53 protein-coding genes and 1 tRNA gene (1 of these 54 only partly in view) are annotated in these 54066 nt (G+C 71.3%); 28 read left to right on the forward strand and 26 right to left on the reverse strand.

Annotated features, from left to right (window positions below; all coding sequences use genetic code 11):
- From ACTJK8_RS16425 to ACTJK8_RS16435, 3 genes are all read left to right on the forward strand, one after another.
- The coding region (locus ACTJK8_RS16425; RefSeq protein WP_440762232.1) for an ABC transporter substrate-binding protein at nucleotides 1–1111 on the forward strand (1111 nt) is incomplete at its 5' end.
- 120 nt (nucleotides 1112–1231) lie between these two features.
- Complete coding sequence (locus ACTJK8_RS16430) at nucleotides 1232–2245, forward strand: NAD(P)H-quinone oxidoreductase (protein WP_029359958.1); 1014 nt, start codon at nucleotides 1232–1234, stop codon at nucleotides 2243–2245.
- A 114-nt stretch (nucleotides 2246–2359) separates the two neighbouring features.
- On the forward strand, nucleotides 2360–2665 hold the full coding sequence (locus ACTJK8_RS16435; protein WP_012319914.1) for a hypothetical protein: 306 nt from the start codon (nucleotides 2360–2362) through the stop codon (nucleotides 2663–2665).
- 42 nt (nucleotides 2666–2707) lie between these two features.
- On the opposite strand, the gene ACTJK8_RS16440 is transcribed toward ACTJK8_RS16435, so the two are convergent.
- The 10 genes from ACTJK8_RS16440 to ACTJK8_RS16485 form a co-directional block, all read right to left on the reverse strand.
- Complete coding sequence (locus ACTJK8_RS16440; RefSeq protein ID WP_012319913.1) at nucleotides 2708–3589, reverse strand: 3-hydroxybutyryl-CoA dehydrogenase; 882 nt, start codon at nucleotides 3587–3589, stop codon at nucleotides 2708–2710.
- Nucleotides 3590–3772: 183 nt separating this feature from the next.
- Entirely contained in the window at nucleotides 3773–4726 is a 954-nt protein-coding gene (locus tag ACTJK8_RS16445; RefSeq protein WP_012319912.1) for an electron transfer flavoprotein subunit alpha/FixB family protein, read from the reverse strand.
- A gap of 67 nt (nucleotides 4727–4793) precedes the next feature.
- Complete coding sequence (locus ACTJK8_RS16450; RefSeq protein WP_012319911.1) at nucleotides 4794–5543, reverse strand: electron transfer flavoprotein subunit beta/FixA family protein; 750 nt, start codon at nucleotides 5541–5543, stop codon at nucleotides 4794–4796.
- 169 nt (nucleotides 5544–5712) lie between these two features.
- Nucleotides 5713–6285, reverse strand: coding sequence for a cob(I)yrinic acid a,c-diamide adenosyltransferase (locus ACTJK8_RS16455; protein ID WP_012319910.1), 573 nt, complete (start codon nucleotides 6283–6285; stop codon nucleotides 5713–5715).
- A 12-nt stretch (nucleotides 6286–6297) separates the two neighbouring features.
- Nucleotides 6298–6930, reverse strand: coding sequence for an acyloxyacyl hydrolase (locus ACTJK8_RS16460; RefSeq protein WP_024829616.1), 633 nt, complete (start codon nucleotides 6928–6930; stop codon nucleotides 6298–6300).
- A gap of 138 nt (nucleotides 6931–7068) precedes the next feature.
- Nucleotides 7069–7254: a twin transmembrane helix small protein gene (locus ACTJK8_RS16465; RefSeq protein ID WP_012319908.1), complete on the reverse strand. Its 186-nt coding sequence runs from the start codon at nucleotides 7252–7254 to the stop codon at nucleotides 7069–7071.
- A gap of 66 nt (nucleotides 7255–7320) precedes the next feature.
- Nucleotides 7321–9960, reverse strand: a complete 2640-nt coding sequence (locus ACTJK8_RS16470) for a TIGR02302 family protein (protein ID WP_012319907.1) — start codon at nucleotides 9958–9960, stop codon at nucleotides 7321–7323.
- A gap of 132 nt (nucleotides 9961–10092) precedes the next feature.
- Nucleotides 10093–11301 (reverse strand): polyhydroxyalkanoate depolymerase, encoded by a 1209-nt coding sequence (locus ACTJK8_RS16475; RefSeq protein WP_012319906.1) that lies wholly within the window; start codon nucleotides 11299–11301, stop codon nucleotides 10093–10095.
- Nucleotides 11302–11536: 235 nt separating this feature from the next.
- Nucleotides 11537–11782 (reverse strand): hypothetical protein, encoded by a 246-nt coding sequence (locus ACTJK8_RS16480; RefSeq protein WP_012319905.1) that lies wholly within the window; start codon nucleotides 11780–11782, stop codon nucleotides 11537–11539.
- A 170-nt stretch (nucleotides 11783–11952) separates the two neighbouring features.
- Nucleotides 11953–12162: a hypothetical protein gene (locus ACTJK8_RS16485; RefSeq protein ID WP_024829618.1), complete on the reverse strand. Its 210-nt coding sequence runs from the start codon at nucleotides 12160–12162 to the stop codon at nucleotides 11953–11955.
- Between the two features lie 378 nt (nucleotides 12163–12540).
- On the opposite strand from ACTJK8_RS16485, the gene ACTJK8_RS16490 reads away from it, so the two are divergent.
- The 3 genes from ACTJK8_RS16490 to ACTJK8_RS16500 all read left to right on the forward strand — a co-directional run bounded on the left by ACTJK8_RS16490 (nucleotide 12541) and on the right by ACTJK8_RS16500 (nucleotide 13555).
- Nucleotides 12541–13194: a Maf-like protein gene (locus ACTJK8_RS16490; RefSeq protein WP_012319903.1), complete on the forward strand. Its 654-nt coding sequence runs from the start codon at nucleotides 12541–12543 to the stop codon at nucleotides 13192–13194.
- Nucleotides 13191–13376, forward strand: a complete 186-nt coding sequence (locus ACTJK8_RS16495) for a DNA gyrase inhibitor YacG (protein WP_012319902.1) — start codon at nucleotides 13191–13193, stop codon at nucleotides 13374–13376. The genes ACTJK8_RS16490 and ACTJK8_RS16495 overlap by 4 nt, the downstream gene beginning before the upstream one ends.
- Nucleotides 13377–13479: 103 nt before the next feature.
- A tRNA-Phe gene (locus ACTJK8_RS16500) sits at nucleotides 13480–13555 on the forward strand.
- Between the two features lie 97 nt (nucleotides 13556–13652).
- Here the strand turns inward: ACTJK8_RS16500 and ACTJK8_RS16505 are convergent.
- Entirely contained in the window at nucleotides 13653–14405 is a 753-nt protein-coding gene (locus ACTJK8_RS16505; protein ID WP_012319901.1) for a Crp/Fnr family transcriptional regulator, read from the reverse strand.
- A 212-nt stretch (nucleotides 14406–14617) separates the two neighbouring features.
- Between ACTJK8_RS16505 and ACTJK8_RS16510 the strand changes: the two genes are divergently transcribed.
- Nucleotides 14618–15595, forward strand: a complete 978-nt coding sequence (locus ACTJK8_RS16510) for a phosphoribosylaminoimidazolesuccinocarboxamide synthase (protein ID WP_012319900.1) — start codon at nucleotides 14618–14620, stop codon at nucleotides 15593–15595.
- 53 nt (nucleotides 15596–15648) lie between these two features.
- Here the strand turns inward: ACTJK8_RS16510 and ACTJK8_RS16515 are convergent, their stop codons facing one another.
- The 3 genes from ACTJK8_RS16515 to ACTJK8_RS16525 form a co-directional block, all read right to left on the reverse strand.
- Nucleotides 15649–15930 (reverse strand): DUF2312 domain-containing protein, encoded by a 282-nt coding sequence (locus ACTJK8_RS16515; protein ID WP_012319899.1) that lies wholly within the window; start codon nucleotides 15928–15930, stop codon nucleotides 15649–15651.
- A 55-nt stretch (nucleotides 15931–15985) separates the two neighbouring features.
- Nucleotides 15986–17167 (reverse strand): alpha/beta hydrolase, encoded by a 1182-nt coding sequence (locus tag ACTJK8_RS16520; RefSeq protein WP_012319898.1) that lies wholly within the window; start codon nucleotides 17165–17167, stop codon nucleotides 15986–15988.
- Nucleotides 17168–17252: 85 nt separating this feature from the next.
- On the reverse strand, nucleotides 17253–18617 hold the full coding sequence (locus tag ACTJK8_RS16525) for an MFS family transporter (RefSeq protein WP_012319897.1): 1365 nt from the start codon (nucleotides 18615–18617) through the stop codon (nucleotides 17253–17255).
- Between the two features lie 238 nt (nucleotides 18618–18855).
- Between ACTJK8_RS16525 and ACTJK8_RS16530 the strand changes: the two genes are divergently transcribed.
- Nucleotides 18856–19656, forward strand: a complete 801-nt coding sequence (locus ACTJK8_RS16530; protein WP_012319896.1) for a DUF1236 domain-containing protein — start codon at nucleotides 18856–18858, stop codon at nucleotides 19654–19656.
- A gap of 54 nt (nucleotides 19657–19710) precedes the next feature.
- Here ACTJK8_RS16530 and hrcA read toward each other — a convergent pair whose 3' ends face one another.
- The gene (gene hrcA, locus ACTJK8_RS16535) at nucleotides 19711–20766 is read right to left on the reverse strand and encodes a heat-inducible transcriptional repressor HrcA (protein WP_085985315.1); all 1056 of its coding nucleotides are present in this window, start codon (nucleotides 20764–20766) and stop codon (nucleotides 19711–19713) included.
- A 167-nt stretch (nucleotides 20767–20933) separates the two neighbouring features.
- On the opposite strand from hrcA, the gene rph reads away from it, so the two are divergent.
- Genes rph through hemW form a run of 3 tightly spaced genes read left to right on the forward strand, consistent with a single transcriptional unit; the run spans nucleotide 20934 to nucleotide 23488 of the window.
- A complete protein-coding gene (gene rph / locus ACTJK8_RS16540; protein WP_012319894.1) occupies nucleotides 20934–21647 on the forward strand; it encodes a ribonuclease PH in 714 nt (237 codons plus the stop codon).
- Complete coding sequence (gene rdgB / locus ACTJK8_RS16545) at nucleotides 21644–22273, forward strand: RdgB/HAM1 family non-canonical purine NTP pyrophosphatase (RefSeq protein WP_012319893.1); 630 nt, start codon at nucleotides 21644–21646, stop codon at nucleotides 22271–22273. The genes rph and rdgB overlap by 4 nt, the downstream gene beginning before the upstream one ends.
- 39 nt (nucleotides 22274–22312) lie before the next feature.
- Nucleotides 22313–23488, forward strand: coding sequence for a radical SAM family heme chaperone HemW (hemW, locus tag ACTJK8_RS16550; RefSeq protein WP_058621180.1), 1176 nt, complete (start codon nucleotides 22313–22315; stop codon nucleotides 23486–23488).
- On the opposite strand, the gene ACTJK8_RS16555 is transcribed toward hemW, so the two are convergent.
- Nucleotides 23489–24754, reverse strand: coding sequence for a penicillin-binding protein activator (locus ACTJK8_RS16555; RefSeq protein WP_182178762.1), 1266 nt, complete (start codon nucleotides 24752–24754; stop codon nucleotides 23489–23491).
- Nucleotides 24755–24888: 134 nt separating this feature from the next.
- Between ACTJK8_RS16555 and rsmI the strand changes: the two genes are divergently transcribed.
- Both rsmI and ACTJK8_RS16565 read left to right on the forward strand, forming a co-directional pair.
- Nucleotides 24889–25860 carry a 16S rRNA (cytidine(1402)-2'-O)-methyltransferase gene (rsmI, locus tag ACTJK8_RS16560; protein WP_012319890.1) on the forward strand — a complete coding sequence of 324 codons (972 nt, stop codon included), beginning with the start codon at nucleotides 24889–24891 and terminating at the stop codon, nucleotides 25858–25860.
- Nucleotides 25857–26246, forward strand: coding sequence for a YraN family protein (locus ACTJK8_RS16565; protein WP_440762233.1), 390 nt, complete (start codon nucleotides 25857–25859; stop codon nucleotides 26244–26246). The genes rsmI and ACTJK8_RS16565 overlap by 4 nt, the downstream gene beginning before the upstream one ends.
- Nucleotides 26247–26284: 38 nt before the next feature.
- On the opposite strand, the gene ACTJK8_RS16570 is transcribed toward ACTJK8_RS16565, so the two are convergent.
- The 3 genes from ACTJK8_RS16570 to ACTJK8_RS16580 form a co-directional block, all read right to left on the reverse strand.
- On the reverse strand, nucleotides 26285–26674 hold the full coding sequence (locus tag ACTJK8_RS16570; RefSeq protein ID WP_012319888.1) for a response regulator: 390 nt from the start codon (nucleotides 26672–26674) through the stop codon (nucleotides 26285–26287).
- 270 nt (nucleotides 26675–26944) lie between these two features.
- Nucleotides 26945–28048 (reverse strand): L,D-transpeptidase family protein, encoded by a 1104-nt coding sequence (locus tag ACTJK8_RS16575; protein ID WP_440762234.1) that lies wholly within the window; start codon nucleotides 28046–28048, stop codon nucleotides 26945–26947.
- Between the two features lie 76 nt (nucleotides 28049–28124).
- Complete coding sequence (locus ACTJK8_RS16580; RefSeq protein ID WP_440762235.1) at nucleotides 28125–29120, reverse strand: extensin family protein; 996 nt, start codon at nucleotides 29118–29120, stop codon at nucleotides 28125–28127.
- Nucleotides 29121–29302: 182 nt separating this feature from the next.
- On the opposite strand from ACTJK8_RS16580, the gene ACTJK8_RS16585 reads away from it, so the two are divergent.
- Together ACTJK8_RS16585 and ACTJK8_RS16590 are read left to right on the forward strand one after the other, a co-directional pair.
- A complete protein-coding gene (locus ACTJK8_RS16585; protein ID WP_029357541.1) occupies nucleotides 29303–31372 on the forward strand; it encodes a M3 family metallopeptidase in 2070 nt (689 codons plus the stop codon).
- 84 nt (nucleotides 31373–31456) lie between these two features.
- A complete protein-coding gene (locus ACTJK8_RS16590; RefSeq protein ID WP_440762236.1) occupies nucleotides 31457–32350 on the forward strand; it encodes a hypothetical protein in 894 nt (297 codons plus the stop codon).
- A 25-nt stretch (nucleotides 32351–32375) separates the two neighbouring features.
- Here the strand turns inward: ACTJK8_RS16590 and ACTJK8_RS16595 are convergent, their stop codons facing one another.
- Nucleotides 32376–32594, reverse strand: a complete 219-nt coding sequence (locus ACTJK8_RS16595) for a hypothetical protein (protein WP_012319883.1) — start codon at nucleotides 32592–32594, stop codon at nucleotides 32376–32378.
- Nucleotides 32595–32769: 175 nt separating this feature from the next.
- Nucleotides 32770–33162 carry a DUF2267 domain-containing protein gene (locus ACTJK8_RS16600; RefSeq protein WP_440762237.1) on the reverse strand — a complete coding sequence of 131 codons (393 nt, stop codon included), beginning with the start codon at nucleotides 33160–33162 and terminating at the stop codon, nucleotides 32770–32772.
- A gap of 275 nt (nucleotides 33163–33437) precedes the next feature.
- Here ACTJK8_RS16600 and ACTJK8_RS16605 point away from each other — a divergent pair, with 275 nt between their 5' ends.
- The 6 genes from ACTJK8_RS16605 to ACTJK8_RS16630 all read left to right on the forward strand — a co-directional run bounded on the left by ACTJK8_RS16605 (nucleotide 33438) and on the right by ACTJK8_RS16630 (nucleotide 40816).
- A complete protein-coding gene (locus tag ACTJK8_RS16605) occupies nucleotides 33438–34181 on the forward strand; it encodes a (Fe-S)-binding protein (RefSeq protein ID WP_063110873.1) in 744 nt (247 codons plus the stop codon).
- Entirely contained in the window at nucleotides 34178–35749 is a 1572-nt protein-coding gene (locus ACTJK8_RS16610) for a lactate utilization protein B (protein ID WP_024829627.1), read from the forward strand. The genes ACTJK8_RS16605 and ACTJK8_RS16610 overlap by 4 nt, the downstream gene beginning before the upstream one ends.
- Nucleotides 35746–36351 carry a LutC/YkgG family protein gene (locus ACTJK8_RS16615; protein ID WP_024829628.1) on the forward strand — a complete coding sequence of 202 codons (606 nt, stop codon included), beginning with the start codon at nucleotides 35746–35748 and terminating at the stop codon, nucleotides 36349–36351. The genes ACTJK8_RS16610 and ACTJK8_RS16615 overlap by 4 nt, the downstream gene beginning before the upstream one ends.
- A gap of 249 nt (nucleotides 36352–36600) precedes the next feature.
- Entirely contained in the window at nucleotides 36601–37461 is an 861-nt protein-coding gene (locus ACTJK8_RS16620; protein WP_012319878.1) for a transglutaminase-like domain-containing protein, read from the forward strand.
- A 735-nt stretch (nucleotides 37462–38196) separates the two neighbouring features.
- Nucleotides 38197–39927 carry a dihydroxy-acid dehydratase gene (gene ilvD, locus ACTJK8_RS16625; RefSeq protein ID WP_012319877.1) on the forward strand — a complete coding sequence of 577 codons (1731 nt, stop codon included), beginning with the start codon at nucleotides 38197–38199 and terminating at the stop codon, nucleotides 39925–39927.
- The gene (locus tag ACTJK8_RS16630; protein WP_024829629.1) at nucleotides 39914–40816 is read left to right on the forward strand and encodes a tetratricopeptide repeat protein; all 903 of its coding nucleotides are present in this window, start codon (nucleotides 39914–39916) and stop codon (nucleotides 40814–40816) included. The genes ilvD and ACTJK8_RS16630 overlap by 14 nt, the downstream gene beginning before the upstream one ends.
- A gap of 7 nt (nucleotides 40817–40823) precedes the next feature.
- Here ACTJK8_RS16630 and ACTJK8_RS16635 read toward each other — a convergent pair whose 3' ends face one another.
- Together ACTJK8_RS16635 and xth are read right to left on the reverse strand one after the other, a co-directional pair.
- Nucleotides 40824–41447: a glutathione S-transferase family protein gene (locus ACTJK8_RS16635; protein ID WP_012319875.1), complete on the reverse strand. Its 624-nt coding sequence runs from the start codon at nucleotides 41445–41447 to the stop codon at nucleotides 40824–40826.
- A gap of 23 nt (nucleotides 41448–41470) precedes the next feature.
- Nucleotides 41471–42265 carry an exodeoxyribonuclease III gene (xth, locus tag ACTJK8_RS16640; RefSeq protein WP_012319874.1) on the reverse strand — a complete coding sequence of 265 codons (795 nt, stop codon included), beginning with the start codon at nucleotides 42263–42265 and terminating at the stop codon, nucleotides 41471–41473.
- Nucleotides 42266–42360: 95 nt separating this feature from the next.
- Here xth and ACTJK8_RS16645 point away from each other — a divergent pair, with 95 nt between their 5' ends.
- From ACTJK8_RS16645 to glpX, 3 genes are all read left to right on the forward strand, one after another.
- Nucleotides 42361–43047: a ceramidase domain-containing protein gene (locus ACTJK8_RS16645; RefSeq protein WP_440762238.1), complete on the forward strand. Its 687-nt coding sequence runs from the start codon at nucleotides 42361–42363 to the stop codon at nucleotides 43045–43047.
- Nucleotides 43048–43156: 109 nt separating this feature from the next.
- Nucleotides 43157–44473 carry a homoserine dehydrogenase gene (locus ACTJK8_RS16650; protein ID WP_024829633.1) on the forward strand — a complete coding sequence of 439 codons (1317 nt, stop codon included), beginning with the start codon at nucleotides 43157–43159 and terminating at the stop codon, nucleotides 44471–44473.
- A gap of 145 nt (nucleotides 44474–44618) precedes the next feature.
- Entirely contained in the window at nucleotides 44619–45602 is a 984-nt protein-coding gene (gene glpX / locus ACTJK8_RS16655) for a class II fructose-bisphosphatase (RefSeq protein ID WP_012319871.1), read from the forward strand.
- A gap of 57 nt (nucleotides 45603–45659) precedes the next feature.
- Here glpX and ACTJK8_RS16660 read toward each other — a convergent pair whose 3' ends face one another.
- A complete protein-coding gene (locus ACTJK8_RS16660; RefSeq protein ID WP_012319870.1) occupies nucleotides 45660–46610 on the reverse strand; it encodes a L,D-transpeptidase in 951 nt (316 codons plus the stop codon).
- Between the two features lie 499 nt (nucleotides 46611–47109).
- On the opposite strand from ACTJK8_RS16660, the gene ACTJK8_RS16665 reads away from it, so the two are divergent.
- From ACTJK8_RS16665 to ACTJK8_RS16680, 4 genes are all read left to right on the forward strand, one after another.
- Nucleotides 47110–48360: a nitrate/nitrite transporter gene (locus ACTJK8_RS16665; RefSeq protein ID WP_024829634.1), complete on the forward strand. Its 1251-nt coding sequence runs from the start codon at nucleotides 47110–47112 to the stop codon at nucleotides 48358–48360.
- A gap of 220 nt (nucleotides 48361–48580) precedes the next feature.
- A complete protein-coding gene (locus tag ACTJK8_RS16670) occupies nucleotides 48581–49873 on the forward strand; it encodes an MFS transporter (RefSeq protein ID WP_012319868.1) in 1293 nt (430 codons plus the stop codon).
- A 6-nt stretch (nucleotides 49874–49879) separates the two neighbouring features.
- Nucleotides 49880–51100: a CaiB/BaiF CoA transferase family protein gene (locus ACTJK8_RS16675; protein WP_012319867.1), complete on the forward strand. Its 1221-nt coding sequence runs from the start codon at nucleotides 49880–49882 to the stop codon at nucleotides 51098–51100.
- 24 nt (nucleotides 51101–51124) lie between these two features.
- Entirely contained in the window at nucleotides 51125–51937 is an 813-nt protein-coding gene (locus ACTJK8_RS16680; RefSeq protein WP_012319866.1) for an enoyl-CoA hydratase/isomerase family protein, read from the forward strand.
- A gap of 252 nt (nucleotides 51938–52189) precedes the next feature.
- Here the strand turns inward: ACTJK8_RS16680 and ACTJK8_RS16685 are convergent, their stop codons facing one another.
- Nucleotides 52190–52657, reverse strand: coding sequence for a YbaK/EbsC family protein (locus ACTJK8_RS16685; RefSeq protein WP_012319865.1), 468 nt, complete (start codon nucleotides 52655–52657; stop codon nucleotides 52190–52192).
- A 196-nt stretch (nucleotides 52658–52853) separates the two neighbouring features.
- On the reverse strand, nucleotides 52854–54066 hold the 3' portion of the coding sequence (locus ACTJK8_RS16690; RefSeq protein WP_012319864.1) for a TRAP transporter large permease. The gene runs 140 nt beyond the window's last position; 1213 of the gene's 1353 nt are visible here — the last part of the coding sequence; its start codon lies beyond the right edge, outside the window — the gene reads right to left on this strand; its stop codon occupies nucleotides 52854–52856.

The following is a 54066-nucleotide window of genomic DNA, read 5'->3' on the forward strand; positions in this document are numbered from 1 at the left end:
CGGGGCCTCGATCCCGCAGGCCGTCCAGCTCGCCGCCGACGAGATCAACGCCCAGGGCGGCGTCGACGGCCGCCAGATCCAGGTCGTCACCTACGACGACAAGTCCTCCGCCTCCGACGCGGTCCGCGCCTTCCAGCGGGCGGTCTCCGAGGACAAGGTCAACCTCGTCATCGCCAGCTACATCTCGGAGGTCGTGCTGGCGCTGATGCCCTGGGCGGCCCGGCTCAAGACGCCGATGATCACGCCGGGCGCGGCCTCGAACGAGATCAGTCTCGCGGTCCACAAGGACTACGCCCGCAACAAGTACACCTTCCACGGCTACCTGACCTCGGCGGCCCTGGCCCAGTCGATCTGCGACTCGACCAAGGACTTGCTGATCGACCTGATGAAGGTGAAGACCGCCGCGATCATGAGCGAGGACGCCGCCTGGACCCGGCCGCTCGACGTCGGCTACGAGAAGTGCCTGCCGGAGATCGGCGTGAAGGTGGTCGATCACATCCGCTTCTCGCCGGACACGGGCGACTTCACGCCGATCTACAACAAGATCGAGGCGGCCAAGCCCGACCTGATCGTCACCGGCATCTCGCATGTCGGCGTGCAGCCGACCGTGCAGTGGCAGAATCAGCGGGTGCCGCTCGCCATGACCGGCATGAACTCGCAGGCGACCTCCTCGACCTTCTGGGCCAATACCAACGGCGCCACGCAGGGCGTGATCTTCCAGAGCATCGCGGTGCCGGGTGCCGCGATCACCGACAAGTCGCTCGCCTTCAGTGCCGCCTTCAAGAAGCGCTTCGGCAGCGACCCGTCCTACGCCGGGTACATGGCGTACGATCAGGTCTACTACACGGCCGACGCGGTGAAGCGGGCCGGCACCACGGAGGCCGACAAGCTCGTCGACGCCCTGGAGAAGACCGACTGGGTCGGCACCGTCGGCCGCACGCAGTTCTACGGCAAGGACGACCCGTTCACCCACTCGATCAAGTACGGGGCGGGCTTCGTCACCGGCCTGATGGCGCAGTGGCAGGACGGCAAGCAGGTCGCGGTCTGGCCGAAGAGCCTCGCGCAGGGCGCGATCGTGCTGCCGGCCGCCGTGAAGGCGGCGGCCCGCTAGCGGCACACCGGACCGGTGACGCGCGCGCGGCTTGCCAAGCGCGCCCGTTGCCGCAAGTAGAGCCGGACCGCGACACCGTGAGCGCGGCCGACACGACGTGCGCGCGGAGGACAATCGCTGATGGCCACCACCGACCTGCCCGGGAGCATGCGCCAGATCCGCTACGCGGGGTCCGGTGGACCGGAGGTGATCAGCCTGGAGACCGCGCCGGTGCCGAGCCCCGGGCCCGGTCAGGTCCTGATCGAGGTGGTGGCCGCCGGTGTGAACCGGCCCGACGTGGCGCAGCGGTCGGGGGTGTACCCGCCGCCGCCCGGCGCCACCGAGATTCCCGGCCTCGAGGTCGCCGGCCGCGTGGTCGCGCTCGGCAGCGGGGTCGAGAATCTGACGGAAGGGGACGAGGTCTGCGCCCTGGTGATCAGCGGCGGCTACGCCGAGTACGCTGTGGCCGAGGCGGCCCACTGCCTGCCGCGGCCGAAGGCCGTCGCGCTGGTCGACGCCGGCGGCCTGCCGGAGACGTTCTTCACGGTCTACTCCAACGTCGTGCAGCGCGGTCGCCTCGCGCGCGGCGAGAGTTTCCTCGTGCATGGCGGGTCGAGCGGCATCGGCGCCACGGCCATCCAGATCGCCAAGCACGTCGGCGCCCGGGTCTTCGCCACCGCCGGCTCGGCCGAGAAGTGCCGGTTCTGCGAGGATCTCGGCGCTGACGCCGCGATCGACTACAAGCAGGCGGATTTCGCCGAGGAGGTGAAGCGCCTCACCGAAGGGCGCGGCGTCGACGTCATCCTCGACATGATCGGCGCGAGCTATCTCGCCCGGAACCTCAAGTCGCTGGCACCGGACGGCCGGCTGGTGATGATCGCCCTGATGGGCGGCTACAAGGTGGACGGGCTGAACATCACGCCGATCATGCGCAACCGGCTGACCTTCACCGGCTCGACGCTACGGCCGCGCACGAAGGCCGACAAGGCCGCGATCGCCGACGGCCTGCGCCGGGACATCTGGCCGGAGCTGGAGGCCGGACGCATCCGGTCCGTCACCCACGCCACGTTCCCGCTGGAGCGGGCGCGGGAGGCGCACGAGCTGATGGAATCGAGCGCCCATCTCGGCAAGATCCTGCTGACGACCGGGCGCTAGCGCCGGCCCCGTCAGGAACCCGCCTCGGCGGCCCCGCGTTGGCGGCCGGTAACGAGATCGTGTCGCACAGCGCCCGTTCCGGCGTGTGGCGTCCCGCCGAGGAAGGTTTTGCACATGGCCGAGAGAATGAACCCCAACGAGAGCCGCCAGGGCGAGCGCGGCAAGCCCGTGCTCTGGGTCCTGGTGGCGAGCCTCGTCCTGCTGGCGATCGCCACCGTGGGTCTGCTCACGTGGAACGGCGCCAATTCGCCGAAGGACTACGCCAGCCAGAGCCAGGACGCGTCGCGCAAGGAGGTGACCGGATCGGTCAACGGCCAGTCGAGCGGCGCGTCGCCGTCGAACAGCACCGGCGTCCCGGGCGGCAACCCGTCCTACCCGCAGCCGGCCCAGCCGGGCGCGAACGGCGGCGCGGCGAAGTGAGCGCTCGCGGGACGGCCACGGGCCGTCCCGCGTCCGGCGCGCTCAGCGCGTCGGGATCGGCGTAGGGCCGCGGTAATCGTAGAAGCCGCGCTTGGCCTTCCGGCCGAGCCAGCCGGCCTCGACATACTTCACCAGAAGGGGGCAGGGCCGGTACTTCGAATCGGCCAGACCTTCGTACAGCACCTGCATGACCGACAGGCAGGTGTCGAGGCCGATGAAATCGGCCAGCTGCAGCGGGCCCATCGGGTGGTTGGCGCCGAGCTTCATCGCGGTGTCGATCGACTCGACCGATCCGACGCCCTCGTAGAGCGTGTAGATCGCCTCGTTGATCATCGGCAGCAGGATCCGGTTGACGATGAAGGCCGGGAAATCCTCCGACATCGTCGACGTCTTGCCGAGCTTCGCGATGAACGCCTTGGCGGACTCGTAGGTCGTGTCCTCGGTGGCGATGCCGCGGATCAGCTCGACGAGCTGCATCACCGGCACCGGGTTCATGAAGTGGATGCCGATGAACTTCTCCGGCCGGTCGGTCGCGGCCGCCAGACGGGTGATGGAGATCGACGACGTGTTCGTCGCCACCAGGGTCTCCGGCCGCAGCGATCCGCAGAGCGTGCTGAAGATCTCCCGCTTGGTGGCCTCGTTCTCGGTCGCCGCCTCGATGACCAGATCGCACGGTTCCAGGGCGGCGAAATCGCGGGCGGGGACGATGCGCGCGCGGGCCTCGCCGCTGTCGCCCTCCGTCAGCGTGCCCTTCGAGACGAGGCGCGCGAGGCTGCCCTCGATCACCGTCAGGCCGTTCTCGAGCCGGGCGGGGTCGCGATCGTTCAGCAGGACATCGAGGCCGGCGGTGGCGCAGACCTGCGCGATGCCGCTGCCCATCTGGCCCGCGCCGACGATGCCGACCCGCTTGATCTCCATATGCATGTGCCGACCTGTGCCCCCAATGCGAATGCCGCGACACGGCCGCGCCGCCCACGGGGCGGCACGAACGCGACGGCACCGCGCGAAGTCTCGCCGTTGCAGCCTTCTAGACCAATCCTCGATCCGGAAGGAACCCGTGATGCCGCGTTCTGCGACAATGCTCGCGGATTGCCGGAACCGGTTCCGTTACTGGCCCTTGGCTTTCCCGATCTCGGATTGCAGCTCAGGCACGACCTGGAAGAGGTCACCGACGAGCCCGTAATCGGCCACCTGGAAGATCGGCGCGTCCTCGTCCTTGTTGATGGCGACGATGACCTTCGAGTCCTTCATGCCGGCGAGGTGCTGGATCGCGCCCGAGATGCCCACCGCGACGTAGAGGTCCGGCGCCACAACCTTGCCGGTCTGCCCCACCTGCCAGTCGTTCGGCGCGTATCCGGCGTCGACGGCGGCGCGCGAGGCGCCGACGGCGGCGCCGAGCGTGTCGGCCAGCGGCTCGATCAGCTCGTGGAACTTGTCCGACGAGCCCAGCGAGCGGCCGCCCGACACGATGATCCGCGCCGAGGCCAGCTCCGGCCGGTCGGACTTGGCGATCTCCTCGCCCTTGAAGCTCGAGCCGCCCGCCTCGGGCGCGGCCGCCGACACGGCCTCCACCGGCGCCGCGGCGCCACCCTCTTCCGCGGCCTTGAACGCCGCCGTGCGCACCGTGATCACCTTCTTGCCGGCGGGCGCCTGCACGGTCTGGATCGCGTTGCCGGCGTAGATCGGACGCTCGAACGTGTCGGGCGCGACGACCTTGATGATGTCGGAGACCTGCGCGACATCGAGCAGGGCGGCCACGCGCGGCAGCACGTTCTTGCCCGTGGTCGAGGCCGAGGCGATGATCGTGTCGTAGGGTTCGGCGATGGCGGCGATCAGGGCCGCGACGGGCTCGGCGAGGTCGTGGTCGTAGACGCCGTCCTCGGCGTTCAGGACCTTCTCGACGCCGTCGAGCTTCCCGGCGGCCTCGGCCACGGCCTTCGAGCCCGTGCCCAGCACCAGGGCGTGGATCGGGCCGCCGATCTCCTTGGCGGCGGCGAGCGCCTTCAGCGTGCTGTCCTTGATCTGGCCGTTGCCGTGCTCGACGAAGAGGAGTGTCGTCATGGTCTGGGGGTGCCCTCGAGGGTGATGGTGCGGGGCTCGACCGTCGACCGGGAGCCCCGCCTGCGGATCAGATGACGCCGGCTTCGACCTTGAGCTTCTGGACGAGCTCGGCCGCGGAAGCGACCTTCACGCCGGCCGAGCGGCCCGGCGGCTCGGCGGTCTTCAGCACGGTGAGCCGCGGGGTCACGTCGACGCCCAGCGCGTCGGGTGCCAGCTCCTCCAGGGGCTTCTTCTTGGCCTTCATGATGTTGGGCAGCGACGCGTAGCGCGGCTCGTTGAGGCGCAGGTCCGTCGTCACGATCGCCGGCAGCCTGAGGCTCACGGTCTGGAGGCCGCCGTCCACCTCGCGGGTGACGTCGAGGCTGCCCTCGCCGGGCTCGATCTTGTACGCGAAAGTGCCCTGCGGCCAGCCGAGCAGGGCGCCGAGCATCTGGCCGGTCTGGTTCGAGTCGTCGTCGATCGCCTGCTTGCCGAGGATGACGAGCTCCGGGCTCTCCTTCTCGACGACGGCCTTCAGGAGCTTCGCGACGGCGAGCGGCTCGCAGTTCACGTCGGTCTTGACCAGGATCGCGCGGTCGGCACCCATGGCGAGCGCGGTGCGCAGCGTCTCCTGCGCCTGCTGCGGGCCGATCGACACGGCCACGATCTCGGTGACCTTGCCCTTCTCCTTGAGGCGGATCGCCTCCTCGACGGCGATCTCGTCGAAGGGGTTCATGGACATCTTGACGTTGGCGAGCTCGACGCCGGAGCCGTCGGCCTTCACGCGAATCTTGACGTTGTAGTCCACCACCCGCTTGACGGGCACCAGCACCTTCATGGCGGTCACGATCCTTCCCCGGAGGATTCTTGTCGTCGTGCAGGCCACTCCCACGGGCGCTCGGAGGCGCAGCGTGGCCGGGGCACGCAAGGCGCCGGACCGTAACGGCCACATTTCCGCCTTGTCAACGCGGCGCCGTGGCGGCCCCGCGAAAACCCGCGATGCCGGCTCAGCGATTGGCGCCGGGCACCCAGAGCACGTCGTCGGCGCCGTCGGCGTTCGCCGCCCGGCTCGCCACGAACAGGAAGTCCGACAGGCGGTTGAGGTAGCGCAGCGCCTCCGGCGAGACCGTCTCGCCCTCCCGCGCCGCGAGGCTGACCGCCAGCCGCTCGGCGCGCCGGCAGACGGTCCGGGCCAGGTGCAGGGCCGCCGCCGCGGGCGAGCCGCCGGGCAGCACGAAGGATTTCAGCGGCGGGATCGCTGCGTTGAGGGCGTCGATGTCGCGCTCCAGCCGGTCGACCTGGCTCGCCACGATGCGCAGCGGCTCGTAGGGGAGGGGCTCCGGGGTCGGCGGCGTCGCGAGGTCGGCGCCGAGGTCGAACAGGTCGTTCTGGATCGCCCCGAGCATCCCGTCGAGGGGGCCCTGGGTGTGCAGCCGCGCCATGCCGATACAGGCGTTGGTCTCGTCGACGGTGCCGTAGGTCTCGACCCGCAGGTCCGCCTTCGAGCGCCGCTGCCCGTCCGCCAGCGCGGTCGTCCCCTTGTCGCCGGTCCTCGTGTAGATGCGGTTGAGCTTGACCAAGGGGGGAATGCCTCAGAACGTGTAGCCGATCTTGCCGCCGTAATTGGTCAGGCCGCGGTTGTTGGCGCAGAGCCCGGCATTCGACATGTGCTCGACCGTCGCCATGATGCTCCAGTGCTCCGTCAGGCGGAAGCCCAGGGCGGCCGCCTCGCGGAACATCGGCGAGCAGCCGAGGGTGTTGAAGCCGTAGGGCGTCTCGGCCTTCGGGCCGGTCCAGCCGTTATGCGCCACGCCGCCGAAGAACCCGTCGAGGAACACGCGGCGGTTGAAGGTCTCGGGGAAGATCTCGAGGGTCCAGGTCGCGCCGAGATAGGCGTAGCTGGTCCGGCCGCCGGTGTTGTAGCTGCCGCCGACCGTCGGGCGCGGCACGAAGGCCTGCCAGAACGGGTCGTCGCTGATGCGCGGCTTGGCGAACAGGATCTCGCCGTTGACGTTCGCCTTGCTGAAACCGGGGAGCTTGCCCTCGGCGCTGCCGGGATCCTGCACCGCGCCGCCGATGCGGATCTCCGACACGATGCTGAGCGGCTGGACGGGCGCCGCGTAGGCAGCGGGCGGGGGCGGCGACGCGAGGTCCGCGGCCGCGGCCGGCAGGATCGCCGCCGCGGTCAGATAGCCGAACACACAGAGGCGGGAAGGGGCAGTCATGCGGGCTCGGCCGTTCAGGCGCAGCGATTTGCTTCTACCGAGCGTAGCAGAGGCCCGCCGAGCGCGGCGGGCAATTCATCCTTTACCCAATCGAAAGGTGTTGGGTGCGGCGGCGCGGTCACACCCCCCCGGCCGCCCTCAGGCGGACCGCCACCAGACCACGCCCATGATGATCACGATCGCCACGAACTGCAGGAGCACGCGCAGGCGCATCAGCTTCTGCGAGAGGTTGACGCTGCCGCCGCGCATCATGTTGGCGAGGCCCAGGACGAGGACGGCCGCGACGGCCAGGCAGGCGATCAGGACGAGGGTGTTGGACGACATGCGGTCGAAGATCCGGGTGGGGCGGGAGCCGCGATCCGGCTCCGCGCGTCGTGTTGTGGCGGGCGCTCAGTTGCGGCGGAGCAGGCGCTCGAAATAGTCCAGCTCCTCGCGGGGACGGCTCGGGTCGCCCAGCTTGCGCCGCAGCTCCTCCATGATGCGCCGGGCGCGCTGGACCGCCGATTCGTCGGCCGTGGGGACGCGGACCCGCCCGTCGCTCATGTCGCGGCCGCGGGTCGGCCGCCCGAGGGGATCGTCGTCGCGCGCCCCGGCCTGACCCTGCTGGCCCGGCTGCTGGCCGCCCTCCTGCTGACCCTCGCCCTGGCCCTCAGCCATCTCCTGCATCTGCTGGGCCATGCCGTCGGCGCCGCGTTTGAGGCCGTCGAGGGCGCGCCCCTGCGCGTCGACCGCCCCGTCCGAATCGCCGTCCTTCAGGGCGTTCTCGGCCTCGCGCATGGCCTCCTCGGCGTCGGAGAGACCCTGCTCGCCGCGCATGCCGTTCTCCTTCATGCGCTTCTGGAGGTCCTCGAGCCGCTGCCGGAGCGCCTGCTGGCGCTCGCCGACGCCGCCCTGCTGGCCCTCGCCCTGCTGCCCTTGGCCTTGCTGCCCCTGGCCCTGCTGGCCCTGCCCTTGCTGCCCCTTCTGACCCTGCTGGCGCTGGCCCTGCTGCCCCTGGCCCTGCTGGCCGCGCTGGCCCTGCTGCGGCTGGCCGCGATTCTGCGGGCGCTGGCCGCCGCGCTGCTCCTCGCCGTCCTTGAAGGTCTCGTCGCGCAGGCCCTGCTGCTCCCGCGACATCGCGTCGAGGTCGCGCATCTGCTTTTGCATCTCGCGGGACGCCTGATCGGAGCGGCCACCGCGCTCGGCGGTCTGGAGATTCTCCAGGATGTTGCGCAGCTGCTCCATCAGGCGCTGCGCCTCGGCGGTGTCGCCGCGCTTCATCGCCTCCGCCATGTCCTGGATCATCTTGTCGAGATCCTCCGGCGTGACGGTCTTGGTCTGTCCGTTGTTCTGGCCGCGCTCGCTCTGCTCGCGGGGCTCGCGGCCCTGCTTCTGCGCCATCTCGGACAGGAACTTGTCGAGCGCCTGCTTCAGGTCCTGCGTCAGCCGCTTGATCTCGTCGTCGGGCGCGTTGCGCTCGATCGCCTCCTTCAGCCGGTCCTGGGCCTGACGGAGCTGCTTCTCGGCATCCGAGAGGTCGCCGTCCTCGATCTTGAGGGCCATCTCCCACAGGAGGTCGGCCACCGCGACGAGGTCGGAATCCGTGCGCGCGCGGCGCAGCCGCTCGGTCGCCGTGCGCAGGCCGAGGAAGATCGCGGGCTGCGGCGTGAAGGTGTCGGGCGCGACCAGCAGGGCGTCCAGCGCCCCCTGGACCCAGCGACGATCCGTGTCGGGCGCGGTGACGAGGCGGCGCCGCTGCTCGGCGAGCGCCCGCGCCAGCGGCTCGCGGAACGGCCGCGCCGGCAGGACGATCTCGGTGTCCGGCGTGCGCCCCTCCTGGCCGGCCTCGTCCTTGACGACGATGCGGTAGCGGACCTTCGCGCCGGACCACGGACTGTCCGTGAGGTCCACGAGGGTCTTGGTATCGGTGTCGCCGCTCGCGTCGCCGGGCAGCGCGAGGTTGATCTGCGGGACCGGGACCAGGGCGCGGGCGGATTTCAGCGGCTCGATCACCGCCTCGGCCGAGCTGATCCCGTAATCGTCCTTCGCCCGGTAGGTGAGGTTGAAGGTGCCGCGCCCGTTCACCTCGGGACCGCCGACGGCGGTCACCTCCGGCGGCCGGTCGGGGATCGCGTCGACGGTCAGGCGCTGCTTGCCCGCCGGGGTCACGATCGTCAGCGCGGCGCCCCCGACGATGCGGTAGCGCTCCTCGCGCAGATCGGGGCGCGCCTCCTGGCCCGGGACCGGGACCAGGCCGGCATTGGGCGTGAGGGTCGTCTCGGACGCGGCCTTGCCCTGGCCGGCGATCCGCACGATCAGCTGGGCATTGACGGGCGCGCGCAGGTGCTGGTCGCTCCCGTCCATCGCGATCAGCAGCGGCGGGAGCCGCGTGTAGAGCGGCGGGTCGATCCAGCCGTCCACGCGAAAGTTGGGCCCCGGCGCCGCCGGCTCCTGCCAGTCGAAGGCGGCACCGATCCTCTGGCGCCACTCGGGACCGGCCACGAACAGGCTCGCGACCGCCGCGACCACGAGGCCGGCGCGCAGCGCGAAGGGATCGTGCCGGGTCATGCCCGGCCGCGGCAGGCCGACCCGCAGGGCCGAGATCGCCTGCGCGGCCCGGCGCTGGTGGAGATCCCACAGCAGCCGGCTCCCCGGATCGGCGGCACCGACGGCGAGGCTGTCCTCGGCCGCCGAGGCCGGCCCGTGGCGCAGCTTCGGGTCGCGGGACGCGGCCTCGCGGTCGAGCCGCGCCAGGGCCAGGCGCCGGTCCGGCCGTCCGACGTGGATCAGCGGCAGGAGCGCGGCCACGAGGAGGGCGCCGAGGGCGCCGAGGCCGATCTGGCGCCAGAGCGGCGTGAGGTCGAGCCACACGCCCGCCCAGGAGACGACCAGGAAGAGCAGACCGACGCCGATCCCGCGCCAGAGCACCGGCCACGCCTGCTCCCACAGGGCGGCCGCCCGCGCCTGCGCCACGAGCCGGTCGAGCCGCGTGGACGCCGCGTCCGCTCCGCCCGCGCTGGTCTTGCTCTCGGTGCCGTTCCTGCCGATCACGCCGACCGTTCCGCCTCACGCCGAAGGAGTGGCCCACGGAGCCGCGCTCGGCGGGCCCCGTCACACGTGCCTAGCATGGTGGGCCGCGCAGGTCGGCGGGTCAAATCGGCGCGACGCGCCCGACCGGCCCGGTCAGTTGTGCGCCTGGATGAAGTTGCGCACCTGCGGGTAGATCTGCGTCTCCCAGCGCCGACCGGCGAAGACGCCGTAATGGCCGACGCCGGCCTGGAGGTGGTGGGTGCGCATGTACGGGGCGAGGTCCGAGCACAGGTCGTGGGCCGCCATGGTCTGCCCGACCGCGCAGATGTCGTCCCGCTCGCCCTCGACCGTCATCAGCGCCGTGCGGCGGATCGCGCGCAGGTCGATCGGCTCGCCCCGGTACGACACCGCGTTCCGGGCCAGGGCGTGGTCCTGGAACACGGTCTTGACCGTCTCCAGGTAGAAATCGGCCGCGAGGTCGAGCACGGCGAAGTACTCGTCGTAGAAGGTCTCGATCGCCTCGGCCTTGTCGTGCTCGCCGTTGGCCATGTGCCAGAACAGGTCGGCGTGGCCCTGGATGTGGCGCTTGGCGTTCATCGCCATGAAGGCCGAGACCTGCACGAATCCCGGATAGACCTTGCGGCCGGCGCCCTTGTGGCGCGACGGCACCGTCGCGATCAGGTTCTTCTCGAACCACTCGATCGGCTTGGAGGTCGCGAGCTCGTTCACGCCCGTCGGGTTGATCCGGCAATCCACCGGACCGGCCATCAGGGTCATGCTGCGCGGTGCGGCCGGATCCTTCGCCTGCGCCATCGCGGCGGCGGCCACGAGGGCCTGCACGGCGGGCTGGCACACCGCCACCATGTGGGCGCCTTCGCCCATCGTCCGCAGGAAGCGGATGAGGTGGCTCACGTAGTCGTCGAAGCCGAACGTCCCCTCGGCGAGCGGCACGTCGCGGGCGTTGTGCCAGTCGGTGATGTAGACGTCGTGGTCCGGCAGCATCGTGCGCACGGTGGCGCGGAGCAGCGTGGCGAAGTGGCCCGACATCGGCGCCACCATCAGCACCTTGGGCTGCTCGGTGTGGATGTCCTTCTTGAAGTGGAGCAGCGTGGCGAAGGGCGTGACCTCGACCGCCTCCTCTGAGACCGGGACGCTCCGGTTCCCGACGGTCACCGAGTCGATGCCGTAGGGCGGCCGCGCGAAGGTCAGGCCGGCGCGCATCATCATGCGGGCGCCGGCGGACATCCAGGTCGCCGGCTCGCCCCACCCGACCCAGGGCGACCAGATGTCGTTCAGCAGCCGGCCCCACGCCCGGGTCTGGGCGGCGATGTCGGTCTGCAGGTCGAACGCGTCGTACAGCATCGGGCAGGCACTCGCTTGAGCCCTGCCCGGCACGCGGGCTATCGGGGCGGCGACGTTGGCGGATGCCGGAGTGGGGGTTGCATCAGCGTGGCCGTGCAGGATGGGTCCCGTTCCCGGGGGCGGCAACTGTCCGTTGGGCGGATGCGAACAAGAATCGTCGCGACGTGACTTTGATGCACCAGACGCCGCGCCGGTCACGCTGGTGCGCGCCGAATCGCCTGGCGCAGCCCTGGCCTCACGAGGCGCGGCGGATCGCGGGACGCGGCTCGGCCTCGCTCCGGCGATGCTCGCAGGCGACCTTGAGGTAGCGGTCGCTGCCCCCCGGCAACCCGGCCTGGGCGGCCATCGTCTGGGCGTGCATCAGGCATTCCATCGGCGTGTGCGCCGGCGCGATGATGACGTCGAGGGCGGTGTCCCGGGAGCAGTCCTGGGCCAGCAGCGTGCCGGCACAGACGAGGGCAACGGAGAGCAATTCCGACATGACGGACCTCAGCTTCGAGTGATCGAAAGGTCCGCGGGGTGCTCCGGCGTGCGAGCCACCGCGTTGTCGTTGCCTGGGGGCTTCCTCCGGTTGCTGGAGACTTCGAAGCACGTCACGTGCCAGCGCGGCGCGGGGCCTCGGAGGCCGGGGACGTGGCGATCGGGCCGGGCTCAGTCGCGGGCGGGAAGCCAGTGCGTCTCCGGCTCGTCCGCCGGCAGGAGCGCCGCGACCGCGTCGAGATCGACCACGTACTGGTCTGTGAGCCGTTGCCACATCTCGATCGGCGAGGCGACCTGCGGCCGGAGCCCGTCGAGGGCGCGGGCGAGCAGGGCGGCGTTGACGAGCTTCGGGCGCTGCACGAGCGGATCAGCGTTCAGCATCGATGACGATCCCATTCGGATGCCGCCATCCTCGGTCGATCGTGGTTAACGCCGGGTTACGGCCGCGGTCGTGACCTTGGGCTGTTCTTGCGAGCACCGCCGGGCGGATCTCTAATCTGGATCCGCTGCCGGGTTGGACGTCCCGATGCGCCGCCGAACCTGACCGGTGCTGCCGGCGCGCGTGCCGGGCGGTCAGGGATCGCGCGCTCGAGGCGGCGCGCGCCCGCGCCAACGGCCTGGCCCGCTCGAGTTCACAAGCCGGACCCCTTCCCTTATCAGGCTGGCGCATCGAGCCTGTCCCGGCCGACGAAGTGCCGCCGCGCAGGGCGCGCACGGCTCCGGTCGCGCGGCTCCGGTCGATTGTGCGAACGGGACATCATGGACGCCAAACCTGAAGCGATCGGCGCGACGCCGGAGCCGACAGCGCGACTCGTGCTCGCCTCCGCTTCGCCGCGCCGCCTCGCGCTCCTCCAGCAGATCGGGATCGAGCCGGCGGCGCTCCTGCCGGCCGAGATCGACGAGACGCCGCGCAAGGCCGAGCCGCCGCGCGAGCTGGCGCGCCGCCTCGCGCGGACGAAGCTCGCCACCGCCGAGGCGGCGCTTCACCTGGAGGACACCGCGACACCCACCTGGCTCCTGTCGGCCGACACGGTGGTGGCGGTCGGGCGGCGCGTCCTGCCGAAGGCCGAGGTTCCCGACGAGGCCGCGGATTGCCTGCGCCTGCTCTCGGGGCGGCAGCACCGGGTCTACACGGCCGTCTGCGTCCTCTCGCCCCGCGGGCGCCGCGAGCGGATCGTCGAGAGCCGCGTCCGGTTCAAGCGCCTCTCGGGCCGCGACATCCAGGGCTACGTGGCCTCGGGCGAGTGGCGCGGCAAAGCCGGCGGCTACGCGATCCAGGGACTGGCCGGAGCCTTCGTGGTGAAGCTGGTCGGCTCGTACAGCGGCGTGGTCGGCCTGCCGCTCTACGAGACCCTCAGTCTGCTCGACGGCGAGGGCTATCCCGTCCGGGCCGGGTGGGGCGCCCTGGCATGAGCCGCGAACGCCGGCCGCCGCCCTGTCCGATCTGCCGACAGCCGTCCGTGCCGGATTTCCGGCCGTTCTGCTCCCAGCGCTGCGCCGACGTCGATCTCGGGCGCTGGCTCAACGAGCGCTACGCGATACCCGAGGAGCGCGATCCGGACGCGCCGCCGCCCTCGCCGGATCCGGAGGACTGAATTTTTCGGCCTTCCGGTCACGTCGGCGTCACGCGAGGCTGGACAGGCCGCCAAGCACTCACTATACCCCGCGACGTCCGAGGCCGACACCGGCGCGGACGACGCCCAGGTAGCTCAGTTGGTAGAGCATGCGACTGAAAATCGCAGTGTCGGCGGTTCGACTCCGTCCCTGGGCACCATCAGCTCGCTGAGCGCCCGATCCTCGGATCGATAGAGCCCGCGACCGAGAACACGCCTCCTTCTCGACGATGAGCGGTCTCAGCGCGCGCGTGCCCGTCAGCGCGTCTCCGCATCGCGCAGGTGCAGGTAGGTCGGGTCGAACTCCGCCGCCTCCTGCAGCCCGGCCCAGTCGTTGACGGTGAGGCGGCGACCCCGCAGCGCGATGAGGCCGGCGGCTCGCAGATCGCGTACCGTGCGGTTGACGTGGACCGACGTGATGCCGAGGGCATCCGCGAGTTCCGGCTGCGTCATCGGCAGGTCGCAGGTCAGGTCGGGCGCCAGCCCGACCGCGCCGAGCCGCGTCACCAGCTCGCAGAACAGGTGGGCCATCCGGGCATAGGCTTCGCGGCGCCCGGTATTGAGCATCCACTCCCGGACCATGGCGGCGTCGATCAGCGTCGCGCGCCAGAACACCTCGTTGAGCCGCGGGTGTGCCCGCAGCATGGCACGGACCGCGTCGTGCTGGACGAAGCCGAGGCGGCAGGCGCTCACCGTGGCGATGTTGATGTCGAGCACCTCCAGGAACAGGCTCTGGAAATCCGGCACGTCCCCGGGGACATGGTAGCTCATCACCTGCCGCTTGCCCGCACGGGTCGACTTGTAGGTGCAGGCGATCCCGCTGAGCAGCGCGAAGCTCCGGGACGGGCGGTCGCCCTCCCGGATGATGTCCTGATTGGGCTCGAACTGGGCGACCTGCATGGGGATCGTGGCGAGCGCGGCGCGCTCCGCGTCGGTCAGCCGGAACAGGGCCACCGTCTCGATCCGGCGTAGGAACGGGTCTCTGCCCGACGGTTGGGGTGTCTCGTACATCGCGCCTCGGCCGTCCGGGAGACGCGTTCGGCGCCTTGCGGCCGGTCATCCACCGTCGTTGGTCCCCGCGTAAGTGTAGGGTTCCGGGCGGGCCCGACCAGGGCGAGGGCGGGCGCCGCGCGCCCTCGCGGGGGCCAGGACTGGAATTTCCCGGCCCGTCCGCGCACAGAGGTCCGACGGCGCGGTCGCCGTTCAGCCTGACGGAAAGCCCGATGAACACGGCAGATCTCGCCCCGCACGCGCATCAGGTCCTGCGCGACGCGACCCTGCCCGAGTTGCCCCGGCACTACCGCGGCAAGGTTCGGGACAATTACGACCTCCCTGACGGCCGGCGCATCCTCATCACCTCGGACCGGATCAGCGCCTTCGACCGGGCGCTCGCGGCCATCCCGTTCAAGGGCCAGGTCCTGACCCAGACCGCCCGCTACTGGTTCGAGCAGACCGCCGACCTCTGCCCGAACCACGTCATCGCCTATCCCGACCCGAACGTGGTGGTCGGCCGGCGCCTCGAGATCCTACCCGTGGAGGTGGTGGTGCGCGGCTACCTCGCGGGCACCACATCGACGTCGATCCTGACGCGCTACCGCGCCGGCGAGCGGGACATGTACGGCCACCGCTTCCCCGACGAGATGCGGCCGAACCAGCGGCTGCCGGAGGCGATCATCACGCCGACCACCAAGGCGTTCGACGGCGGCCACGACGAGCCGCTCACCGAGGCGGAGATCCTCGAGCGCGGATTGCTGACGCGCGCGCAGTGGCGGACCGTGTCCGAGGCGGCCCTGGCGCTGTTCGCGCGCGGGACGGCCCTGGCGGCGGAGCGCGGCCTGATCCTGGCCGACACGAAGTACGAGTTCGGAACGGATCCGGAAGGCCGGATCGTCCTCGCCGACGAGATCCACACGCCGGACAGCAGCCGGTACTGGTTCGCCCAGAGCTATCCCGAGCGCTTCGCCGCGGGTTCGGCCCCGGAGAGCTTCGACAAGGACTTCGTGCGCAACTGGGTCGTCGCCCGCTGCGACCCCTACAAGGACCCGATCCCGGAGATTCCGGCCGAGGTCGTCCTGGAGACCGCCGCGGTCTACATCCGCGCCTACGAGACGATCACCGGCGCGCGCTTCGTCCTGCCGGACCCGGCGGAGGATCCCCTGGAGCGGATCCGGCGCAACATCGCCGCCTACCTCGCGGCCTAGCTGCGATACGCGGAGAGGGGTGCGGCGCCCGGCGCCGCACCCGGTCGAGCGTGTCAGGCCGCGACGGCGATCGGGGCCGGCGACGGCGCGTCCATGGCGCGCAGGTAGACGTCGAGGAGCGTCTCCTGCTCGTCGCGCTCGTCCTTGTCCTGCTTGCGGATCTTCAGGATCTCCTTGAGCACCTTCACGTCGAGACCCTCGCCCTTGGCCTCGGCGAAGACCTCCTTCTTGGCCTCCATCAGGTCCTTGATCTCCTCCTCCAGCCGTTCCACGCGCTCGATGATCGAGCGGATGCGGTCGCCCGCGACGCCCACGGTGTCGGTCATGTCGGTCATGCAGTCCCTCGTCGGATGACGGCGGCACCCTCGCCGCGACACGGTAAGCGGCGGGTTAAGGCTGGGCCGGAGCCCGGACCCGGCCCTGGATCCAGCCGACGATCGCGTCCGCCACCGCGTCGCTGTTCGATTCCAGCATCATCATGTGGCCGTTGCCGCGGATGCCGTGCTCGGCGAGCGCCAGCCGGTCCGGTCGCGCCCCGGCCTGGGTCAGGAAGGCCGCCGTGCAATCGTCCATGGTGGCCCGGAACGAGGCCTCGGCGGTGACGATCACCGCCGGGACCCGGGCGAGGTTCGGCAACCGGCGCGCGGGCTCGGCCTGGAGCCAGCAGCGGATCTTGTCGGGCGCGGCGGCGCTCTCGGCCTGGACGACCGTCAAGTCGGCCGGACCGCTCACCGGCGGCTCGAAGTGCAGCGGCACCCGGGTGATGCCGTAGGGCCGCGCCCGGGACTCGCCGACGCGCTCGTACCACTCCGCGCCGCCCTTGAAGCGGATGTCGTAGAAGGTCGGTCCGTTGGGCTCCACGGCCACGTGCGCCTTCACGAGGTCGGGCCGCTGATCGGAGACCGCCCAGCCGAAGACGCCCGCCTGCGAGTGCGTCAGCAGGATCGCGGGGCCGATCGTCTCGAGCAGCGCGACCAGCGCCGGATCGACCAGTTCCTCGCTCTTCAGCGCGCTGGCGATGTAGGGCACCTGGGAGAGGTAGAACTGGTCGAAGGCGGCGTTGCCGCGGACTCCCGCGCCGCCCGGCCACTGCGTGTGAAGCTTCGCCTGCGGGTAGAGCGCGAAGCGCTCCTGGCCGGTGAACACCGTCTCCAGATCCTCGGCGGGCAGGCGGGCGTAGGGACCGTAGGTGTCCGGGTCGCCGCCCGAGCGGCCGCGGCCGACCTGGTCGACGACGTAGACCGCGAAGCCCTTCGCGGCGAAGCGGTCGGCCCAGCCCGGGCGCCCGTCCGGGGTGCCGAGGAAGTTGGTCCCGGTCTGCGCGGTGCCGTGCACCAGGACGATCGGGTAGGGCTGCGTCACCCGCTCCGGGGCGCGGTACTCCACGAACATCTGCCCGGACGCCGTCGTCTTGCCGCCCGCCGTGGCGTAGCGGCCGCCGACGAAGAGGTAGCCCGCGGGCCGCGTCGGCCTGAACGGCGCGTCGGCGGTTCCCGGCTCGGCGGCCCCGGAGCGCGCTGCGGTCGCGAGACAGAGCAGGGCCAGCGCCCCGACGGCGGCATTCCTGAACATGGCGTCCTCCCGCGGGCGTCTGGCGCGCCCGGCGGGAGCCATATCAGCGTGAAAGGCCGGCCCGGTCCAGCCGGGCGGCCCTCGTTCAGGCGTGGGCGAGACGGGGCTTCTTGCCCAGCGCCTCCTCGACGGTGCCGGCGCCGTCGAGATAGCCGTGGACCTTGGGGTTCGGCATGATCAGCGAGGCCACGAAGGCGACCGCCATCAGGACAGTCACGTACCAGAAGAACGTGCTCTCCATGCCGTTGTCCTTGAACCACAGGGCGACGAACTCGGCGGTGCCGCCGAAGGTGGCGTTGGCGACCGCGTAGGACAGGCCGACGCCGAGGGCGCGGACGTTGGTGGGGAACAGCTCCGCTTTCACGATGCCGCTGATGCCCGTGTAGAACGACACCACCGCGAGGCCGAGGGAGATCAGCGCGAAGGCGAGGTAGGGGTCCTTGTTGGTCCCGAGAGCCGTCATCAGCGGCACCACCATGAGCGTGCCGAGGCCGCTGTAGAGCAGCATGTTGGCCTTCCGGCCGATCCTGTCGGAGAGCGCGCCGAAGAGCGGCTGGATGATCATGTAGACGAACAGCACCGCCGTCATCGTCTGCGACGCCGAGGTCTTCGGCATGCCGGCGGTGTTGACGAGGTATTTCTGCATGTACGTCGTGAAGGTGTAGAAGCTCAGGGAGCCGCCGGCCGTGTAGGCGACCACGACCAGGAACGCCCGCCAGTGCTTGGCCAGCGCCGAGAAGGTGCCGGCGGTCTCCTTGTCGCTGCTGTCCTTCGTCTCGGCCAGCGAGCGCCGCAGATAGAGCGCGACGACCGCCAGCGCGGCGCCGATGAAGAACGGGATGCGCCAGCCCCACGCGGTGAGTTCCTGACCGGTCATTACCGTCTGCAGCAGCACCAGGACCAGCGAGGCGAGGAGCTGGCCGCCGATCAGCGTGACGTACTGGAACGAGGCGAAGAAGCCGCGCCGGCCCTTGATCGCCACCTCGCTCATGTAGGTGGCCGAAGTGCCGTACTCGCCGCCGACCGACAGGCCCTGGAGCATGCGGGCGAGGAGCAGCAGCACGGGCGCCAGCGTGCCGACATGCTCGTAGGTCGGCAGGATGCCGATCAGCAGCGAGCCGAAGCACATCATCAGCACCGAGATGACCATCGAGGTCCGGCGGCCGACCCGGTCGGCGATGCGCCCGAACAGCCATCCGCCGATCGGGCGCATGAAGAAGCCCACCGCGAAGATGCCGGCGGTCTGCAGGAGCTGGCTGGTGGAATCGCCCTTCGGGAAGAAGGCCGGCGCGAAGTAGAGCGCGAAGAACGCGTAGCAGTAGAAGTCGTACCACTCGACGAGATTGCCCGAGGACGATCCGACGATCGCCCAGATCCGGCGCTTCCGGTCCGCAGCATCATCGAGGGCACTCGGTGCGATACCGATCGTATCGTCTCGAGAGGCGGACATGGCGTCTCCGTGGATCAATCTTGATGCCGGCCGAAACCGGTCTCTTCTTCGTGCGGCGCGACGTTACAGGTGACGCGCCTGATCGCAAGACCGTGATCCGACTTAGCCGAGGACAGCGCGGGCGGGTGTCACCGGCCGCGCGTCCACAGTGCCGCGGGACGGAACGGTTCGCCCCGAGGCCCCGTTGCGGCCCGGCGTGGGCGTCGATGGCGCTCCGACCACCCCAGGAGGAGAAGCCATGAAGCGGATTCTGAGAGACACGGTCGCGGCGGCCCTCGTCGTCGCCGGAGCGGCGACGGCGTTCGCGCAGGGCGGCCCGGGCGGCGGCGGGGCCGGACCCGGTGGCGGCGGCGCCGGCGGTCCCGGTGGCGCGGCCGGTGCGGGCGCCGGTCCGGCCGGTGGCGGTGCGGGCGGCGGTGCGGGCGGCGGCATGCGGGGTGGCGCCGGCGGGGCCGAGGGCGGGGCGATGCGCGGTCCCGGCGGGGCCGAGGGTGGCCCGCGCGGCGCCGAGCCGGGCGGCGCCGCCGGTCGCGGTACCGAGGGGCCGGGCCGTCCGGGCGGCGCGGCCGAGCGCAACGGACCGGCGGACCGGGGCGGGCCGGCCGCGAATCCCGGTGCCGGCGATCGCGGGGACCGGGGCGAGCGGGGTGGGCGCGAGCCCGGCGCCGGTCCCGAGCGCGGCAACCGCGACGCGGCCGGTCCCGCGCGCGGCGATCGCGGTCCGGCCGCGGAACGGGGTGGCCGCGCCGGCGCCCGCGACCGCGGCGCCGTCCGCGGCGCTGTCGGCCGCCTCGATACCCGTCAGCGGACCGAGTTCCGCAGCTCGATCACGCGCCTGGGTGTCTCGCCGCTCCGGGACGTGGCCTTCGGTCTGGCGGTGGGCACGGCGATCCCGCGCTCGATCACCCTCCACCGGCTGCCGCCGGCGATCATCGAGCTGGTGCCGGAATACGAAGGTTACGACTTCATCCTCGTGCGGGACGATATCGTGATCATCGATCCAGACACCTACGAGATCGTGGACGTGATCCCGGCCTGAGCGGGCGGTCACAGGACGATCGGTGTGCCGGGCGGATCCTCTGCCCGGTGCCCTCTACCGCCCGCCGTCCAGGAGCTTCGACACCACGCGCGCCGTGTAGTCGACCATCGGCACGATCCGCGCGTAGTTGAGCCGGGTCGGACCGATCACGCCGACGACGCCGACGATCTTCTGCGAACCGTCGCGGAACGGCGCCGCGATCAGCGAGGAGCCCGACAGCGAGAACAGCTTGTTCTCCGAGCCGATGAAGATCCGCACGCCCTCGCCGCCCTCGGCGCGGGACAGGAGATCGATCACGTCCTTCTGGGTCTCCAGATCGTTGAACAGCAGGCGGATGCGCTCGAGGTCCTCGACCGCGCGCAGGTCGTCGAGCAGGTTGGCCTGCCCGCGCACGATCAGCTGGCGCGCCTCCGACGGGCCGACCGGCGTGGCGAGCCCGGCATCGACGAGGCGCTCGGTGATCGCGTCGAGCTCCCGCTTCATCGCCTTGCGGCCGGCCTCGATCTCGGCGCGGAGCGTGCCGAGCGTGCGGCCCTGCAGGCGCGCGTTCAGGAAGTTCGTCGCCTCCTGGAGCGCGCCGGCCGGCAGGCCCGGCGGCAGGTCCACGAGGCGGTTCTCCACCGAGCCGTCGTCCGAGACGAGGATGACGAGGGCCCGGGCCGGATCGAGGCGCACGAACTCGATGTGCTTCAGGTTGACGTTCGCCTTCGTGGTCAGGACGACCCCGGCGCCCCGGGAGACCCCGGACAGCATGGTCGAGGCCTCGGCCAGGGCCGAGTCGAACGTGTGGCCCGAGGCGGCGGCGCGCATCTGCGCCTCGATCCGCGCCTGCTCGTCCTGGCTGACGTCGCCGAGCTCGAGCATCGCGTCGACGAAGAAGCGCAGGCCCAATTCCGTCGGCAGGCGGCCTGCGGACGTGTGCGGGGCGAAGATCAGGCCGGAATGCTCCAGATCCGCCATGACGTTGCGGATCGAGGCCGGCGACAGCGCCATCGGGAGGATGCGCGCCAGGTTCCGGGACCCGACCGGCTCGCCGGTGGTGAGGTAGCTCTCGACGATCTGCCGGAAGATCTCCCGGGCACGCTCGTTGAGGGCGGCGAGCGCCTGCATGGACTGGCCGTTCGGGAAGTTGGGACTGGGGTGTGTCACGAGGTCATCCTGTGGTCCGATCATGTCCAACCGTCCCGCGCGGATCAATCCGCACGGCGATGCTTGCCCGTGGTTGCGCGGCGGCCTAAGAGCGCGGCCCTCGACACTCTCGACAGAAGGGGCCCGCGATGCGGCCTTCCAAGCGTGCCGCCGACGAGTTGCGGCCCGTGAGCCTGGAGCGCGCGGTCTCGCGCTACGCCGAGGGCTCGTGCCTCGTCAGTTTCGGCAACACCCGGGTGCTCTGCACCGCGTCCCTGGAAGAGCGCGCGCCGCCGTGGCTGCGCGGTTCCGGCAAGGGCTGGGTCACGGCCGAGTACGCCATGCTCCCGCGTGCGACGCACGAACGCACCCGCCGCGAGGTCGGTTCCGGGAAACCGTCGGGCCGGACCCAGGAGATCCAGCGGCTGATCGGCCGGTCGCTGCGCGCCGTCACCAACCTGCCGGCCATGGGCGAGCGCCAGATCACGATCGACTGCGACGTGATCCAGGCCGACGGCGGCACCCGGACGGCCGCGATCACGGGCGCCTGGGTGGCGCTGCACGATTGCTTCGCCTGGATGCGGACGCGCTCGATCATCTCCGTCGATCCGCTGCGCGACCACGTCGCCGCCGTCTCGTGCGGCCTGTACAAGGGCACGCCGGTTCTCGACCTCGACTACGCCGAGGATTCGGCCGCCGAGACCGACGCCAACTTCGTGCTCACGGGCCGGGGCGGCATCGTCGAGGTGCAGGGCACCGCCGAGATGGAGCCCTTCACGCAGGAACAGCTCCTCGAACTCCTCGGCCTCGCCCGCGCCGGCACGGAGCGGCTGGTCGCCCTGCAGAAGGAGGCCATCGCGTGAGCCGCCGTCTGACCGGGAAGGTGGTGATCGCCACGCACAATGCCGGCAAACTCACCGAGATGCGCGAGCTGCTCGCGCCGTTCGGAATCGAGGCGGTGTCGGCGGGCGAACTCGGCCTGCCCGAGCCCGACGAGACCGGCACCCTGTTCGCCGAGAACGCGGCCATCAAGGCGCAAGCTGCGGCCGAGGCCACCGGACTGCCGGCCTTCGCCGACGATTCCGGCCTGTGCGTCGACGCCCTCGACGGGGCGCCGGGCATCTTCTCGGCCCGCTGGGCCGGCCCGACCAAGGACTTCGCCGGCGCGATGGCGCGGATCTTCGCCGAACTCGACCGGCGCGGCGCGGCCGACCGCCGGGCGCACTTCGTGTCCGCCCTGGTGCTGGCCTGGCCGGACGGACACACCGAGCTGTTCGAGGGACGGGTGTTCGGCGACCTCGTCGCCGCGAAGGGCTCCGCGGGCTTCGGCTACGACCCGATCTTCCGGCCGGACGGCCACGACCGCACCTTCGGCGAGATGACCGCCGAGGAGAAGCACGGCGTCGACTGGCAGAAGGGGCGGGGCCTGTCCCACCGCGCCCGCGCCTTCGTCGAGCTGAGCCGCGCCTGCCTCGCGCCCGGCGCCTGATTTGCCAAACGGGGCGCGGGCGCTCACATCCCCGCCATCATGTCATCGACCGGCCCGGACCATCCGACCCGCGACGCGGGCTTCGGGATCTACCTGCACTGGCCCTTCTGCGCCGCGAAGTGCCCGTACTGCGACTTCAACAGCCACGTCCGCCGCGCGGGCGTGGACGAGCCCCGCTTCCTCGCCGCCTTCCGCGCTGAGATCGCCCACAATGCCGCCCGCACGCCGGGCCGCACCGTCACCAGCATCTTCCTCGGCGGCGGCACGCCCTCGCTGATGCAGCCCGCGACCGTGGCCGGCCTGCTCGACGCGGTCGCGGCCCACTGGGCGGTCGCGCCGGACGCGGAAGTGACCCTCGAGGCCAACCCGTCGAGTGTCGAGGCCGGCCGCTTCCACGGCTACCGCGCGGCCGGGGTCAACCGTGTGTCGCTCGGCATCCAGGCCCTCGACGATGCCTCGCTGCGGACCCTGGGGCGCCTGCACGACACGGCACAGGCCCTGGACGCGATCGCCCTGGCGCAGTCGGCCTTCGCGCGGACCTCCTTCGACCTGATCTACGCGCGGCCCGGCCAGACGCCGGCGCTGTGGCGGGCGGAGCTCGCCGAGGCGCTCGCGCGGGCCGCGGAGCACCTCTCGCTCTACCAGCTCACCATCGAGCCCGGGACACCGTTCCACGGGCTCGCCGCCGCCGGCAAGCTGGTGACGCCGGACGACGAGGTCGGCCGCGCCCTCTACGACGTCACCCAGGATCTCTGCGCGAAGGCCGGCCTTCCGGCGTACGAGATCTCGAACCACGCGCGGCCCGGCGCCGAATCGCGGCACAACCTGCTCTACTGGCGCTACGGCGAGTATGCCGGCATCGGTCCGGGCGCCCACGGGCGGCTCGTGACGCCCGGGGGCCGGCTCGGAACCGTTACGGAGCGATCGCCCGAGGCGTGGCTCGCCCGGGTCGAGGCCGAGGGCCACGGGATCGTCGAGACCGAGATCCTCACCGCAGCCGATCAGGCCGACGAGTTCCTGGTGATGGGCCTGCGCCTGCGCGAGGGGATCGATCCCGACACCTACGCGGCCCTCAAGGGACGGCCGCTGAACGGCAACCGGATCGGCATGCTGATCGGGGACGGCCTGCTGGAGCGGCTGCCCGGCGGCCGCATCGCCGCCACGGCGCGCGGCGCGCCGGTGCTGAACGCGCTGGTCGCCGAACTCGCCGCCTGATCAGATCGCGGGCTTCGCGAGGACCCGGGGCGCGGGGCTGACGGGCGTCGCGGCGTTGTTGCGGATCTCGTAGACCGCGAGGGACCGGTCGCTCTGACCGTCCGGCCGGAACCGGAACGTCCCGTCGACGCCGGCGAAGCCCAGGCTGTTGGTCAGGGTGGCCTCGGCGAAGCGCTGCGAGCCGTACCGCCGCGACAGGGCCGCCGCGAGGAGCACCGCGTCGTAGGCGAGGGAGGCCACCCGGGGCGGGACGGCGCCGAACCGCGCCTGGTAGCGCGCGCTGAAATTCGAGAAGCCGACGCGGTCCGGCGAGGCGAAGCGGCCGCCCTGCAGGGCGGGCAGCGCGAAGAGCGACGGCTCGTTCCAGAGGGCAGTGCCGAGGGGGCGCACCCGGGCCGGCGAGAAGCCCGCCTTCGTCAGCGCGGCCGCCACGGTCGGCATCGCGTCGGCGGTCTCCGGGATGAACAGCGCGTCGGCGGTGGCGCCGGGCCCGGCGATCACCCGCGCGAGCCGCTCCACCGCCGGGACGGGCGCGCCCGCCGGGTAGCGCTCGACGGCGGCGACCCGCGCGCCCTTCCGGGCGACGACCTCCCGGAACTCCGCCTCGACCGCGTTGCCGTAGGCCGTCTCCGGGATCAGCGCCGCGAAGGACCGCTTCCCGCCGGCGACCGCGTCCTCGATGACGCGGTCCACCTCCGGCTGCGGCAGGAAGCTCAGCAGGTAGACGCCCGGGTTCGCCACGGTCGCGTCCGTGGAGAAGCCGATCACCGGCTTGCCGGCGGTCCTGGCGACGGCGGCGGCGGCCTGGACGCTGCCGGCAAAGAGCGGGCCGAGGACGATCTCGGCGCCCTGGCGCAGCGCTTCCTGGGTCGCCTCCCGGGCGCCGTCCGGACTGCCCCGGTCGTCCTCGACGAGGAGCGTCAGGTCGGGCTGCTGGGCCTCGTCGTAGGCGAGCTGCGCCGCGTCGCGCATGGCGGCACCCACCGTCGAACCCTGGCCGGTCAGCGGCAGCACCAGGGCCACCTTCACCGAACCCGCGCCGATGCGCCCGCCGCCGCCAGCGGCCGGCATCGGCGCCGGCGTGGGCGCGGGGCCCGGCGCGCCCGGCACGGCGGCCGGCGGGGTCAGCTCGGCCTGCGGCCCGGTCGCGCGCCGGGCGAGGTCGCTGCCGATGCAGCCACCGAGCGACAGCAGGACGGCGCAGAGCGCGGCGGTCGGGGCGGTGACACGCACGAGACGGTCCCGCGCGCTTGTCGGGCGCGCCATGGCGCGTACTCCTTCGGGCAGGCTCCGCAGCCTGACCGGCACGATCCCAAATGTAAACGCGGCGGCCCGGACTTGCCCCCGGTCGCGCGGCCCCGCCGCGACGAGAGGCGGCGGGTGTGGCAAGATCGCCGGCGATGACCCGCAGATTCGACGACCCGGGGCCCGCCGCCTCGACCCGAGCTCCGTCACAGAAGCTCGCCCCCGACCGGCCGCGCAGCACGACCTTCACGGCCTTCGGGCTCGCGAGCGAGACAGAGCCCCTGTCCCCGGGCCTGCACATCGTGGCGACCCCGATCGGGAACCTGCGCGACATCACCATCCGGGCGCTGGCCACCCTGGCGGCGGCCGACGCGGTCCTGGCCGAGGACACCCGCGTCACCCGGAACCTGCTGGCGCATTACGGGATCACGACGCCGCTCCTGGCCTATCACGAGCATTCCAACGACGCGGTGCGCGAGCGGATGGTGGCGCGGCTGCGCGCCGGCGAGGCCCTGGCGCTGGTCTCGGATGCCGGGACCCCGCTCGTCTCGGATCCCGGCTACAAGCTGGTCCAGGCCGCCATCGAGGCCGGGATCGCCATCACGCCCGTCCCGGGGCCATCCGCGGTGATGACGGCGCTGGTCGCGGCGGGCCTGCCGACCGATCGCTTCTTCTTCGAGGGCTTCCTGCCGCAGAAGGCCGGAGCGCGGCGCAACCGCCTCGAGGCGCTGCTCCAGGTTCCCGGCACGCTGGTCCTGTTCGAGTCGCCGCATCGCCTGCCCGACATGCTGGCGGACGCCGCCGCGGTGCTCGGTTCGGAGCGGCCCGCCGCCGTGACCCGCGAGCTGACCAAGCTCTACGAAACCATCCGGCGCGATACGCTGGGCAGCCTGAGCGCGCGCTTCGCCCAGGAAGGACCGCCGAAGGGGGAGATCGTGGTGATCATCGGTGCGGCGACGGCGCCGGAGCGGACCGCGGATACGGACGCCGCCCTCGACGCCCTGATCCTGGCGGCCCTGGAGCGGCACTCGATCAAGGATGCCGCCAGCCTCGTGTCCGACGAGACCGGGCAGCCGCGGCGCCTCGTCTACGCGCGCGCGCTGGCGCTGGCGCGGGACCCGGGATGACCGGGGCTCTGCCGGACGGGGCCGGCCGGCGCCGCGCCGCCTATCGGTTCGGCCACCGGGCCGAGTGGTTGGCGCTCGCCGCGCTGATGCTGAAAGGCTACTGGCCGATCGGGCGGCGCGTCAGCGTCGCGGGCGGCGAGATCGATCTCGTCGTCCGGCGCTGGAACACCGTCGTCTTCGTGGAGGTGAAGGCGCGGGCGAAGCGCGACGATGCCCGGGAGGCGATCGACGGCGCCAAGCGGCGGCGATTCTCCCGCGCGGTCCGGGCCTGGATCGGTCGCAATGCTTGGTGCGCCGGAGCGACGTTCCGGGCCGACGCCGTGTTCGTCGGGCATCGGGCCTGGCCCGCCCATGTCGAGCGGGTCTTCACGATCGAGGGGCTCTGACGCGGGGACCTCAGCCTGCCTGCGCGAACGCCCCGCTCTCAGTCGCGGGCCGCGCGGATCGCCCCGATCAGGGTGCGCTTCAGGTCGGCCTGGCTGAACGGCTTCTGGACCACGGGCCTGTCGCGGAACGGCTCGCGGATGCCGGCGCCGCCGTAGCCGGTCGAGAAGACCAGCGGCAGATCGCGCTTGGCGATGGCCTCGGCCACCGGGTAGATCGGCTCGCCCGCCACGTTCACGTCGAGAATGGCGACCTCGAACGCCTCCTGCGACGCCATCTCGAGCGCCGAGGAGAGACGCGCGGCCGGCCCGACCACGGCACAGCCGAAATCGAGGAGCATGTCCTCCAGCAGCATCGAGATCGCGGCCTCGTCCTCGACGACGAGAACACGGACGCCGTTGAGGACGTCGTCGTTGGGGTCAGCAATCACGCCGGGCCGTCTTCCCTTCGAATGCCCCCGTCGCCGGGGATCTTGCCATGCGGTTGGTCAGGCCTTGCGCACCGCGTGAGCAGCGTCCGGAAGGGTGAACGCGGCCCGAGGGTCAGCCCGCGAGACAACCTGAGGCGTCGCCCGTAATGCGCAATGTGTCAAGCGTTCCTGGCCCGTTCCGACACCCAGACCGGGCGGTATGTTAACCGATGATACATTTTTGTGCTGACGGCGCCGCGAGGGCGGCCCGGGGCCGCGCCGCGCATCACCTCAGTCGTCCTTGAAGCTGACCTTGGCACCTCGTGTCACATGCGCGGCGAGGTCGCGGGCATTCCAGTTCGTCAGGCGGATGCAGCCGTGAGACTCGGTCTTCCCGACCTTCTCGGGCTCAGGCGTCCCGTGGATCCCGTAGCTCGGAATCGCCAGATCGATCCAGACCAGGCCGACCGGATTGTTGGGCCCCGACTGGATGGTGAACTTGTGCTGCGCTTTCACGCCCTTGAAAGCGTATTTCGGGTTGTAGGTGTAGTCGGGGTCGAACGCGACGCCCTTCACCTTGGTCTCGCCGCTCGGTGCCGGCTTCTCGGAACTGCCGATCGACGCGGGATAGTAGGCCAGGAGCTTTCCGTCGGCGCCGAACGCGCGAACGTCGCGGCTCGTCTTGTCCACCTCGATGCGCTCGACCTTCGGCTCCTGCGGCAGATCCTTGGCCTTCGGCTTGTCCGTCCCCATCGGCTCGACCGCCGCCACCGCGATGGTGGTGCCGGCCTTGTCGAGGGGCTTGCCGGGATTGAGCGCGCTGACGAGGTCGCGGCTCATGTGGAACCGCTCGGCCAGCATCTCGCGGGGGTTGGTGTAGCCCAGCGTCTTGAGCTCGGCCTGCTCCTCCATCTTGGGCGGGATCCGCTCGACATAGGGGCCCGCGGCGTCGCTCTCGGTGAGCGTGTAGTCCGTGACCGCGGGCTTATCGCTGGTCGCCTGGAGCTTGTCCCAGATCTCGGGCGTCAGATCCTCGCTGGCGGGCAATCCCTGAGCCACCGCGAAGGCCGAGAGGGCGTGCCGGTAGTTGTCGCCTTTCCGACCGTCGATCGCGCCGGGATAGAAATGCGCGCGATCGAGCAGCACCTGGGCTTTGACGATCAGCGGATCGGCCTTCTCATCGGACGACTTGGCCCGACGCTTCTTCGCGTCCGGCTTCGAGCCCTCGGTCTTCCCGGCGCCCGTCTGTGACAGGGTCGCGGCGTTCACCGCCTCGGCGGTCAGCGCCGGCGGCTCGGCCTTCTGGCCTTTCCCGGTCCGCGCCGTCGCGCCGTGCGCGGCCAGACAACTCGCCAGCAGTGCCGCGCTGACCGACAGCCAAGGTTTCGGGATCATCGTCGTCGTCATTCCGGGGAGCGGAGGCGCTCCCGAGCCGAGAAATGCCGGATCTGCGGGAACGTTCCACGCGGCTCTACTGGCACAAGCGGTGACCGGCGTTGCGCTCGCGCTCGTCGAGATGGAAATGATTGGCGTGGGCGGCGTTCGATCCCGGGCCGAGGACGGTGCGGAAGAAGCCGCACGCCTTGGCGCGCACCGCGCCGAGGAACTGTGCCTCTTCGGAACCGTCCGACATCGCCTTCACGGGGATATTCGCGCGTCCCGCGAAGGCGAAGCCCATGATGTCGGCGGCGTTGGCGAAGGCGTGCTCGCTGAGCTTGGCGTCGACGTCGTGGTTCTGCCCGCGGCAGACATAGGAGCCGCCGAGCTCGAGCGCGGTCACCGGATGCTTCAGCGTCCGCTCGGCCTCGACCTGAACCTCGGTGACCCAGCGCGCCAGCGCCTCGGCGGTCCGGCAAGTCAGCGTGGCGCCCTGCGGCAGGGCCACGCCGTCGGCGAACTTCGTCACCTTGAGCGGCAGCGGCGCGGTGCACTGGCCTTCTGAGATCGGCGGCAGCGGCTCGAAGTCGACGCCGAGGCGCTTGAGGCGCGTCCGGCAGGCGCTGTCGTCCGGCGGCGTCACCTTGAGGGCCAGGGCGGCCGCGCCCGACAGCTCCGGCGGCCGCTCGGGCGGTGCCGGCGGCGGTGACGGGATCTCCGGCCTGGCGGCCTCTCTGGCGGCGTCCTTGCCGGCGTCCTTCCCGGCGTCCTTCCCGGTTTCCTGAGCGGCGTCCGAGGGCTTCTCGCGGCCGGTCTCCCTCGACGGCTCCCGGACCGGTTCCTTGCTCGGCTCAGCCACGGCCGGTTTCAGCTCCGGCGGCCGCGCGGGCGGCGTCGGCGGCGCCGGATCGGCGACGGGCGGCTTCAGCGCCTCGGGACGCTCCGGCGGCAGGGGCGGGGGCGTCGGCACGGTGGCCGCCGGCGCCTCGATGGCGCGGGCCGGCGATACCGGGAAGGCGAGCCCCGCGGCGAGGGCACCGCCCGCGAGAACCAGCGCGGGTCGGAGGGTCGATAGGCTGCGTCCCGGCATGGGGCCTCGAAGCGTGGGCATTGGCCTCTACAACGAGCGAGACGTCATTCGGATCGCCCGGACCCGGTTGACGGCCGCGCCGATCGGACCACTGTCTTCCAGATCGCGCCGGCACACCCCATGTCGGCGCACCGGCGGCGCAGACGAACGCGCTGTCGCGTGGACGTAGATTTGAGGACTGCATGTCGGACGCAGCTGATGCCGGGCTCCCGAGCCTGCCGCAGGACAATCCCTTCCGCGAAGCGCAGTGGAGCACCCCGCACGGCCTGCCGCCGTTCGAGCGGATCCGGCCGGAGCACTACGGACCCGCGTTCGAGGCCGCGCTCGCCGCGCACGATTCCGAGATCCGCGCCATCGCCGGCCAGACCGCGCCGGCCACCTTCGCCAACACCGTCGCGGCGATGGAGCGGGCCGGCCTCGCCCTCGAGCGCGTCGCCGGCGTGTTCTACAATCTGACCGGCAGCCACACCAACCCGGAGTTGCAAGCCATCGAGCGGGAGATCGGGCCCAAACTCGCCCGGCACGGGAGCGCCATCTACCTCAACCCCGAGCTCTGGGCCCGGATCTCGGCGATCGACGCCGGGGGGCTCGGTGCGGAGGAGCGGCGGGTCCTCGACCGGTACCGGATCCGCTTCCGCCGGTCGGGGGCGGATCTCGGGCCCGAGGACAAGGCCCGCATCGCCGAGATCGCGGCGCGCATGTCGGAGCTCGGGACGACGTTCAGTCAGAACCTCCTGGCCGACGAGAGCAGCTTCATCCTGCCACTGCAGGGCGAGGAGGACCTGGCCGGCCTGCCGCCGTTCCTGCGGGCCGCGACCGAGAGCGCCGCGAGGGAGCGCGGCCTGGACGGGCACGTCGTCACCCTGTCCCGCTCGCTGATCGAGCCGTTCCTGGTCTGCTCGACGCGGCGCGACCTGCGCGAGCGCGCCTACGCGGCCTGGACCCGGCGCGGCGAGAACGGCGGCGCGACCGATAACCGCGCGATCATCGCGGAGATCATCCGGCTGCGCGCCGAGCGCGCGCGGCTCCTCGGCTTCGAGAGCTTCGCGCATTTCGCCCTCGACGACACGATGGCGGCGAGCCCGGACGCGGCGACCGGGCTGCTGCGGGACGTGTGGACGCCGGCCCGCGCGCGGGCGGCGGAGGAGCGTGATCGCCTCCAGGCCACGATCCAGGCGGAGGGCCACAACTTCGCCCTGCAGGCGCACGATTGGCGGCACTACGCCGAGAAGGTGCGGCGCGCCGAGCACGACCTCGACGAGAGCGAGATCAAGGCGTACCTGCCCCTCGAGCGGATGATCCAGGCGGCGTTCGACACGGCCGCCCGGCTGTTTGGCCTGACCTTCACGGAACTCTCCGACGTGCCGCGCTACCATCCCGATGTCCGGGTCTGGCGGGTCGGCAATCCCGACGGGTCCGAGGTCGGCCTGTTCCTGGGGGACTATTTCGCCCGCGCCTCGAAGCGGTCCGGCGCCTGGATGAGCGCCTTCCGCTCGCAGGAGCGCCTCAACGGGCCGATCACGCCGATCATCGTCAACGTCATGAACTTCGCCAAGGCGCCCGACGGCGAGGCGACGCTGCTGTCGTTCGACGACGCCCGCACCCTGTTCCACGAGTTCGGCCACGCCCTGCACGGGCTGCTCTCGGACGTGACCTACCCGCTCCTGTCCGGGACGGCGGTGTCGCGCGACTTCGTCGAGCTGCCCTCGCAGCTCTACGAGCACTGGCTCGAGCAACCGGAGGTCCTGCGCGCCCACGCGCGCCACCATCGCACGGGCGAGCCCATGCCCGACGCCCTGCTCAGGAAGCTGCTCGCCGCGCGGACCTTCAATCAGGGCTTCGCCACGGTGGAGTACACCGCCTCGGCGATCGTCGACATGACGCTGCACCTCTCGGCGGAGGGCGAGGGCGGTCTCGACGTGCCCGCCTTCGAGGCCGAGGCCCTGCGGCGGATCAGCATGCCGGCCGAGATCAGCATGCGGCACCGCACGCCGCACTTCGCCCACATCTTCTCGGGGGACGGCTACGCCGCCGGATACTACAGCTACCTCTGGTCGGAAGTGCTGGACGCGGACGCCTTCGACGCGTTCCGCGAGGCCGGCGACATCTTCGATCCGGAGACGGCGAAGCGGCTGCGTACCTTCGTGTACGGGGCCGGCAACCTGCGCGATCCGCGCGAGGCCTACACGGCCTTCCGCGGGCGGATGCCGAGCATCGAGCCGCTGCTGAAGAAGCGCGGGCTGGCGGCCTGAGCCGTCAGACCGCGGTAAGGGTTTCGTAAACAAACGTCCTTAACGAACGCTTGCAGCGCGAGGCCGCGTGCGGAGTTCGGGGCGATGACGAAGATCGAAGCCAAGCAGGCCGGGTCCCCGGGGGTCTCTCCGGCCGACCTGCTCAGGGCCGCGGTGACCGGCAAGACCGAGGCCGCGGCAGCCGCGAACGAGACCGCGGCCTCGCCCGCCGCCGCGAGATTCACGATGGCGTCGCTGTCGCGCCTCGATCCGAAACGGTTCGCGGTCCCGGGCGCGACCCTGGCGATCGGTGTCCTCCTGGGCGGGGGCGTGATGGCGCTCTCCCGCCCGGCCTCCGTCCGGCCCGACGCGCTCGCGGCCCTGGAGACGACGCTCGATGCCGGCCGCACCGAGACCGTGCGCCTCGCCGCCGACATCGCGCAGCTCCACACCGTCCTCGCCGACCTGCGCGCCTCGACCGACGGCGCGCGGAAGGAGGCGGCGAGCCGGAGCACCGCCCTCGGCGAGCGCCTGGCGCAGGTCGACAAGAGCCTGAACGGCAAGATCTCGGCCCTCGGCGAGCGGCTCGAGCAGGTCGAGCGCGACCACAACACCCGCCTCAGCGGCCTCGCCGCGCAGCTCGACCGCCGCGCCGCCGCGACGCCGGCCGCCGCGAAGACGGAGCCGACCCAGACCGGGAGCATCGGGGAGCCCGCCCGCGCCGTCGAGGCGAAGCCCGAGGTCAAGGTCGCGGACGCCAAGGTGAGCGAGCCCAAGCCGAAGCCGGCCGCGTCCGACAAGCCGCCGGTGATCGAGGGCTGGGCCCTCCGCGACGTCTACGAGGGCACCGCGATCTTGGAGAACCGTCGGCGCCGCCTCGTCGAGGTCGCCCCCGGCGACGTCATCCCCGGCGTCGGCCGCGTCGAGGGCGTCGAGCGCCACGGACGGGAATGGGTGGTGGTGACCCGGCAGGGCCTCGTCACCGCGCAGGCCTGGTAGGCGTCGGCGCGACGGGCCGAGCCTCTCAGCGGCCCGTGAACCCGGTCGGCGCCAGCTCGCCGGGCGCGATCGGGAAGCGCGGCTCGATCGTCATCGGGTCGGCCAGGGCCGCCGCGCGCTCCGCCCGCCTGCGACCGTGCCTCAGGGCCCGGGTCTGCGCCGCGCGGGTCGGGTGCAGAATGGCAGCGAGCAGGGACTGCCCTTCGAACTCGCTGTCCAGGTTCTTGGCTTCGAAGACGGGCATGGCCGGCCTGCTTGAGTGCGGTACCGGACACTGCCAGAGGCGTCGATCCGGGCCACATCCCCAATAACGGGGATCGCGTGGACAGGTTCCGTCAAGCTTTCGCCTCGAAACCTCTTTTTTACTCTTCGTCCAGGCGTCACCCGAATGCAGTGCGGCCGCGCACACCGATCCGCGGTCAGACGAACTGGTTCAGCCCGGGGATGGAGCCGATGATCGGGCCCATCGCGTCCTCGCCGACCTTCTCGCGGCCGAAGGCGAACAGCTCCTGGCCGAGGGGCTGCATCTGACCCATCGGCACGCCGGCGGCCATCAGCTTCTGGCCGAGCGCCATGACGCCGCCGCCGCCCATCATGCCGCCGAGCATGCCCATCAGGCCGCCGCCGCCGCTCTCGCCGGCGTTCGACTCGGCGATCAGCGCCTCGGAACCCGGCAGGGCCGCCAGCAGCTGGCCGACCTCGGCGGCAGGACTTTCCTTCTGCAGGAAGGCCAGGATGTGCCCGATGGCGGTCTGAGCGGTCGCGGCGTCGAGCCCGGTGCGGGTGGTGACGCGGGCGAGCAGTTCTTCCATGGTGATGATCTCTTCGGAACGCTTCCAGACGTCCTTCGACTCTGGGGCGTCGGAAATCAAGCGCGCGGCATCGCTCCCCGGGAAAACTCCCCGGCTTCGCGCGGGCGATCGCGCGCGGGCCGAGGCCGGGCGCGGGGAGGCAGCGGCGACCGGTTACAGCGGGCACGGTGCCGCAGTGAGCGATCTCGCCAAGGATCGCCCCATCCGGTAGACCCTGGGCCAGTCTTGAACCGTTCCAGGCCACCGGGCCGGGTTAGTCAGGGAGTTGCCAGACCATGCGGGTCGGCCTGTTCGTGCCGTGCTACGTCGACGCCTTCGAGCCCGAGGTCGGGATCGCCACCCTCGAGCTCCTCGAGCGCCTGGGCTGCACGGTCGAGTATCCGTTCGACCAGACCTGCTGCGGGCAGCCGATGACCAATACCGGCTGCCACGCCGAGGCCGCCGCGACCGAGGCGCTGTTCGTCAAGAACTTCTCCGGCTTCGACTACGTCGTCGCCCCGTCGGGCTCCTGCGTCCACCAGGTACGGGAGCACCTGACGGCGATCCCCCAGACCGACGAGGTCCGCCACGTCCGCGCCAGCACCTACGAGCTCGTGGAGTTCCTGCACGACGTGCTGAAGGTCGAGGACCTGCCCTGGGCGAACTTCCCGCACAAGGTCGCCTATCACACCAACTGCAACGCCCTGCGCGGCATCCATCACGCGCGGCCGACCGAGCTGGTGAAGCCCGACTTCTCGAAGCCCCTCGACCTGCTGCGCCTCGTGAAGGGCGTCGAGCTCGTCGATCTCGCCCGGCCGGACGAGTGCTGCGGCTTCGGCGGCACCTTCTCGGTGTTCGAGCCGGCCGTCTCGGCCAAGATGGGCTACGACAAGGTCGCGGATCAGAACCGGGCCGGGGCGGACTACGTCGTGTCGGCCGATTCCTCCTGCCTGATGCACCAGAAGGGCTGCGCCGAGCGTCTGGGATTGCCGCTCAAGTACATTCACATCGCGCAGGTGCTGAACGGAGCCGCCGCATGAGCGTCGAGGACCTCAACCCGCGCGAGCGCGAAGGCGTCATCCACCCGGAGGTGCGGGCCGGCCACGACGAGAGCGAGCGGGCGCCGGACGGCCGGCGTCTCCAGCACGCGGAGGCCGCCTCGAAGCCGATCCGCGCGCCGCAGACCCGGGAGCCGCAGCCGCGCGGCGCGAAGATCCGGGGCGATCGCCCGATCAACCAGTCCGAGGCCGCCGAGCGTTTCCTCGCGGCGCCGCTGCACCAGGCGGCCCACGACGAGCGCCTGTGGGACCTGCGCAAGAAGCGCGACGCCTCCGCGCACGGGATCCCGGAATGGGAGGAGCTGCGCGAGCTCGCCTCGCAGATCAAGACCCACACGCTGAGCCATCTCGACCGGTATCTCGAGCAGTTCGAGGCGGCCGCGAAGGCCAACGGCGTCCACGTGCACTGGGCGAAGGACGGCGCCGATCACAATCGGATCGTGCTGGAGATCCTGCGGAGCCACGGCGCCAGGACGCTGGTGAAGTCGAAGTCGATGCTCACCGAGGAGTGCGGCTTCCGCCACCACATGGCGGCCAACGGCATCGAGGTCATCGAGACGGATCTCGGCGAGCGGATCCAGCAGCTCGACAACGAGGAGCCGAGCCACGTCGTGGCGCCGGCCGTCCACAAGACGCGGATGGACGTGGCCGAGGTTTTCGCCAAGACGCTCGGCACCGATCCGGACAACGACGACGCGCACTACCTCGCCGAGAGCCAGCGCGAGACCACGCGGCCCTACATCCTCAAGGCCGATGCCGGCATGACGGGATGCAATTTCGCGATCGCCGAGACGGGCACGGTCGTGACCTGCACCAACGAGGGCAATGCCGACCTCTCCGGCAACGTGCCGCCGCTGCAGATCCACTCCATCGGCATCGAGAAGATCATCCCGAAGGTCGAGCATCTCGGCGTGTTCATCCGCCTGCTGTCGCGCTCGGCACTGGGCTCGCCGATCACCCAGTACACCTCGCACTTCCGCGCGCCCCGCGCGGGCACCGAGATGCACATGGTGCTGGTCGACAACGGCCGATCCGAGCGCCTCGGCATGGAGGAGTTCTGGACCTCCTTGAAATGCATCCGCTGCGGCGCCTGCATGAACACCTGCCCGGTCTACAGGCGGTCCGGCGGGCTCTCCTACGGGGCGACCTATTCGGGGCCGATCGGGCTGATCATCGATCCGACCTTCAACAAGCGGAAATACTCGACGCTGCCGTTCTCCTCGACGATGAACGGCTCCTGCACCAACGTCTGCCCGGTGAAGATCAACATCCACGAACAGATCTTCGCGTGGCGGAAGGTGCTGGTCGAGGAGCACCAGATCCCGGCGCTCAAGCAGGGCATGATGAAGGCCGCGGGCGCCGTGCTCTCGCGCCCGGCCGCCTATCGGGCGGCGATCGGCGCGGCGGATTCCGCGCTGAAGGTCCTGCCGCGCTTCGCGGTCTACAACCCGCTCAACACCTGGGGGAAGAAGCGCGAGATGCCCGACGCGCCGCGCCAGACCTTCCACGCCTGGTACAAGCAGAACCGCATGAAGGACACCGGTCGATGAGCGCCCGCGACGCGATCCTCGACGGCATCCGCAGGAACCGGCCGGCCGGCGACTTCCCGCTGCCGGAGGTGCCGCTGTTCACGCCGCTCGTCGGCGACGACCTCGTGGCGGAGTTCGGCGAGCGGCTGAAGCGCATGGGCGGACGCGTGGCCGAGCCCGGTGCCGGCGACGTGTTCGCGGGCGTGCGCGAGCGCCTCGACGCCGCCAAGGTCGTCGCCTCCGCGGTCCCCGAGCTGACCGGAAACCGCGATCTGCGGGGCGTGCGCGCGCCCCAGGAGGTCGAGGACGTCGACGTGGCGGTGGTCCGGGCGGTGTTCGGCATCGCCGAGACCGGCTCGGTGCTGTTCACCCAGGATCAGTTGATCGTCAACGCGGTCGGCTACCTCGCGCAGCACCTCGTCGTGCTGCTCGATCCGGCCGACATCGTGCCGAACGTGCAGGCGGCCTACCGCCGGCCGGAATTCGGCCGCTCGGCCTACGCGGTGCTGCATACCGGCCCGTCGGCGACCGCCGACATCGAGGGGGTCCTGATCCACGGCGCGCAGGGCGTCCGCTCGCTGACGGTGCTGCTGCTCCCGAGGGATGCCGCCGAGCGCGGCTGAGACCGGCTCCGTCGCCGCGGCCGTCCTCGCGAGCGGAGCGAAGCAATCCAGGGATGCGCCACGGCCGGCGATGTCGCGCTGCCCTGGGTCGCTTCGCTGCGCTCGCGATGACGGCGGCGCCGCCCGCCCGACGCGGCACCTGTGTCTTGCCCGCATCGCCCCGATCGAACGGCCATCGAGCCGGAACCGACGATCGGGCGCGCCCCTTGCTTGGACGACGGACGGGCCGTCATCCGGCAAGGAGATCCGATGCGCTACACCCTCGGTTGCAGCCTGTCCTACAACATCCTCTCGGATACCACCTTCATCTTCAATCTCGAGGTGGCGAAGCTGAAGAGCGTCGAGATCCTGAGCGAGAGCCTGGTCCTGACGCCGAACCTCAAGCGCGATCTCTACACGACCCCTGACCTCCAGAACCGCTATCTGGCGGTCAACGTGCCGACCGGTCAGTTCGCGCTGGAGTACAACGCCGAGGTCGACCTCACGGTGCATCGGGCCGACCCGGCGACCATCAACGAGACGCCCATCGGACAACTGCCTCTCGACATCCTGCCGTTCCTGCTCCCGAGCCGGTTCGTCTCCTCGGACCGGCTGACGCCCTTCGCGCTGGCCGAATTCGGCGCTCTGCCCAAGGGCCACGCGCGCGTGAACCAGATCTGCAACTGGATCCACGACCACATCGCCTACCAGCCCGGCACCAGCGACGGCGAGACGACCGCGGACGAGTCCCTGCTCAAGCGCGCCGGCGTCTGCCGCGACTTCGCGCATATCGGCGCCGCCTTCTGCCGGGCGCTCGGTATCCCGGCCCGGTTCGTGAGCTGCTACGCCCATGGCCTCGTCCCGAGCGACTTCCACGCCGTGTTCGAGGCCTATCTGGACGGGCGCTGGTGGCTGTTCGACGCCACCCGACAGGCCGACCTCGACGGGCTGGTGCGGATCGGCGTCGGGCGCGACGCCGCGGAGATCGCCTTCTCGACACCCTTCGGCAACATGCAGCCGGTCAATCAGCAGGTGCGGATCCAGCGGACGGATGGGCAGGGCAGCCCGATGCCGCGCACGGTGGACGCCATCTCGACCGAGATCCCCGCGCCCCACGCTGGAGCGGCCTGAGCGCAGGTCCGGCAGCGATCACGGCGTCGTGTGATCCTGTGATCCCGGACGCGCGGCGACGGACGGGTTGACCGTGCCGGTCGCCGCATGCCGCGTGCGGGCCAGCGGGAGCCGTCAGATCGGCGGCGGAGAGCGGCGCCGGCGCCGCTCGGTCTGGCCGGCCGCACCTCACGAACGGGCGCGGATCCCGCCGCTCCGCGGGCCCGGCGGCCTCGCGAGCCTCAAGCAACGGCGGGCGCCGGCCTCGTCGCGCCTGGATCGCGGCAGGTCGCTCGACGCGTGCGCCGGCGTATTGTCGGCGCCATCCCCGCGGACGGATAGTGATGCCGCGACTTTCCGGGCGCCGTATTGCCGCGTTTCCTGGGGATCGCGCCCGGGAGATCCTCGGCCTGCCTGAAGACAAGTTGCGCATCGTCGGAGCGCCCCATTCGCGCCCGGCCATTGTCCTTCATCTTGTCGCCGCCGGCGAATTCGCCGCAAGCGTGGCTGTGGCGGGGTCGCAACACCGTAAAACGATCCCCGCTCCGCCCCGAGACCTGCCCGTAAACGCCGCGATCCCGCCATAGTCCGGGCCCACCTCAACATCCGCGGTAAACGGCAATCTCGACAACGATTTACCGTTCGGAAACGAGGACTTCCCGAGCACGCGGACGGATTTCCCGGCGCTTCGCGAACGGCGACGCGCCGCGGTTCAACGCACCCTCGGGATCGGCTGCGAAGGCTTGGTCTGAAGTCATGGTGACGCGTTTGAACGACAAGTCGAAGCTGCCGAGCCGCCACGTCACGGAGGGGCCCGACCGCGCCCCGCACCGCTCCTACCTCTACGCCATGGGCCTGACCCGCGAGCAGATCCACCAGCCGCTGGTGGGTGTCGCCTCGTGCTGGAACGAGGCCGCGCCCTGCAACATCTCGCTGATGCGCCAGGCGCAGGCGGTGAAGAAGGGCGTCGCCGCCGCCAACGGGACGCCGCGCGAGTTCTGCACGATCACCGTCACCGACGGCATCGCCATGGGCCACGGCGGCATGCGCGCGTCGCTGCCGTCGCGGGAGGTTATCGCCGACTCGGTCGAGCTGACCATGCGCGGCCACGCCTACGACGCCCTCGTGGGTCTGGCGGGCTGCGACAAGTCGCTGCCCGGCATGATGATGGCGATGGTCCGCCTGAACGTGCCCTCGATCTTCATCTACGGCGGCTCGATCCTGCCGGGCTCGTTCCGTGGCAAGCCCGTGACCGTTCAGGACCTGTTCGAGGCGGTCGGCAAGGTGGCCGTCGGCGACATGAGCCTCGAGGATCTCGACGAGCTGGAGCAGGTCGCCTGCCCGTCGGCCGGCGCCTGCGGCGCGCAGTTCACCGCCAACACCATGGCGACCGTCTCCGAGGCGATCGGCCTGGCGCTGCCGTACTCGGCCGGCGCCCCGGCCCCCTACGAGATCCGCGACAAGTTCTGCGCGACCGCCGGCGAGAAGGTGATGGAGCTTCTGGAGAAGCGCATCCGCCCGCGCGACATCGTCACCCGCAAGGCCCTGGAGAACGCCGCCACGGTGGTGGCGGCCTCGGGCGGCTCGACCAACGCGGCGCTGCACCTGCCGGCGATCGCGCACGAGTGCGGCATCGAGTTCACGCTGTTCGACGTGGCCGAGATCTTCCGGCGCACGCCCTACATCGCCGACCTGAAGCCCGGCGGGCGCTATGTCGCCAAGGACATGTTCGAGGTCGGCGGCATCCCGCTGCTGATGAAGACGCTCCTCGACCACGGCTTCATGCACGGCGACTGCATGACGGTCACCGGCCGCACCATCGCGGAGAACATGGACCGGGTGACCTGGAACCCGGACCAGGACGTGGTCTACCCGGCCAACCGCCCGATCACCCCGACCGGCGGCGTCGTCGGCCTCAAGGGCAACCTCGCCCCCGAGGGCGCGATCGTGAAGGTCGCCGGCATCCCGGCCGAGAAGCAGGTCTTCACCGGCCCGGCCCGCGTGTTCGACGGCGAGGAGGCCTGCTTCGCGGCCGTGCAGGCGCGCAGCTACAAGGAAGGCGACGTCCTCGTGATCCGCTACGAGGGTCCGCGGGGCGGCCCCGGCATGCGCGAGATGCTGTCGACCACCGCGGCCCTCTACGGCCAGGGCATGGGCGACAAGGTCGCGCTGATCACCGACGGGCGCTTCTCGGGCGCGACCCGGGGCTTCTGCGTCGGCCATGTCGGCCCCGAGGCCGCCGTGGGCGGCCCGATAGGGCTGCTCCGCGACGGCGACGTGATCACCCTCGACGCGATCCAGGGCACGCTCAGCGTCGCCCTGTCCGACGCGGAACTGGCCGAGCGGCGCAAGGCCTGGACCGCGCGGCCCAACACCGCGACCTCCGGCTACCTCTGGAAATACGCGCAGGGCGTCGGCCCGGCCCTGTACGGCGCCGTCACCCATCCGGGAGGTGCCAAGGAGACGCAGAGCTATGCGGACGTCTAGGACTGACCTCAGCCGGCGCCGGGCGCCGGCCGGGGCCGATCCCGGTCGGTTCCGGTGCGTCGGCGGGCTCGCGGTCGCGGCCTGGGCGCTCGCCCTGCTCGCGCTGCCGGTCGCGCCGTCGCGCGCCCTCGACGCCAATGTCCGCACGCCCGTGCAGGTCCCGGTCGCCGACAAGAGCTACCGCTCGGCCAAGGACGCGCTCCGGGCCGGCATGCGGGAGTACAATGCCGGCGACAAGCAGGGTGCCGCCCGCGCCCTCGAGTACGCGGCCGGCCAGGGCCACGCCCTGGCGCTGTGGAAGCTCGGCCGGATGTACGCCGACGGCGACGGCGTCCCGCACGACGACCTGAAGGCGTTCGAGTTCTTCTCGCGGATCGCCGATGCCAGCACCGACGACGGGCCCGATCCGCAGAACTCGGCGGTCCTGGGCAGCGCCTTCACGGCGCTGGGCACCTACTTCCTGGAGGGAATCAAGGGCACCTACGTGCGCCCCAATCCCGAGCGCGCCTACGACATGTTCAACTACGCGGCGTCCTACTACGGGGACCCCAACGCGCAGTACAATCTCGCCCGGCTCTACCTCGACGGCACCGGCGTCGAGGCCGACCCGCGGCAGGCCGCGCGCTGGTTCAACCTCGCCGCCGAGAAGGGCCACCATCCGGCGCAGGCGCTGCTCGGCGACATGCTGGTCAACGGCCTGGGCGGCATCCCGATCCAGCGGGTGCGGGGCCTGATGTGGCTCTCCCTCGCCCGGGAAGGCGCCGAGAGCCGCAAGGACGACTGGATCGTCGCGCTCTACGAGAAGAACTGGGCGGCCGCCAGCGAGGACGACCGCGCCGAGGCGCAGACGCAGCTCCAGACCGTGGGCTCGATCCGCAAGCGGCGCTGAGCCGCCCTCAGCTCTTCGCCGCGGCGATCGCCGCGGTGAAGGACGGCCGCTCGAGCGTCGCCGCGACCCAGTCGGCGAGCTTCGGCCAGCGGGCGCCGTCGACCGCGACCTTGGCCAGCCGCAGGTTGTGGAACGGCGCCGCCACGGCGATGTCGGCGATGCCGAACCGGCCGCCGACGAGGTAGGGCCCGCCGATCTGCGATTCGAGGTAGTCGAACAGCGGCGGCAGCGCCGTGTCGACGGTCCGCTGCGCCAGCGCCTCGTCGCCCTCGACCTTGAACAGGCGCGGCTTCAGGAAGCGCTCGACGAACGGCACGAGCACCTGGCGGGTCAGCTCGCACTCGCCGAACTTGTCGAACCAGCGGGCGCGGGCGGCGTCCCGCGCGTCCTCGGGGATCAGCGCGGGCGCCGGATGCTGCCGCTCGAGATAGTCGAGGATCGCGCTCGAATCGGCGAGGCGATACCCGGCATCCTCCATCGCGGGGATCTTCCCCATCGGGCTCGCGGCCCGGAAGTCCGGATCCGGCGCGTGGAAGCCGACCGGGCGATGCTCGAACGCGACGTCCTTCTCGTAGAGCGCCACGAGCACCTTGCGCACGTAGGGCGACACGCTGCTGCCGTAGATGATCATCGTCGTTTCCCCCGATCGCGGCTCTACCCGGCCGCCAGCTCCGCCGTGACCGGAACATGGTCCGACGGCTTGTCGAGCCCGCGCAAGTGCTTCTGGACCGAGGCCGAGACCAGGCGGTCGCCGGCCTGGGGCGAGAGCAGCAGGTGGTCGATGCGGATGCCGGCGTTCCGCTGCCAGCACCCGGCCTGATAATCCCAGAAGGTGTAGAGCCCGTCGCGCGGATCGCAGGCGCGCAGGGCGTCGGTGTAGCCCTCGGCGAGGATCGCCCGGAACGCCGCCCGGGTCGTCCCGAGGAACAGGGCGTCCGAGCGCCACGCCTCCGGATCGGCCGCGTCGGCCGCCTCCGGGATGACGTTGTAGTCGCCCGCCAGCACCACCGCGATCTCGTCCTCCAGCAGCGCCCGGGCGTGGAGCCGCAGCCGCTCCAGGAAGGCGAGCTTGTACGGGTATTTCGGGCTGTCCACCGGGTTGCCGTTCGGCAGGTAGATCGACGCCACGCGCACCGGGCGCGTGTCCGCGCCGGAGATCAGCGCCTCGATGTAGCGGGCCTGCGCGTCGTCCGCGTCGCCCGGGAGCCCGCGCCGGATCTTCGACATGGCCAGCGGCGCCCGGACCAGCAGGGCCACACCGTTATAAGCCTTCTGCCCCAGCGTCTCGACCGCGTAGCCCGCCGCCTCGATGTCGGCCCGCGGGAAGGACTCGTCCTGGCACTTGAGCTCCTGCAGGCAGACCACGTCGGGCCGCGCCTCCTCCAGGAAGCCGAGCAGGTGCGGGAGCCGCTGCTTGATCGAGTTGACGTTCCAGGTGGTGATCCGCATCGCCTCGCTTCCGGTCGCCGCCCGGCCGTCATCCGCGCTTCGCGCCGCGCTGACAAGGCCATCCCGGCGCAAGGACGAGGAAGTAGGGCCGGCGGATGAACTGGTTCGAGCCGGTGTCGGCTTACTGCGAGCGGGGCGGGCCGGACTTCTGGGCCGAGCCCGCGAACGCGCTGTCGAACGCGGCCTTCCTGCTGGCCGCCGCCGCCGCGGCGCGGCGCGCCGCCGCGGCCGATCCGCCGGACCGGACCTGCCTCGGGCTGGCGGCCCTGATCGCTGCGGTGGGCGTCGGCTCGTTCCTGTTCCACACCCTGGCGGTCTACTGGGCGATGCTCGCCGACGTCGTGCCGATCGCGCTGTTCATCTACGCCTATCTCGCGCTGGCGCTGTCCCGGTTCCTGCGGCTGGCACCGGTCCGGGTCGCGGCGGCGACCGGGGGGTTCGCCCTCCTCGGCTTCGCGCTCACGCCTCTTCTCGACGGCCTGACCGGCCTCGACGTCGCGCGGCTGACCAACGGCTCGGTCGACTACCTGCCCGCCCTGCTGGCGCTGTTCGGCGTCGCCTGGGCGGCCGCGCGGCGGCCGGAGGAGCGCTTCGTCGGGACCGAGCGGCGGCTCGCCGGCATCGGCCTGCTCTTCCTGATCTCGCTCGCGGCGCGGACCGCCGACCGGGCGGCCTGCGCGCTGCTGCCGACCGGCACGCACCCGCTCTGGCATGTGCTGAACGCCGTCGTCCTGTACGCCCTCGTGGCGACGGCGATCCGCCACCGGGAGACCGCCGGGTGACACGCCCCGCGGTTCCGGGCCGATTCCTTGCGGGCGGGGCGGAATTCTTGCAGAAGTGCGCCGCATCGGGCGCCCGGCCCATCGCGGTCGCCCGGGCACGGAAGGGGTCATGACAGTGAGCTTTCGCCTCGGGATCGCCGGACTCGGGACCGTCGGTGCGTCCGTGGTCCGGATGATCGAGCGCCGCCGCGCCGCCTTCGCTGCGGCGGGCCTCGACATCCGCGTCACCGCGGTCTCCTCGCGCGACCGCGGCCGGGACCGCGGCCTCGACCTGTCGGACATCGCGTGGTTCGACGACCCGGTGGCGCTCGCCCGATCGGAATCCGTGGACTGCGTGGTCGAACTGATCGGCGGCGCCGAGGGGCCGGCCAAGGCCGTGGTCGAGGCGGCGCTGGCGTCGGGCAAGCCGGTGGTGACCGCCAACAAGGCGCTGCTGGCCCGCCACGGCGCCGCCCTGGCCGCGCAGGCCGAGGCGAAGGGCGTGGCCCTCGCCTTCGAGGCGGCGGTGGCCGGCGGCATCCCGGTGATCAAGACCCTGCGCGAGGGCCTGCCGGGCAACGCGGTCTCCCGCGTCTACGGGATCCTCAACGGCACCTGCAATTACATCCTCAGCCGCATGGAGCGCGAGGGGCTGACCTTCGAGGCCTGCCTGAAGGACGCGCAGGCGCTGGGCTACGCCGAGGCGGACCCGACCTTCGACGTCGAGGGGTTCGACACCGCGCACAAGCTCGCGATCCTGACGAGCCTCGCCTTCGGGACCGCGGTCGACGCGGACGGCGTGTCGGTCGAAGGCATATCCAGGGTGCAGCCCCTCGATCTGCGCATGGCGGACGAGCTCGGCTACCGGATCAAGCTGCTCGGCGTCGCGCAGGCGACCGAGGCCGGCATCGAGCAGCGGGTCCACCCGACCATGGTGCCGAAATCCTCGGCGATCGCGCAGGTCATGGGCGTCACGAACGCCGTGACGATCGACGCGGACGCGGTGGGCGAGCTCACCCTGATCGGTCCCGGCGCCGGCGGCGAGGCCACGGCCTCCGCGGTGGTGGCCGACATCGCCGACGTGGCGCGCGGCGTGATCCGCCCGACCTTCGGCGTTCCGGCCGCGGCGATGCGCGCCAGCGAGCGCGTGGAGATGCAGCGTCACGAGGGCGGCTACTACATCCGCCTCACCGTCCACGACCGCCCCGGCGTCGCGGCCGGCGTCGCGCAGCGGATGGCCGAGCGATCCATCTCCCTGGAGAGCATCCTGCAGCGCCGCGTCGAGGGGCCGGAGGCCGATCCGCGCGGCCGCTCCGGCCGGCCCGTGCCGCTGGTGCTGATCACCTACGCGGCGACCGAGGGCAACATCCGCGACGCGCTCGACGCCATCGGCGCCGACGGGCTGCTGGCGGAGCCGCCGCAGCTGATCCGGATCGAGCGTGAATAACAGTGCATACGGTAGCGTGACCCGCCACCGCTTGATGCAGGATAGTGGGCCTTAGCGAACCGGCGTATACGCTGCGCGGCCGTCATCCGACGGTATCCATCCGGGATCCGACCCCAAGATCGGACCCGGCCAGAGGCAGGAAACCATGGAAGAGGCCCCCAAGCCGGCATCGCGCGGCGTCCCGCGCACGCTCGCCCTCGAACTGGCCCGCGTGACGGAGCGTGCCGCCATCGCCGCCGCCCGATTGCGCGGCCAGGGCGACGAGAAGGCGGCCGACCAGGCGGCGGTCGACGCGATGCGCGACGAACTCAACGGCCTGCCGATCCGCGGCACCGTGGTGATCGGGGAGGGGGAGCGCGATCAGGCGCCGATGCTGTTCATCGGCGAGCAGCTCGGTCTCGGGGAAGGGCCCGAGGTCGACATCGCGGTCGATCCGCTGGAGGGCACGACCCTTTGCGCCAAGGACATGCCCGGCGCCATCGCGGTCATGGCCATGGCGGAGCGCGGCTCGCTCCTCGCCGCGCCCGACGTCTACATGCAGAAGATCGCCATCGGGCCCGGCTACCCGCCCGGGCTCGTCGATCTCGACGCCAGCCCGACCGACAACATCCTGGCGCTGGCCAGGGCCAAGGGCGTCGATCCGAAGCAGATCACCGCCCTGATCCTCGACCGGCCGCGCCACGCGGCCCTCGTGGCCGAGGTGCGGGCGGCCGGCGCGGCGGTGCGCCTGATCTCGGACGGCGACATCGCCGGGATCATCTTCACGGCGAGCCCCGAGGAGACGGGCATCGACCTGTATCTCGGGACCGGCGCGGCGCCCGAGGGCGTGCTGGCGGCCGCCGCGATGCGCTGCATCGGCGGCCAGATGCAGGGGCGCCTGATCCTGGATACCCCGGACCGGCGGCGCCGGGCCGCCGAGATGGGCATCGAGAATCTCGACCGGAAATACGACCTGACCGACCTCGCGAGCGGTGACGTCATCGTGGCCGCCACGGGCATCACCGACGGGGCGCTCCTGCGCGGCGTGCGCTTCAGGCCGGACCGGATCCAGACCGAGACCCTGGTCTACCGGTCCGAGGCCGGGACGGTGCGGCGGATCCTCGGCGAGCACCGCCGCGGGCTGACCTGATCCCGCGGGCCGCCGGTCCGCGACCGGCGGCGTTCAGTCCGACGGTTCGGCCCGGCTTCAGTTCAGCACTACCACCTTGCTGCCGACGGGGACGCGGCTGAACAGGTCGATCGCGTCCTGATTGATCATCCGGATACAGCCCGACGACACGCTCTTGCCGATGGAGAAGGGCTCCAGCGTCCCGTGGATGCGGAACAGCGTGTCCTTGTTGCCCTGCCAGAGGTACATGGCGCGGGCCCCGAGCGGGTTGCGCAGGCCGCCGGCGACGCCGAGGCCGCTCTGCAGCTTGTCGACCTCGCTGGCGAGCTTCGGGCTGCGGGCGATCATCTCCTTCGGCGGGTACCAGTCCGGCCAGGCCTGCTTGGAGTTCACCGTCGCGGTACCCGACCACGAGAAGCCCTGCTTGCCGACGCCGACGCCGTAGCGCCGGGCCCGACCGTTCGCCTCGACCAGGGTGAGCTGGTGCGCCCGCGGGTCCACGATGATCGTCCCCGGCTCGTAGGGCCCGTGATAGGCGATCTCCTGGCGGAGGAACGCGGGGTTCATCTTCTTGTAATTGAACGCCTGGACCGGGAACACGTCGTCCGTGATCGGGCCGTAAACCTTGGCGTAGTCGATCGGCTCGTTGTCGGGCGCGCGGAGGACGGCCTTGGCCTTGGCGGCCTCCAGGGGCGACAGGCCCTCTGCCGGCGGCACGCTGCCCGGGCGGGCCGGAACCGTCGGATCGTCCGTCTCCAGGGTGGCGGCCGGCGGCGGCGCGACCGGGGCCTGCGCGGCGGGGCGCGGCGGTGCCGGGCGCACGAAGTCGGTGCGGCCGGTATAGGGCAGGTAGCGGCCGCCGCGACGGACGTAGAGCGCGCCGTTCTGATCCTGGTAGAGCTGACCGTCATCGCCGAACCCGTCGATCCCGGCCTCGCCCACCGGGCCGCGGCCCTGGGCGTGCGCGGTGGAGGCGAGGGCGAGGACCGTGAAGCCGGCCAGGAGAAGGCGACGGATCGGGGCGGACATGGTTCGAATTCCTCGGGAGGCGTCGCCGGGGCTTGCCGCGACGCGCAGGCGAGCGGGCCCGCACGAAGTCGCGGCGCAGCTCATCCCGGGGCTTAGCAAAGGTCGCGCTTTACCGCCAAGTTGCCGACGTTGATCGAGGGCAACTTACAGGGTCTTCCGGGTCGTTTCTCCGCGCCTGTGTTGCCCTCGTGCAGCAATGATTTCGGCGGCGTCGCTCACCGATCCGTGAGCGCGTCGGGCGGGCGCCCGTTTACTCGGCACGCCTGCCTCGCCGAGCGGCAGCGACTCGGCGGGCGGAGGTCCGGCCCGGAGACCGCCGGAGCCGGCCGGACCGCGCGGCACGCGTCCCGTGCGGTATGGCACGCTTGCTGCATTGCCTACTCAGCCGCGCCTGCTGCGGCGGCGGAGCAACGGCGCTCCAAACAGCGGACGGTGTGAGTCCGGATCCCCGGCATGAGCGACCGCGTGGCGGTTCGCCCACTTACGACGAGCACCAGCTATGGCCAGCTTCAAAACGGTGATGAAGTCGGGTCACCCCCCGACGCTGTTCGCGGCATTCCTCTACTTCGATTTCTGTTTCGCCATCTGGGTCCTGAACGGCGCCATGGGGCCGTTTATCACCGAGACCTTCAAGCTCTCGCCGGCCCAGACCGGCTTCATGATCTCGCTGCCGATCCTCGCCGGAGCGCTGATGCGCTTCCCGCTCGGCGTTCTGGCCCAGTATATCGGCCGGAAGAACGCCGCGATCACCGAGATGAGCGTGATCATGCTGGCGATGGCCTACGGCTATCTCTTCGTCTCCTCCTACAACGACGTCCTCGCCATGGGCGTCCTGCTCGGCATCGCCGGCGCGTCCTTCGGCGTCGCGCTGTCCCTCGGCTCGGGCTGGTTCCCGCCGGAGCACAAGGGGCTGGCGATGGGCATCGCGGGCGCCGGCAATTCCGGCACCGTGCTGGCCGTGCTGTTCGCCCCGCCGCTGGCCCAGGCCTACGGCTGGCAGACCACCTACGCCTTCGCGGGCGTCGTCATGCTGCTGCCCCTCGCGATCATGATCGTGCTCGCCAAGGAGCCGCCGGACTGCGAGCACCAGACCTTCAAGGAGCACGTCTCCTGTCTGTTCACCAAGGACGGCTGGGCGTTCTCGCTGATCTACGTCATCACCTTCGGCGGCTTCATCGGCCTCTCGAACTTCCTGCCGACCTTCTTCTACGAGCAGTTCGCGGTGACGAAGGTCGAGGCCGGGCGCCTGACCATGCTGGCGGCCTTCATGGGCTCGGGCATCCGGATCGTCGGGGGCTACTTCGCCGACCGGATGGGCGGGATCGCGGTCCTGTCGGTGGTGCTGCTCGCGGCGATCGCCACGCTGCTGTCGCTGACCGCGACCCCCTCCCTGGCGCTCACGACGCTCCTGTTCATGCTGTGCTTCGCGGCCCTCGGGGCCGGCAACGGCGCGCTGTTCCAGCTCGTTCCGCTGCGCTGGCCGACCAACACGGCCGTGGCCGGCTCGATGATCGGCGAGATCGGGGCGCTGGGCGGCGCGATCCTGCCGAACGTCATGGGCCTGTCCAAGCAGTATACCGGCTCGTTCTCGCTGGGCTTCGTCGGCTACGCCGCCTTCACGGCGGTCGTCCTCGGCTGCCTCGCGCTCTGGCAGCGGAAGTGGGTCGGGACCTGGGTCGGGCCGCGCGGCAAGGCACTCGGCACCGCGGCCGAGGCCGAGCAGGGCCAGCTGCGGCCCGCGACGGCCTGACCGCCGCAGCGTCTCGTAGCGGCGAACGACCTGTGACGGGGACCCTGGGGTCCCCGTTTTCAGTTGCAGCGCGAACGAGGAATTCGCGTGCCGGATGCAGGTCGGCGGTTGCCTTCCGCCTCGCAACGCGTTTGAATAATGCATTACGAGAAGGTGCCCGGCCGCGACGCCGAGGCGCCCGGCGACCGCGAGAGGCGGCGCCCCATGGGAGGAACGGTCGATGTCGAAGCGCTTCAGCGCCACGAACGGCGTGCTCGGCCTGCTCTGTGTGATGTACTTCATCACCTATCTGGACCGGGTGAACATCGCCACGGCCGGCGCGGAGATCATGCGCGATTTCGGCATGTCGAAGACCGATTTCGGTCTGATCCTGTCGGCCTTCGCCTACCCGTACGCGATCTTCCAGGTGATCGGCGGGTCGGTCGGCGACAAGTTCGGCGCCCGGCGCACGCTGCTCGCCTGCGGGGTGATCTGGGCCTCGGCGACCATCCTGACCGGCATGGTCGGCGGTCTCGTGAGCCTGTTCCTGGCCCGGGTGCTGCTCGGCTTCGGCGAGGGCGCGACCTTCCCGACCGCCACCCGCGCCATGCAGAACTGGACGGCGCCCGGCCGGCGCGGCTTCGCGCAGGGCATCACCCACGCCTTCGCGCGGCTCGGCAACGCGGTGGCGCCCCCGATCGTCGCCTTCCTGATCTACCATTTCGGCTGGCGGACCAGCTTCGTGATCCTCGGCGCGGTGAGCTTCGTCTGGGTCGCGATCTGGTGGCTGTACTTCCGTGACGACCCGTCCGAGCATCCGGCGATCACCAAGGCGGAGCTCGACACGCTGCCGCCGCCCCGCAAGGTCGGCGCGAAGCAGAGCGTGCCGTGGGGCGCCCTGACCCGCCGCATGCTGCCGGTCTCCATCACGTATTTCTGCTACGGCTGGACCCTGTGGCTGTTCCTCGGCTGGCTCCCGAGCTTCTTCAAGGAGAACTACAGCCTCGACCTGAAGAACTCGGCCCTGTTCGCCTCGGGCGTGTTCTTCGCGGGCGTCGTCGGCGACACGGTCGGCGGCATGCTCAGCGACTCGATCCTGCACCGCACCGGCAACGTGAAGCTCGCGCGCCTGTCGGTGATCGTGATCGGCTTCCTCGGGGCCGCCGCCAGCCTCGCCGGCGTGTTCATGACACGGGACCTGACGCTCGTGGCGCTGCTCCTGTCCTCCGGCTTCTTCTTCGCCGAGCTCGTGATCGGACCGATCTGGTCCGTGCCGATGGATATCGCGCCGAAATATGCCGGGACCGCCAGCGGGCTGATGAACACCGGCTCGGCCGTGGCGGCGATCGTCTCGCCGATCGTCTTCGGCGTCATCGTGGACGCGACCGGGAGCTGGACGCTGCCCTTCGTCGGCTCGATCGGCCTGTGCCTGCTCGGCGCCGCGCTGGCCTTCACCATGCACCCCGAGCGGGAGTTCGTGGATCCCGTCACGCCGCCGGTCGCCCCCGCGGCCACCGTGCCGGCCGGGGAGTAGCGCGCGATGGCGGAAACGATGAAGCGGTCGGGCCCGCTCGCCGGGATGCGGGTGATCGAGCTCGCCCACATCATGGCCGGGCCGGTCTGCGGGTTGATGCTCGCCGATATGGGCGCGGAGGTGATCAAGGTCGAGAAGATGGAGGGCGACGACACCCGTCGCACCGTCCCGCCCGCCCTCGAGGGCGAGAGCGCCGCCTACATGATGATGAACCGCGGCAAGCGCGGCATCAGCCTCGACTTGAAGGATCCGGACGGCGTCGCGGTCCTGCGCCGCCTGCTCAAGGGCGCGGACGCCCTGATCGAGAACTACCGCGGCGGCACGATGGAGCGCCTCGGGATCGGGTACGAGACCCTGAAGGTCGAGTTCCCCGAGCTGGTCTACTGCTCGCTCTCCGGCTTCGGCCGCACCGGTCCCTACGCCGACCGGGCCGGATTCGACCTCGTGGCGCAGGGCATGAGCGGCCTCATGTCGGTGACCGGGGAGGGCCCCGGGCGACCGCCGATGAAGTGCGGGCCGCCGGTCACCGACATCACCGCCGGCATCCTGGCCGCCATGGGCGTCCTGGCCGCCTACGCGAACCGGCTCCGGACGGGCCGGGGGCAGGCGGTCGACACGTCGCTGTTCGAGGCCGGCATCACCCACACCTACTGGCAGTCGGCCATCGCCATGGCGACCGGGATCGCGCCCGGCCCGATGGGCTCGGCCCATCCGCTGAACGCCCCCTACGAGGCCTTCGAGACCGCCGACGGCTGGATCACGATCGGCGCGGCCAACCAGACCAACTGGCTGCGCCTGCTCAAGGCCATCGGCGCCGACGACCTCGCCGAGGACCCGCGCTTCGCGCTCAACCGCGACCGGATGGCCAACCGGCACGACCTCGCCGCGACCCTCGCGCCGATCTTCCGGGCCCACAGCTCGGCCGAGTGGCTCGCCCGGCTCGAGGCCGGCGGCGTGCCGGCCGGACCGGTCCTCGACGTGAACGCGATGCACCGCGACCCGCAGGCGCTCGCCCGCGAGATGGTGGTCGAGGTGGATCACCCGCGGGTCGGGCGCATGAAGACCCTGGGCCTGCCGGTGAAGTTCTCCGAGACGCCGGGACGCGTGCATGGGCCGGCCCCGTTGCTCGGCGAGCATTCCCGGGCGATCCTGGCCGAGGCCGGGTACGCGCCGGCCGAGATCGACGCGCTGATCGCGCGGGGCGTGGTCCGCGAGACCGCGGCCTGACGCCGCCACCCGGAGACGCCGCGCATGACCGCCAAGCCCGCGACCGACGAGCTGCTGTTCACCATCGACGAGGCCGGCATCGCCCGCATCGTCCTGAACCGCCCGCAGGCGCGCAACGCGCTCACCTTCGCGATGTATCAGGGCCTGATCACCTGCTGCGAGGCGATCGCCGAGAATCCGGCAGTCAAGGCGCTGATCATCACCGGCGCGGGCGACAAGGCCTTCGCGGCCGGGACCGACATCGCCCAGTTCCGCGACTTCAGCACCGCCGAGGACGCGCTGGGCTACGAGCGCTTCATGGACAAGGTGCTGGGCTCCCTGGAGCGGCTGCGGGTGCCGACCATCGCGGCGATCGCCGGGGCCTGCACGGGCGGCGGCGCGGCCATCGCGGCAGCCTGCGACCTGCGGATCGCCACCCGCGACGCGCGATTCGGCTTCCCGATCGCCCGCACCCTCGGCAACTGCCTGAGCCAGGGCAACCTCAAGCGCCTCTCCGGCCTGATCGGCCCGGCGCGGGTCAAGGACATCATCTTCACCGCCCGCCTCGTCGGCGCCGAGGAGGCGCTCGGCATCGGGCTCATCGGCGAGATGGTGGACGATCGCGCCGCGCTCACCGAGCGGGTGGACACCCTGGCGCAGCTGCTGGCCAACCACGCGCCGCTGACCATGCAGGCGACCAAGGAGGGGCTGCGGCGCCTCGCCGAGGAGGAGGCCGGCGCCGAGGGCGCCCCGCATCCCGGCGATGACCTGATCCTCATGTGCTACATGAGCCAGGACTTCCGCGAGGGCATGGAGGCCTTCCTCGGCAAGCGCACGCCCAACTGGACCGGGCGCTAGGACCGCTCCCGGTCGTGCCGCGACAGTCCGGAGGGAAGGCGTCTTCGGTGTCGAGACAGTGGCGCCATGCCCCCTCTCTCGTGCGGGAGAGGGTTGGGGTGAGGGACGAGAACGTTCAGGATCAAGCGCGCGATCCTGCGTTGACCGCGCGCGCCTCGTCCGGACAGACCTGATCCCTCACCCTGTCCCTCTCCCGCACGGGAGAGGGGACCCGCGCCTCGTGCGGAGCGGGAACGGCGCTGACCACGCCGCTCAGCCCGGCAGCGCGCAGACATCGACCCAGGCGGCGCCGGTGAGCTCGGCCATACGCGCCGGCGCGATCCGCACCGAGCTGTGGGTGCTGCCGGCCGCCGGCACCACCTCGTCGAACGCCCTCAGCGAGACGTCGCAGTAGACCGGCAGCGGCGTCGGCAGGCCGAAGGGGCAGACGCCGCCCACCGGATGGCCGGTCACGGCCTCGACCTCGCCGAGATCGAGCATCCGCACCTTGCCGCCGAAGGCGGCCTTGGCCTTCCGGTTGTCGAGGCGCGCGTCGCCGCGCGTCACCACCAGGGCGACCTGCTCGCCGACGCGGATCGAGAGCGTCTTGGCGATCTGCGCCGGGACGACGCCGTGGCCCTCTGCCGCCTCGGCGACGGTCGCGGTGCTGGTTTCCAGGACGATGACCGCGATGTCGGGCGCCTTCTCGGCGAAGAAGGCGCGCACGGAAGTGAGGCTCATGGTTCGATCCGGAGCTCGAGATCTGCGCGGCGCGGCGCGCGCGCTGCCATAGGCGGCTCCGGGCGCGGCGGCCAGAGCGCCGACGCGGGTGGTAGCTGCGCGGAACGCGGCGCTCGCTCGACCGCGTCTCCTCACGCGGCGGGCCTCTCTCCGGGCGGAGAGGGGCCCGCCGCGCGGACTCGTTGCGCGTCTCGACCTACCGCGTCGTCGTCAGCAGCAGGTCCGGCAGCCACATCGCGATGCCCGGCACGAGGCACAGGATCAGGATCGCCACCGCCATCAGGATCACGAAGGGCAAGGTGCCCCAGATGATGTCCGAGAGCGGGATGTCGGGGGCGATGTTCTTGATGACGAAGATGTTCAGGCCCACCGGCGGGTGGATCAGGCCCATCTCCATGGTGATGGTCATCACGACGCCGAACCAGACGAGGTCGAAACCGGCGGCCTTGAGCGGTGGCAGGATGATCGGCGCCGTCATCAGGATGATCGAGACCGGCGGCAGGAAGAAGCCGAGCGCGATCACCAGCGCCAGGATGGTCACGAGCAGTACCCAGGGAGAGAGCTGCATCGCGACGATCGCGGCGGCGGCCGATTGCGAGATGTGCAGGTAGCTCATCACGTAGGCGTAGAGGAGCGACATGCCGATGATCAGCATCAGCATGGTCGATTCCCGCAGCGTCGCCGTCAGAATCGGCGTGACGTCGCGGAAGCGCCAGACGCCGTAGATCGCGGCGATCAGCGCCAGGGCCATCAGCCCGCCGAGGCCCGCGGTCTCGGACGGCGTGGCGTAGCCGCCGTAGAGCGCCACCATCACGCCGGTGAGCAGGACCACGAAGGGCAGGACCCGCGGCAGCGTCGAGAACCGCTGCGCCATGCTGTACTGCTCGTCGGCCAGGATCGGCGAGGCCGGCCCGCCGCGCTCCAGGGCCTCCTTGGCGGCGGCGTACTCGGAGCGGAACCGCACCATCGACCACGCGGCGAACAGGCCCACCAGCAGGAGACCCGGCCCGATGCCCGCGAGGAACAGGCGCCCGAGCGACTGCTCGGCCGCGACCGCGTACAGGATCATGGTGATCGAGGGCGGCAGCAGGATGCCGAGCGTGCCGCCCGCCGCGATGATCCCGGCCGCGAAGCCCGGCGAGTAGCCGCGCTTGCGCATCTCCGGGATGCCGGCCGAGCCGATCGCCGAGCAGGTGGCCGGGCTGGAGCCCGCCATGGCGGCGAACAGCGCGCAGGCGAAGACGTTGGCGATGCCCAGGCCGCCCGGGATGCGGTGCATCCAGGCATGCATGGCCGTGTAGAGATCCTGACCGGCCTTGGACCGGCCGATGGCAGCGCCCTTCAGGATGAAGAGCGGGATCGACAGCAGGGTGATCGAGGCCATCTCCTCGTAGACGTTCTGCGCCACC

Source organism: Methylobacterium sp. 22177, assembly GCF_052045615.1.
GTDB lineage: Bacteria > Pseudomonadota > Alphaproteobacteria > Rhizobiales > Beijerinckiaceae > Methylobacterium > Methylobacterium radiotolerans.

What these genes read in the sequence shown, in the direction of transcription:
- glpX (WP_012319871.1), top strand. Translation starts at nt 44,619, where the DNA reads ATGGAAGAGGCCCCCAAGCCGGCATCGCGCGGCGTCCCGCGCACGCTC.
- ACTJK8_RS16555 (WP_182178762.1), bottom strand. Translation starts at nt 24,754, where the DNA reads ATGGCGCGCCCGACAAGCGCGCGGGACCGTCTCGTGCGTGTCACCGCC.
- ACTJK8_RS16485 (WP_024829618.1), bottom strand. Translation starts at nt 12,162, where the DNA reads ATGCTGAACGCTGATCCGCTCGTGCAGCGCCCGAAGCTCGTCAACGCC.
- hrcA (WP_085985315.1), bottom strand. Translation starts at nt 20,766, where the DNA reads ATGCAGGCGCTCGCCGCCCTCAACGAGCGTGCCCGGGAGATCTTCCGG.
- ACTJK8_RS16685 (WP_012319865.1), bottom strand. Translation starts at nt 52,657, where the DNA reads ATGAGCCTCACTTCCGTGCGCGCCTTCTTCGCCGAGAAGGCGCCCGAC.
- ACTJK8_RS16465 (WP_012319908.1), bottom strand. Translation starts at nt 7,254, where the DNA reads ATGTCGTCCAACACCCTCGTCCTGATCGCCTGCCTGGCCGTCGCGGCC.
- ACTJK8_RS16680 (WP_012319866.1), top strand. Translation starts at nt 51,125, where the DNA reads ATGACCGCCAAGCCCGCGACCGACGAGCTGCTGTTCACCATCGACGAG.
- ACTJK8_RS16580 (WP_440762235.1), bottom strand. Translation starts at nt 29,120, where the DNA reads ATGCCGGGACGCAGCCTATCGACCCTCCGACCCGCGCTGGTTCTCGCG.
- ACTJK8_RS16505 (WP_012319901.1), bottom strand. Translation starts at nt 14,405, where the DNA reads ATGTACGAGACACCCCAACCGTCGGGCAGAGACCCGTTCCTACGCCGG.
- ACTJK8_RS16435 (WP_012319914.1), top strand. Translation starts at nt 2,360, where the DNA reads ATGGCCGAGAGAATGAACCCCAACGAGAGCCGCCAGGGCGAGCGCGGC.
- ACTJK8_RS16605 (WP_063110873.1), top strand. Translation starts at nt 33,438, where the DNA reads ATGCGGGTCGGCCTGTTCGTGCCGTGCTACGTCGACGCCTTCGAGCCC.
- rsmI (WP_012319890.1), top strand. Translation starts at nt 24,889, where the DNA reads ATGACCCGCAGATTCGACGACCCGGGGCCCGCCGCCTCGACCCGAGCT.
- ACTJK8_RS16440 (WP_012319913.1), bottom strand. Translation starts at nt 3,589, where the DNA reads ATGCATATGGAGATCAAGCGGGTCGGCATCGTCGGCGCGGGCCAGATG.
- ACTJK8_RS16460 (WP_024829616.1), bottom strand. Translation starts at nt 6,930, where the DNA reads ATGACTGCCCCTTCCCGCCTCTGTGTGTTCGGCTATCTGACCGCGGCG.
- ACTJK8_RS16670 (WP_012319868.1), top strand. Translation starts at nt 48,581, where the DNA reads ATGTCGAAGCGCTTCAGCGCCACGAACGGCGTGCTCGGCCTGCTCTGT.
- ACTJK8_RS16525 (WP_012319897.1), bottom strand. Translation starts at nt 18,617, where the DNA reads ATGTCCGCCTCTCGAGACGATACGATCGGTATCGCACCGAGTGCCCTC.
- rph (WP_012319894.1), top strand. Translation starts at nt 20,934, where the DNA reads ATGCGGCCTTCCAAGCGTGCCGCCGACGAGTTGCGGCCCGTGAGCCTG.
- ACTJK8_RS16665 (WP_024829634.1), top strand. Translation starts at nt 47,110, where the DNA reads ATGGCCAGCTTCAAAACGGTGATGAAGTCGGGTCACCCCCCGACGCTG.
- ACTJK8_RS16430 (WP_029359958.1), top strand. Translation starts at nt 1,232, where the DNA reads ATGGCCACCACCGACCTGCCCGGGAGCATGCGCCAGATCCGCTACGCG.
- ACTJK8_RS16615 (WP_024829628.1), top strand. Translation starts at nt 35,746, where the DNA reads ATGAGCGCCCGCGACGCGATCCTCGACGGCATCCGCAGGAACCGGCCG.
- ACTJK8_RS16585 (WP_029357541.1), top strand. Translation starts at nt 29,303, where the DNA reads ATGTCGGACGCAGCTGATGCCGGGCTCCCGAGCCTGCCGCAGGACAAT.
- ACTJK8_RS16510 (WP_012319900.1), top strand. Translation starts at nt 14,618, where the DNA reads ATGAACACGGCAGATCTCGCCCCGCACGCGCATCAGGTCCTGCGCGAC.
- ACTJK8_RS16480 (WP_012319905.1), bottom strand. Translation starts at nt 11,782, where the DNA reads ATGTCGGAATTGCTCTCCGTTGCCCTCGTCTGTGCCGGCACGCTGCTG.
- ilvD (WP_012319877.1), top strand. Translation starts at nt 38,197, where the DNA reads ATGGTGACGCGTTTGAACGACAAGTCGAAGCTGCCGAGCCGCCACGTC.
- ACTJK8_RS16450 (WP_012319911.1), bottom strand. Translation starts at nt 5,543, where the DNA reads ATGAAGGTGCTGGTGCCCGTCAAGCGGGTGGTGGACTACAACGTCAAG.
- xth (WP_012319874.1), bottom strand. Translation starts at nt 42,265, where the DNA reads ATGCGGATCACCACCTGGAACGTCAACTCGATCAAGCAGCGGCTCCCG.
- ACTJK8_RS16645 (WP_440762238.1), top strand. Translation starts at nt 42,361, where the DNA reads ATGAACTGGTTCGAGCCGGTGTCGGCTTACTGCGAGCGGGGCGGGCCG.
- ACTJK8_RS16475 (WP_012319906.1), bottom strand. Translation starts at nt 11,301, where the DNA reads ATGCTGTACGACGCGTTCGACCTGCAGACCGACATCGCCGCCCAGACC.
- ACTJK8_RS16620 (WP_012319878.1), top strand. Translation starts at nt 36,601, where the DNA reads ATGCGCTACACCCTCGGTTGCAGCCTGTCCTACAACATCCTCTCGGAT.
- ACTJK8_RS16600 (WP_440762237.1), bottom strand. Translation starts at nt 33,162, where the DNA reads ATGGAAGAACTGCTCGCCCGCGTCACCACCCGCACCGGGCTCGACGCC.
- ACTJK8_RS16530 (WP_012319896.1), top strand. Translation starts at nt 18,856, where the DNA reads ATGAAGCGGATTCTGAGAGACACGGTCGCGGCGGCCCTCGTCGTCGCC.
- ACTJK8_RS16520 (WP_012319898.1), bottom strand. Translation starts at nt 17,167, where the DNA reads ATGTTCAGGAATGCCGCCGTCGGGGCGCTGGCCCTGCTCTGTCTCGCG.
- ACTJK8_RS16650 (WP_024829633.1), top strand. Translation starts at nt 43,157, where the DNA reads ATGACAGTGAGCTTTCGCCTCGGGATCGCCGGACTCGGGACCGTCGGT.
- ACTJK8_RS16610 (WP_024829627.1), top strand. Translation starts at nt 34,178, where the DNA reads ATGAGCGTCGAGGACCTCAACCCGCGCGAGCGCGAAGGCGTCATCCAC.
- ACTJK8_RS16675 (WP_012319867.1), top strand. Translation starts at nt 49,880, where the DNA reads ATGGCGGAAACGATGAAGCGGTCGGGCCCGCTCGCCGGGATGCGGGTG.
- ACTJK8_RS16630 (WP_024829629.1), top strand. Translation starts at nt 39,914, where the DNA reads ATGCGGACGTCTAGGACTGACCTCAGCCGGCGCCGGGCGCCGGCCGGG.
- ACTJK8_RS16590 (WP_440762236.1), top strand. Translation starts at nt 31,457, where the DNA reads ATGACGAAGATCGAAGCCAAGCAGGCCGGGTCCCCGGGGGTCTCTCCG.
- ACTJK8_RS16515 (WP_012319899.1), bottom strand. Translation starts at nt 15,930, where the DNA reads ATGACCGACATGACCGACACCGTGGGCGTCGCGGGCGACCGCATCCGC.
- ACTJK8_RS16660 (WP_012319870.1), bottom strand. Translation starts at nt 46,610, where the DNA reads ATGTCCGCCCCGATCCGTCGCCTTCTCCTGGCCGGCTTCACGGTCCTC.
- ACTJK8_RS16490 (WP_012319903.1), top strand. Translation starts at nt 12,541, where the DNA reads ATGGACGCCAAACCTGAAGCGATCGGCGCGACGCCGGAGCCGACAGCG.
- ACTJK8_RS16575 (WP_440762234.1), bottom strand. Translation starts at nt 28,048, where the DNA reads ATGATCCCGAAACCTTGGCTGTCGGTCAGCGCGGCACTGCTGGCGAGT.
- hemW (WP_058621180.1), top strand. Translation starts at nt 22,313, where the DNA reads ATGTCATCGACCGGCCCGGACCATCCGACCCGCGACGCGGGCTTCGGG.
- ACTJK8_RS16495 (WP_012319902.1), top strand. Translation starts at nt 13,191, where the DNA reads ATGAGCCGCGAACGCCGGCCGCCGCCCTGTCCGATCTGCCGACAGCCG.
- ACTJK8_RS16565 (WP_440762233.1), top strand. Translation starts at nt 25,857, where the DNA reads ATGACCGGGGCTCTGCCGGACGGGGCCGGCCGGCGCCGCGCCGCCTAT.
- ACTJK8_RS16445 (WP_012319912.1), bottom strand. Translation starts at nt 4,726, where the DNA reads ATGACGACACTCCTCTTCGTCGAGCACGGCAACGGCCAGATCAAGGAC.
- ACTJK8_RS16635 (WP_012319875.1), bottom strand. Translation starts at nt 41,447, where the DNA reads ATGATCATCTACGGCAGCAGCGTGTCGCCCTACGTGCGCAAGGTGCTC.
- ACTJK8_RS16595 (WP_012319883.1), bottom strand. Translation starts at nt 32,594, where the DNA reads ATGCCCGTCTTCGAAGCCAAGAACCTGGACAGCGAGTTCGAAGGGCAG.